Below are 57,671 nucleotides of genomic sequence, written 5' to 3'. Positions count from 1 at the left end.
CCCGTTCATTAGCAGCTGGTGTTGCTTTTGGACCACTTTTTCCTGGAAGAGAAGATATTGCGCACCAAAAAGACGAATATATGTATATTGAAGACCTGTTAAAAGCCACAGCCATATATGCACAAGCCATTTATGAATTAGCTTCGTCAAACTAAAACAGAGGGGAGAACAGGGAGATGGAGAAAATTTTATTCAATGGGGAAATTCTTGATCGATCTTCGTGCAGAGTTGATTTAGAAGATCGAGGGTATCAATTTGGAGACGGCATTTATGAAGTGATTCGTGTATATGACGGTTCTTTTTTTACCCTTGAGGAACATATGGAGCGACTATATGAGAGTGCTCGTAAATTAAATTTAACACCAACCATCCATGAAGATACTTTAATCTCATTGCTAGAGCAACTAATTGTCAAAAATAGCATTAAAGATGGAATTTTGTATTTACAATGGACAAGAGGTGTAGCAAAGAGACAACATCACTTTCCAACGTCAGACGGAGAAGGTACTCTAATAGCTTACACAAATCAGTTGGAAAGACCTTTGTCTCAGCTGAAAAGTGGTGTGAAAGCTAAGCTTGAAGAAGACATACGATGGCTTAGATGTGATATTAAGAGTCTCAATTTACTTGGAAATCTATTGGCAAAAGAAGCTGCTGTTAAAGCAGGTTGTTTTGAAGCTATTTTACACCGAGGAAAGATAGTGACAGAAGGGTCTTCTTCAAATGTGTATATTGTGAAAAGTGGGAAAATATATACCCATCCCACCTCCAATTTGATATTAGAGGGGATAACAAGAAAAGTACTGAAAAAACTATGTAGGGCAAATAATATTGATTTTATAGAGGAAGAATTCACCATTGAAGAATTGTTATCAGCGGAAGAAGTTATGATTACGAGTACAACTTCAGAAATCATGCCGATTATCCAAATAGACGACAAAGTTATTGGAGATGGAAAGCCAGGAACAGTAGTGACCTTATTACAGGAATGCTTCTACAACGGTATTAATAAAAAAACCTCCTAGAAAAACGTAAAAAACGTGGATGAACAGATTTCATCCACGTTTTTTTACTTCGTAAACACGTCACTTGAAAGATAGCGTTCGCCAGTATCACAAGCTATCCCAATTACCACATCCTCAGGGGTGAGGGTTTTGGCGATTTCAATGGCTGTATAACAAGCAGCTCCTGAGGAAGGGCCAACTAAAATCCCTTCTTCTTTTGCTAATCTGCGTGTGATATCATATGCTTCTTCATCTTTTATTTTATGGATTTTATCATATATGGATTGATTTAGAATGGGCGGGATAAAGCCAGGACTCGTGCCCACTAGCTTATGCTTCCCGGGTTTTCCTCCTGAGAGAACGGGTGACCCAGCAGGTTCTACCACATGAATTTGTATATTCGGATAGTGCTCTCTTAACACTTCTCCTGTTCCAGTGATGGTTCCACCAGTTCCAGCTGTCGCGACAAAAGCAGCGAGTGGTTTTCCAATCTGTTTCATCCCATCAATAATCTCAAGAGCCGTTGTTTTGCGGTGAGCATTTGGGTTGGCTTGATTTTTAAATTGCATCGGCATAAAACTATTTGGGGTCGTTTTTACCAGTTCTTCCGCCTTTTTGATGGCACCAGGCATTTTTTCAGCGCTAGGTGTTAGCACTACTTCCGCTCCGTAGGCTTTGAGTAGATTGATCCGTTCTTGGGTAGAAGAATCAGGCATGACGAGAATCGATTTATAGCCTCGTGCGGCTGCATTCATTGCTAGACCGATACCAGTGTTGCCGCTAGTAGGTTCAATTATCGTAGCTCCTTTTTTTATCAGACCTGCTTGTTCAGCTTCAAGAATCATTTGGAAGGCAGCACGATCCTTTACACTTTTACTTGGATTATAAAACTCAAGCTTTAAATAAATTGTTGCACCATCTGAAGGACTTAAGGAATTTAATTTAACTAAAGGCGTATCACCAATAAGGTCGGCAATGTTGTGAACAACTTTCATGTAAAACGTCCTTTCTGCACAAAATATAGATTATCTTCTATCTTACCTATTTAGGACAGGGCAATCAACCAATCGAATTTGATGAAAAATTTCTACCTCTTGATGAAAAGTTTGCTAAAATATGAATAACCATGTTGGTAAGAAAGGGTTTTCTGATGAATGAACATTATTTCCTTGCTTTACCGTTGACGAGTTCGCTGAAACAGGAGATACATTGGTGGACTGCAAAGATTCAACGAGACTGGCCGTTTCTTCAATGGGTTCATCCGCAAGACTATCACCTAACCCTAATATTCTTAGGGAAAGCAACTTCTAAGCAGTTGGAATCCATTTGTCAAAAGTTGAAAGAGGTTCCTTACGATCGTTTTAAGATACAAATTCATGAGATTGGAACTTTCGGTAATGAGGAAAAACCTCGTATTTTATGGGCTGGAGTGGAAGACAACCCAGTACTTTGTTCTCTTCAAGCTTATGTTTATACAGTATGTAAACAAGAGGGGATCCCATTGGAAGCACGTCAATTCACCCCCCATATAACTTTGGCTAGAAAATGGGGAGGAGAGAATGTTTTTTCACTGAATGAAATTCAAAATGATTTTGTTTTCACTATGAAAAAATCACCTATGGTGGTAGAAAACATCGTGCTCTATCGAACCCACATGAATCAATCACCAAAATATGAAGCAATACAGCGTTTTCCTTTAAATCGTTAGAAGAAAGGCAAGGACGATGGCTCAATTACTTAAACTTCAAGATTATGTATCAAGGTATGAAATGGATTTATATCGATATCCCTCTCAGTTTGTACGATTGAAGAAACAACAATGGGATAAAACGTATCAAACGTGGGAATTAGGCGAGAAGCACCATTTGTTGCAACGGCTAGAAAACCTCCCCACAGTTTCCCCTGAACGAACGTTTTTTAGAAAATTCAAATCATATTTTTCAAAAGGAAAAGAGATAGAAAGAACACTCTTTGATCAGCGAGATATGGAAGCTGATGAGGGGTTCACTTTTGAGACGTCTTTTCATACTCTTCCCGTAGAAGAAGATGAACTAAAAAAACATTTTTTGGATCAGCTCTTTCAATTCCAAATGAAATGGGCAAGCTCAACCTTAACAGAGAAATCCTATATTGATTCTAGCTACTATCGGGATGACAACTTAAGATATCTTCTACAGCGTTTTCCGGATACATATCTGGTGTTTTACAATCCTGTTTTACAGCTGAAAAATGCACCTGTTGAACTGGAAATCCTCGTACTTACGCCAAAAGAATTAATATGCATTACGATGCTTGAAAGTAATGACGGAACGGCATATATCGGAAGTAATGAACGGTTTTGGATTGAAAAATATAAAGATAGAGAAAAAAAGATACTAAATCCCGTTATTTCGTTAAATAGAATGGAAAAGATTATCAAAAACATCTTGTCTATTCATTCAGTAGATTTACCGGTAAAGAAGCTCATTTTATCACGTAATGGCTTTCTTGATTATCCTTCCGCTCCCTATCATGTTGAACTAGTGGACCAACGTAAATATCCACAATGGTTTGAAGAAATGAGGATGTTTCGGTCGCCATTAAAAAATGTACAAATACGAGCAGCTCAAGCGGTATTATCCTATTGTCAAACCACAAGCTTTAAACGTCTTGAATGGGATAATGACGAAGATAGGGATTTTTCAAAGGGAGATTAGAATTCGGAATGCGTACTGTTTTTATTGTGAATCCTCAGGCGAGAAATGGCTATTCTCTAAAGAAGTGGAAAGAGCTTGAAAGTGAGCTCTACACCAAATTAGAGAATGTTGAAATTTATTATACAAAATACCAAAATCACGCGAAAGACCTAGTAAAAGAAATGGAACAATCATTCAAAGATGAACAAGTAATGGTTGTGGCAGTCGGAGGTGATGGCACTGTTCATGAAATCATTAATGGGGCCATCTTAAAAGAACACCTAGTAATAGGGTGTATTCCCGGTGGTTCGGGTAATGACTTTATGAAAGGCTTTGGTCAGGGAAGAACGATGAAGGACTCATTATCTATCCTTATTGACCAAATTAAACGGCAAGGAGGCAGCCAAAGTTTTGATTGTGGAGCGTACCGCTTGGGGAAGTATCAGCAGGGTTTCTTTGTGAATAATATGGGAGCAGGGTTCGATGCTCAAGTCGTGAAACGAGCGAATGCTTCGGTAGTGAAAAAATGGTTAAATCGTTTTTCGCTTGGAAAGCTGATATATGCTTTTTATTTATTAAAAGAATTATTTTTCTTTAAACCAGAGACCCTTCAAATCAAAGTAGATGAAGAAACCTATTCTTTCGATGACACTTGGTTTGTTTCCATTTCAAACCAGCCTTTCTACGGGGGAGGTATGAAAATTGCTCCGTATGCCAATCCAACAGATGGACTTTTAGATATAACAGTGGTGCATAAAGTGACTAGACTGAAATTATTATTTTTATTTATGACGGTATATACAGGAAAACATCTACAATTAAAAGAAGTAAAGAGTTATCAAGGAAAACAAATCGTTGTTCACTCAGAAAGTGATTTACAGGTTCATGCCGATGGCGAAGAAGTGGGTAGAATAAATGGTCAATCTAATGATCAGTTGTCCATTACAGTACAGGAGAAAAGTTGGAAAATGCTTTAAAAGTAGGTGAAAAGGTTGCTTTCAATTAGTCGAATGTTTGAAGCATATTTAGATGACATGAATTTAGTCACTATATTGGTACCATACAGCTATTTTGATGGAAAGAGTACATCCTTTTCGTTATGCTTCAAAAATGACGTGTGGGACATGCAAATTAAAGAAATGATTCACTTAGAAGAACACATGAAATATCTATGTGAAACTAACGTAGGCATTGAATTTGGTAAAACATATAAGGTGAAAGATGAACGAGGAACGGAGACCGACCTACAAATAGGGGCGGTTATTCGAACACAGCGTTTTGATGAACTTTTTTACTATGAAGGCAATGACTTAGGTGCCAATATTATGGCAAATGGAACACAGTTTAAACTATGGGCTCCAACAGCTACAGCTGTGAGGGTTCGATACAAATCTTGCTTGACGTCTAAAGAGCAGGAGCAGGACTTAGAGAGGCAAGAAAATGGAGTGTGGGCTCTTCAGGCAAAAAGAGATTTAGAAGGCTATTATTATCGCTTTTTAGTATGCATCAATCTCAACTGGCAAGAGGCAGTTGATCCGTATGCAAAGTCCCTATCAGCAAATAGCGAGTGGGGCGTGATAGTCGATATGCACAAAACACTTCAGTTGAATTCACCACCGCCTCCATTCGCAAGCCCAACGGAAGCAATTATCTATGAGGTTCATATTCGAGATTTCACGAGTCACCCTAATAGTGGTGTGATGAATAAAGGAAAGTATGTTGGACTGAATGAGAGTGAGACAAAGACAGACGATGGTTATTCAACAGGGTTTACGTATTTAAATGATCTAGGTATTACGCATGTTGAATTATTACCAGTAAATGATTTTTTTGGTGTCGATGAGTTAAATCCTAGTAAGCAATACAACTGGGGATATAATCCATTATTCTTTAATGTACCCGAAGGATCATATGCGACCAATCCTACTAATCCCTATCAGCGAATCAATGAATTGAAACAAGTGATTCAACATTATCATTCGCATGATTTGCGAGTGATTCTAGATGTAGTTTATAACCATGTCTACATTCAGGAAACATCTAGTTTCGAAAAGACAGCACCCGGGTATTTCTTTCGCCATGATGCCTTTGGACTACCTTCGGATGGAACAGGAGTAGGAAATGATTTTGCGTCAGAAAGATTGATGGCGAGGAAATTTATTGTTGATTCTATTGTGTTTTGGCTGAAGGAGTATAAAGTCGATGGGTTTCGATTTGACTTGATGGGGAATTTGGATTTAGAGACCATGAAAAGAGTGAAACATACAGTAGAGACCATCCACTCAGGTGCTTTGTTATTAGGAGAGGGCTGGGACTTACCAACGACCTTGCCTCTTGATCAGAAAGCAACGAGTAAGAATGCAGCCAAATTAGCCGGCGTTTCGTTTTTTCATGATATATTCCGTGATGCGGTTAAAGGAAGTACATTTTACTTGATGGAACCAGGTTACGCTCTTGGAAAATGGGGAGTGGAAAAGAAAATAGTATCCTTACTTACTGGCAATATGGTGTTTGAGAACCAAAGAGCAAGCGAACTGGATGTAAGTCAAACCGTTAATTACGTAGAGTCGCATGATAATCATACCCTATGGGACAAAATTATTGGGATCTTTCCTGATGAACCGGAATTTAATAAGCGACGACATCGGCTTGCAACTTGCCTTGTGTTGCTTAGTCAAGGAACCCCATTCTTGCATGGGGGACAGGAGTTTTTCAGAACCAAAAAAGGCGTCGAAAATAGTTATAATTCACCAGATAATATTAACTGGTTTGATTGGACACGACGAGTAGAACATGATGATAATATTCAATACATTAAAAGCATTATTTCATTAAGAAAACATCAAAAAGCGTTTCAATTTCATTCAATAGAACAAATTCAAAAACATATCACAGTGCTTCAAGCAGAACATGGAATTGTAGCGTTACATTATCACCATATCGAGCAGTATGGACCGTGGGAAGAGATGATTGTTGTGTTTCATTCAGGAAGTCAACCCCAAAAAATTCAATTACCTAAAGGAAAGTGGCATGTTATTGCGAATGATAAGAAAGCTGCATTGACTCCATTTGAATTTAATGTAGAGCACGAAGTAACCCTAGCTCCATTTTGTGTCAATATTTTCTGTGGAAAATAGCAGATTTTGACGAAGCCTTGACGAATCATAGGGAAAAAAGATAAAATTCAAAGAAGATAGCTATTGTTGCCCACTTTTTTCAATAGCTGTCTTTTTCTTTTTAATAGGCTCTTTTCGTAGCCTTTGTTGCTCTTGACACAAAGAAAATACAGGCAGTAGGTTTTTTTCGATTGATTTCTTCCTTTTTATCTAGAAATGTATTATCTATTATTCGAACAGCACCAATGTTTACGAAAAAACAGCCTAAACTAAAGTGATAATATAACTATTTGAAAATGAGATAAACATAGTATTAATGTCTTATTGCTCTCTATAGAATTTCCGCTAGTATCAGCGATACAATTGAAGGTGACTTATGTTGGAACATTTATTTGATCATGAATGGGAAATAACACCTGCAGGAGGAGCCACAGGTGAAGCTTTTTTTGCACAGCGAGAAGAACAAAAACTTTTTTTGAAAAGAAATTCTTCACCTTTTTTAGCTGTGCTCTCTGCAGAAGGAATTGTTCCAAAATTAATTTGGACAAAGCGCCTTGAAAATGGAGATGTGATTACGGCTCAGCAGTGGCTGAATGGGCGAGAATTAATAGCAGAAGAAATGAAACAAGATAAAGTAGCAAAATTATTAAATAAAATTCATAGTACAAAACCGCTTCTTAGTATGTTGCAAAGGTTACAAGTTGAGCCCTTTCGTCCTGAGCAGATGCTGTCTGAAATTGAAACAAATCTTGAGAGTGAGGTTGTTCACTTACCAATTGTGAAAGAAGCGATTGAATTTCTTCAACAAGAAATTAAGCAAATTCATAATGAGGAATTTGTGGTTTGTCATGGAGATGTCAATCATAACAACTGGTTGCTTTCAGATTACAACCAGTTGTATTTAATCGATTGGGACGGGGCTATGATAGCGGATCCGGCAGTTGATTTAGGTCCACTGTTATATTGGTACATTCCGGTAGAAGAGTGGGAGGTATGGTTACAGCAGTACGGCTTAAAATTAACTGATTCTCTTCTTCTCAGAATGAAATGGTATGTGGTTTCACAAACATTACTTTCCGTTCAGTGGCACAAAACAAAGAGCCGTTTTCATGAAATGAATCATTGGATTGAATACCTGCATAGAATTCTTTAAGTTAAGGAATTTACGTCATTCACCCAACTTTGAAGATTTTCTTGATGAGACTGAATGTGCTCATTCAAGTGGTGAGTTCCTTTGCCCTCTTGGCTATATTTGTAAATTTCTTCTAAAGCAGATTTTACCTGATGGTTTACACCTCCATTCACCATTAATGATTTAACTAAACGTTCTACCTGCTCACATTCTGCTACAGATCCACAGCAATCTGTAAGGTGATTATTTAATATATCAGTAAGTAAATCCATTTGGTTTTGTTGATTTAACGGCATTAATACGATTCCACCTTTCACGATAATTTGTTAAAAAGGAATTCACACATAGTGTGTGAATTCCTTTTTAGATTATACGAACGGAAAAAAGGTTGCGAGAAATGTATGGTCATGTTATGTTTTGAACGATACAATTATAGAAAGGTGAGTCCTAATGCGATTACGACATAAGCCATGGGCTAAAGATAAACTAAATTCATATCCTCAATATGCTATTGGTACTCCCCAAGAGCATAAGGGAAACTGGCATGAGGTTTTCGAAGATAATCAACCAATTCATATAGAAGTAGGAACGGGAAAGGGCCAATTCATTACAGAAATGGCAAGAGCGAATCCTTCCATCAATTATATTGGCATTGAGTATTATGAAAGTATAATAATTACGGCGCTCGATCGATTAATTGAAGCAGAGCTTCCAAATGTGAAGATTTTAAGTGTGGATGCACAAAATTTAGAGGATTACTTTGCGGATGGTGAAATAGACCGAGTATATTTGAATTTTTCGGATCCTTGGCCAAAAGCTCGGCATGCAAAAAGACGGTTAACCCATGAAAGTTTTTTACGTATATATGAAAATATTCTTGTGAACGAAGGGGAAATTCACTTTAAAACCGATAATCAAGGTTTATTTGAGTACTCTTTGCAAAGTTTTTCTTTTTACGGACTACCGTTAACCTATGTGAGTCTTGATTTGCATCAAAGTGACTTTGAAGGAAATATTATGACTGAGTATGAAGAGAAATTCTCTTCCAAAGGTCAAAGAATTTATCGAAGTGAAGTTCGTTATCCTAAAAAATAATAACTTAAATCCAAAGATAAAAAGCCATGGGAATGGTTTTTTATCTTTTTTTTGCACTTATCGTATATATTCTTGCTCTTTCATTTAATTTTTATATGGAATCCTCCATTTTGCTGTTGATTTTCATCAAAAATAGACGGAAAGATGTCCCTAAACAAAAGCAACCAACTTTGCGGAAATAGCTTTTTTAACATTAGGTTGAGTCAAGATCTCTGCACTTTTAATTGCAAAATTTAATAATGTGGATTTTTTTCTTGTGAGTATCTTACATGATACAATGGAGAAAAGAATGGGGGGATAGTAGTGGAACAATTAACACTTGGAGATATAACTTTTACATGGCTTAACGGTGGAGTTACACATATGGATGGTGGAGCAATGTTTGGCGTAGTCCCTAAGCCACTATGGTCAAAAAGATACGATTGTAATGAAAAAAATCAGATAGAGCTAAGAACCGACCCGATATTTTTTCAATATATGGGCAAAAACATTATGATTGAATCTGGGATTGGTGTAAATCGGCTAACAGAGAAACAAAAGCGAAATTATGGAGTGGAAGAAGAATCTTCCGTTGAAGCATCGCTTGCAAAACTCGAAATTAAGCCGGAGGAAATCGATATTATTTTAATGACGCATATGCATTTTGACCATGCATCTGGTTTATCGAAACAAGAAAATGGAGAATTATTCTCTGCTTTCCCAACGGCGAAGATCTATACATCGGAGACGGAATGGACAGAAATGCAGAGCCCTAACATTCGCTCACAAAATACATATTGGAAGGACAACTGGACGGCCATTCAGCATCAAGTTAGCTCTTTTCAAAACGAGATAGAAATATTACCAGGGCTGAAGATGATTGAGACAGGTGGTCACAGTGACGGACATTCAATCATCACCATTGAATATGAAGAACACAGACTGATTCATATGGCTGATATCATGCCAACACATGCTCACCTAAATCCTTTATGGGTACTAGCATACGACGATTATCCAATGAAATCAATTCAAGCAAAAGAAAAGTGGATTTCAAAAGCAAAGGCTGAAAATTATTGGTTCTTGTTTTACCATGATGCTCAGTATCGTGCCCTTAGATTAAATGAACAAGGAGAAGCGCTTGCTGAGGTGAAAAGAGGGAAGTGAAACCTGGTTATATTAGCGGAGGACTAGTTTGATTCATTGGACCTTCAAGCTTCCATCAGTAGGAGAGGTATGAGAGATTAACTCAGAAGGAAAAGAGGTCAAAAACCTATTTGTAGAAGGGTTCTGGCCTCTTTTTCGTCTAATATAGACCGTTTTAGTACTATCAACCTAAAAAGACGGTTTTTTTCTGATTTTGGACTTTGCGTAAATTACTTGGCTAGAGACTCATCCAGTATAGATTTTTGCTATTCACATTTGGATGGTTTCTTTATTAAGAGAAATATACTGCTGTGAAAAAAGACAAACTTTGCGAAACAGACTAAATTAATCATTAAGCAGGTTTATTTATTCATAAGAGAAATATCCATAATCGTTCCAGTATGAGCATCGGCAATAAATTCAAAATGTTCATTTTGACCGTTTCGATGACGTGAAATTCCCCCCCGAAATATTTCTTTTGTCATGGGTGCTAATTCATATTTTTCTGGTTCCATATGAATCCAAGAACCATTGATTGGTCCTTTTACTTTAAATGATTCTTTTACTTGATGAAGGACTTTTTCTGAAGAGATATACGTTTTATTTTTCATGCTTTCTCTATAGAGATAGGCTCCTGCTACTCCAACCGCGGCTCCAAATAATACAGATTTCCAGTTCATCTACATTCCCTCCAATTTGGCTATAGTATTAGTATACAAAACTTCTGAGTTGTATTCATCTATAAATAAGCAAAGGGAAGGGATGGAACGACAAAAGTGGAAACGAAGAGGATTCTTCAGTACAATAAGAGGTGACATAAAGAAAAGGAGCAGGATAATGAATAACGATACACTACAATTATTTCGTACTTTAACTGAATTACCAGGAGCACCGGGCAATGAGCATCTCGTTCGCAAATTTATGAAAGAACAACTTAGTACATATTCTGAAGAAATTATTCAAGATGGGTTAGGGAGCATTTTTGGTGTGAAAAGAGGAGAGGAAAAAGGACCAACAGTAATGGTAGCAGGTCATATGGATGAAGTAGGATTCATGGTTACTGCAATTACTGACAACGGAATGATTCGTTTTCAAACCCTGGGTGGTTGGTGGAGTCAAGTCTTGCTTGCTCAACGTGTTCAGATTATGACAGATGCTGGGCCAATAATAGGTGTGATTGGCTCAATTCCTCCTCATTTGTTATCTGAAGAAGCACGAAAAAAACCAATGGAAATAAAAAATATGCTTATTGATATTGGAGCAGACGATCAAGATGATGCTAAAATGATTGGCATCAAACCAGGTCAACAAATCTTGCCAATCTGTCCTTTTACGCCGATGGCAAATGAGAAAAAGATATTAGCAAAAGCTTGGGATAATCGGTACGGCTGTGGGTTAGCGATTGAACTGTTAAAAGAACTGAAGAATGAAACCTTACCGAATGTCCTCTATTCAGGAGCGACTGTCCAAGAAGAAGTGGGGTTACGGGGGGCGCAAACGGCAGCAACGATGATTAATCCGGATATATTCTTTGCCTTAGATGCTAGTCCAGCTAATGATATGTCAGGGGATAAAAATGAATTTGGTCAACTTGGTAAAGGGGCATTACTTCGTATCCTCGATCGCTCTATGGTTACGCATCGTGGGATTAGAGAATTTATTTTAGATACGGCAGAGTCACATAAAATACCGTATCAGTACTTTGTTTCACAAGGTGGAACCGACGCTGGACGAGTTCATATGTCTAACGAAGGGGTACCGAGTGCTGTTATTGGTATTTGTTCTCGTTATATTCACACACATGCTTCTATGATACATGTAGACGATTACGCTGCTGCAAAAGAGTTAATCGTCAAGCTTGTAAAAACTTGTGATTCTTCGACCATTGAAACCATACGCCAAAATAGTTAACAAGGAAGCCTAAGCAGATGCTTAGGCTTTTTTTAGGAAGGCATTTTTCGCAAAAATTGTGGCTTTTCGGATAGGGATATATCCCCTGATTTGTATGACTTCGTGCTCTTTTCCTAGTGGAAAATTCTTCATTTCTAGATAAAAAGGAAGAAATCAATCGAATAAAACCCGAATGCTTGTTTTTCTTTGTGTCAAGATCAACAAGGTATACGAAAGAGCCTCATGAAAAAGATAATACCATTTTGCCTTAGCCTAGGCAGGTAGCATCTACGGTAAAGAATACATTGCTAAATTAAAGGAGTTTTTTATTTGAAGATAGCGATTGGTTCCAAAAATCCAGCAAAGGTGAAAGCAGTAGAAGAGGCTTTCAGAGAGAATGGTCGTGTTTATGAACTCGTGTCCATCCAGACAAACTCAGGTGTAAATGACCAACCGTTGACAGATGAGGAGACATTAAAAGGGGCGATAAATAGAGCGGAGCGTGCCCGGTTAGCGACAGAAAGTACGATTGGAATAGGACTAGAAGGAGGTGTCACTGAAACGATTGCGGGGTTGGCCCTTTGTAATTGGGGGGTTCTTTCGATGGAAAATGAGTCCCCGATTATTGCAGGGGGAGCTCGGTTTTTATTGCCTGAAGAGATGTCCACTCGACTTAGACAGGGAGAAGAGCTAGGTCCCATCATGGATGAATATTGTCAAACAAAAGATGTCTCTAAAAAGGAAGGAGCTGTAGGAGTCTTCTCCAATGGAAAGATTTCGAGACAACAAATGTTTGAGCATGTCCTGAATCTTTTAATTGGTCAATGGGAGTATCGATGCAAAAGCAATAAGGGACCAACTCAGTACTGAGTTGGTCCCTTATTGGAGTCCAAGTGAAATTCTTGAAGTAGCATTGGTCAAGCTACAGTGGCTTATGGCACGGGAGAAAAAGACAGCCACAAGCTTTGCGAAAATAACCTATTTTTCACTCATTTTCGAATACGTAGGTAAGAACTTGTAGGGCTTGATCAATGGTTTCTACTGTAACAGTAACTTTTTGGGAAAGTTCTTTTAATGGGTGGTGCAAGTTCTTTGGACGTATTAGTATTAATGGCTTTCCGAGAGCGATTGCTGTACTAGCATCCATGGCACTATTCCATTGTTTATATTTTTCTCCAAAGAGTGCGATAACAATATCGGATTTACCTAATAATACTTGTGTACGGAAATTATTAATACTCGATGCAACCTCATCCTTAGCAATGGGGGTATGTTGCTCACCGAGGATGTCCTCTCCAACTGAGTCTGATCGTTCATGGTTTTCCATCGGACCGACAAATGAAAGCGGTAGGCTAAGTGAACTAGCTTTTTCTTTTACCTCATTTCTCCAAGAGCTATGAATTTCGCCAGCAAGGTAGACCGTTAAATTCAAATCAATTCCTCCTAACTATGTAGTCCAACTTATTGTATCACGAATACTCCTGAACTTCCCCCTGAGGCTGTTTGAAATCCATCATATGAACATATTAGTGAAGATGGGACGAGGTTGTCAATACCATTCTCCAAAGGTAAAATAAGGATTGAAGTACTTGAAATAGATAGGTGCGGCAAAGTATTATTTTTTCAATCGAAGTCCTAACCTATGATTTATTTAGGAGGAAACCGTATGAAATTAACAAGAAGGATAGGCATCACAATACTTATCGGTTTAATATTATCTAGTTGCCGAGCAACACTAGAAGAAAATATTGCAACAGCAGAAGAAGAAGTCAGCAAAGTCTTCGAAGCAAAAAAAGAAAAGAGCAATAAAGAGGGAGAAAATTTTAACTTCTATACACCATTTGGAATGAAAGTAGTAGAGGAATCAAAGAATAATATTATTCTTGAAAAAGGATCTGATACATTTATTTTGTTTTACAATCCTAATGAAGATAAAGCTAGTAAAGTGGTTTACGAACAAACGAAGGAAACGCAAAGTGATTTAATTGTGGATGATATTTATCAGAAAAAAGGTAAATTCGGCTATTTAATGGGTAGTAATGTTGATGAAGATCATGTGCAAATCATTGTAGGAGTGGGCGGAGCAAAAATGACGATCTTGACATCTGAATCCAAGATGGCATCGAAGTCAAAACTCATGATGAAGATTGTTTCATCAATTGAGTATAAGGACGAGTAAAGTCAATTCATTTCGCTCCTTCTAGAAACAAAGATAGCTGGAAGTAATACACGAGTTTGTTTAGCTACTGCATCTATTTACTAAGGTGTAGTTGTGGACAATCCTCTGTGTTGTCTTTACACTAGTAAAGACTGCTATTGAATTAGGAGGATATAATGAAACATTACCTAGAGAAAAAAGGGATTCATTTCTCTTTTAAAACTTATTTTATTGATGCATTAAGTTATATGGCGCTCGGACTCTTTTCATCTTTAATTATTGGATTAATCATTAAGACCATTGGTGTGGAAACAAATTTTTTCTTTAGTCCCTTCTTTACAGAAATGGGTACTTTAGCGATGAGTCTAATGGGACCCGCCATTGGGGCAGCAATCGCATACGGGCTTGGTGCACCGCCTTTAGTGATGTTTGCTGCAGTAGTGACAGGAGCGGCCGGTGCAACGCTTGGAGGGCCCTCCGGAGCTTATATCGCAGCCGTATTGTCTACAGAAATAGGGAAGCTAGTGAGTAAAACGACAAAAGTCGATATCATCTTAACCCCCTTTGTGACCATATTGGTAGGTTTTACTGCCGCGTCATTTATTGGTCCGTGGATCGCTGATTTTATGACACTGTTCGGTAGTTGGATTGAATGGGCGACAGAACAGCGTCCCATTACGATGGGAATATTAGTTGCGGGCTTAATGGGCCTTGCATTGACGGCTCCTATTTCGAGTGTGGCGATTGCTTTAATGTTAGGTCTAGACGGAATTGCAGCGGGAGCAGCGACGATAGGCTGTGCTGCTCAAATGGTAGGATTTGCGGTAATTAGTTACCGTGAAAACAAATTTGGGGGATTGCTTGCACAAGGGATAGGAACCTCAATGTTGCAAGTTCCAAATATTGTTAGGAATCCACTAATTCTTATTCCGCCTACCTTTGCAGGAATGATTATTGCTCCAATTGGTACCGCCGTTTGGCAAATGGAAAATATCAAAGAAGGCGCTGGTATGGGGACTAGTGGTTTCGTTGGACAAATCATGACGTTTAAAACGATGGGATTCACGCCGGAGATCATGACGCAGGTCGCTTTATTGCATATTGCTGGACCTGCGTTGATTGCCTTGATAATATCAGAGTTCATGAGAAAAATGGGCTGGATTAAACTTGGCCAAATGAAAATAGATACAGGAGGAAAATAAATGAAGAAATTAGCATCTATTGAAGAATTCAATTCGATGAAAAAATCTGGACAACACGTTTTTTTGTTTTCGGCAGATTGGTGCCCAGATTGTCGGATCATAGAACCTATTTTGCCTGAGATTGAGCAAGACTTTCAAGAATATACTTTCGTCTATGTAGATCGTGATGAATTTATCGACTTATGTATTGAGTTAGATATTTTCGGCATTCCTAGCTTTCTTGCTTATCATGATGACCAAGAGCGAGGTAGGTTCGTCAGCAAAGATAGAAAAACAAAAGAAGAAATTGTGACTTTTTTACAAAATCTCTAATGATATGGCTTTTTTCGTAAACTTTGTTGCTATGGGCACAAAGAAAAAACAGGCAATAAGGATTTTTCGATTGATTTCTAACTCTTCATCTGGAATGGAGTATTTTTCATTAGGAAAAGAGCACGAGTCATACAAGTCAAAGGATTCATTTTTATTCGAAAAGCCACAATCTTTGCGAATACAGCCAATGAAATAGATCATTTTAAAGGGAAATCCATGTATGAGTCATCTTTATGACTTCAGGATTTCCCTTTTTAAACAAGTAGGAAGTTTTGGTGTGAGCCTTGTGCGATTCTTGCTGTACAATAAGAAACAGGCAATCACGTTAATTGGAGGCGATAAAATGGATACGCAAAAAATGAAAAATCTATTGATAGAAAAATTATCAAATGCAGATCGGTTGATTTCATACGATCGTGAGAAAGACACATTACGAATTGAGAACAAAGAAACCAAAAAGGGAATCACGATTTCGTTACCGGGAGTTGTGGGTAGATATAATGAGAAAAAAGAAAAAGCGGTAGAAGAAATGGTATATTATGTGAATGAAGCATTAGAAGTGATGGGCAAAGACGTGACTTTAAACGAAAAAGAAAAAAATATTTTCCCAGTCATCAGATCCACTTCGTTCCCTAAAAATTCTTCGGAAGGACATCCATTAGTAAACGATGATCATACTGCTGAAACGAGAATTTATTATGCATTAGATTTAGGATCTTCTTATCGTTTGATCGATCAAAAATGGCTAGCAAAAGAAAGCTGGACTGAAGAAAAAGTAAGGGAAGTGGCACAATTTAATGTGCGTTCCTTGAGCACACCGGTAAAAAAAGATGAAGTAGCAGGAAATATATTTTATTTTTTACATGCGAAAGATGGTTATGATGCAAGCAGAATTTTAAATGATGCATTTCTACGGAAAGTGAGCGAGGACATTGAAGGTGAAATGACAGTTTCTGTTCCTCATCAAGATGTACTCATTATAGGAGATATGAGAAACGAGACAGGATATGATGTGCTGGCGCAAATGACAATGAGCTTTTTTTCTAGTGGTCCTGTTCCGATAACAGCACTTTCCTTCGTATATGATGACGGAGAGCTAGAGCCGATATTTATTTTGGGGAAAAATAAAAAAAAATAAGACATTCGATATACTGATTGAATGGTTTTCTAATTTCCAGTTCTAGTGTAGAAAAGCAGAGGTGATATCTTCACTGCTTCTTTACACTAGAACTGGTTATTTTGTTGGATGTAAAAGAGATTTCATGTAATCTATCATTTTTTCTCGAAATTTTCTCGTAAACTGTTACAATGGAAGGGATTATAAAAGAAAGAGTGATCAAGTTGAATTGGATCAAAAAAATGTTTCAAGGCTCGACAACAGAAGATGAGACTTCATTTAATAATGAGAAACAGCGGCATGCAAATAATCCAAAAGTAGAAAATAATCGAAGCAATGATAACATGGAGACCAAAATGGCCTTTCATTATCCTAAAGGAGAATTTCGTTTTCCAGTCATTCCAGACTTGGAAAGAAGAATTAGGGATAACAGTGGAACTAAGTCTCAAATAAAACCAAAAAAATCCGAGGGGTCGACAGAAAAACAGAAACCTGTTCAGGCTAAAATAGCGGAAAAACCTGCTGCATTTAAACGAGCATTTACACCAACTACCATTCCGAGCCCCATTTATGGATTTAAAGATCGCCCTATAGTGGAAGCGGAAGAAGTGTACTATGAATTGGAAACGAGTAGCCCACTTAACCCTCAATCGGAAAATGAAGAGATTTCATTGGGTTTTTCTCAGGACCTCGATTATGAATCAAAGGATGAATCCATACTCCCGGCAACTGAAATCGATTCGTCTGATGTGAAGGAAGCTTCTGTTGATCCTTCTCCTGACAATATTATGGAAAGTCGGATTGGAAGTGATATTTCGGCACGTCAAGAAGAAAATCCAGAGTTGATTGATGAGAAAGAAATGGACGTTCAGTCAGCAAACGAGACAATTGCGGCGAAAGAAGGTTTTTCCGAACCCCAATCGATCAATGAGACAGACGTTATAGAAAAAGATTCAAGTCATCGTAATGAAGAGTCACTGTCAAATCTAAAGGAGGAGACGACTAAAAAACCTGAAAGAAAAGAAAAAAGAAGACGTGTCCCGTTCAATGTGTTAATGCTAAACCAAGATCGAGAGCGTTTAGCCTCTAAACGAGCGGTCAGCCAGCACAATTCAGTGGAAGTCGATACAGCTAAGCAAGAGGAGAATGTTCAAGAGCAAGAGATTGTGTCATCACCACCGATCCCTCAAGTTGTGACAACAGAGGCATCTCATGATATTTATCATTTTCCGGACCTTACAATGCTTAGCCCTCCTCAAAAGGGAGAAGAGGATGAAAAATGGCTACAGCATCAAAGTGATTTATTGAATCATACGTTGATCAATTTTAACGTAAAGGCACAAGTTGTAAATGTGACACAAGGACCTTCTGTCACTCGTTTTGAAGTACAGCCAGAGCCTGGGGTGAAAGTGAATAAAATCACTAATCTAAGTGACGATCTTAAATTAAGCTTGGCGGCAAGAGACATTCGGTTAGAAGCACCTATTCCAGGGAAACATACAATTGGGATAGAAATACCTAACGAAAAAAGTCGCGCTGTATTCATTCGCGAGATTATTGAAAGTCCCGCATTTCAACAAACAAAATCCCCTCTCACAACTGTGTTGGGGCTGGATATTTCTGGGAAACCTGTGGTAACGGATTTAAACAAAATGCCACACGGTCTTATCGCGGGTGCGACAGGGTCTGGAAAAAGTGTCTGTATAAATTCGATAATCGTAAGTCTTTTATATAAAGCAAGACCAGATGAAGTGAAGCTGTTATTGATTGATCCGAAAATGGTAGAACTTGCGCCATACAATCATATCCCTCACCTAGTGAGCCCTGTAATTACCGATGTGAAGGCGGCGACAGCAGCATTAAAATGGGCTGTCGAAGAAATGGAGAGACGATATGAGCTCTTTGCTCATACAGGAGTTCGAGATATTGGCCGATTTAATGATTTGGCCGAAAAAAATGAAAAAACGAGCACGAAGTTGCCCTATATCGTCATCATCATTGATGAATTAGCCGACTTAATGATGATGTCACCGGGAGAAGTAGAAGAGTCCATTTGTCGTATTGCTCAAAAAGCTCGGGCGTGTGGAATTCATCTTCTCGTCGCTACTCAACGTCCCTCAGTTGATGTGATCACAGGGTTAATAAAAGCAAATGTTCCAACAAGAGTGGCCTTTTCAGTGTCTTCTCAAGTAGATTCACGGACCATTATTGATATAGGTGGCGCAGAAAAATTATTAGGAAAAGGCGATATGCTCTTTTTAGAAAATGGATCATCTAAATCCGTTCGCCTACAAGGTACGTTTGTTTCCGATGAAGAAATTGATGTGATAGTGAAACACGTACGTGCTCAACAGAAACCGAATTACTTATTCCATCAGGATGAATTGTTAAAAAAAGCAAGTATACAAGAGGATGAGGATGAGTTGTTTTATGAAGCATGTGAGTTTGTTGTGAATCAAGGTGGTGCTTCTGCTTCCCTTCTTCAGCGCCGTTTCCGAATTGGTTATAATCGTGCTGCCCGTCTCGTTGACATGATGGAAGACCAAGGAATCATATCTGAGACCCGTGGAAGTAAGCCGAGAGATATTTTGATTTCAGAAGAAGATCTAGAACAACATCATTAATGAATTTTGAGTAGGAATATAAGGAGAGCTTTGAGAATGAAAGAGATTGAATTAAAGTTAAAAGGCCAAATCAATCGCCTTACGAATCAAACATTTAAATTTGATGAACGAGTGAAGGAAGGTTGGTTTTCTGCCGTCTATTTCTTGAAAACAAGAGAAATTGCTAAAAAACACAAATCAAATAGTATTGTCACCATGCAGTTTTTTCAAAAAGAGAACGCTGTATTATGTGGGACGGATGAAGTAATCGCCCTCTTACATACGTTTGCTGATAATCCAAGCGATTTGGAAATTCACTCCTTAAAAGATGGAGATAAAATCTCTCCCTTTGAGACGGTCTTAACGGTTAAAGGATTGTACCAAGATTTTGGCTACCTTGAAGGTATGATTGACGGTATTCTTGCTCGACGTACATCAGTTGCTACAAATGTTTATAATGTTACCAAGGCTGCGGGGCTTTCTGGTAAACAAAAGCCTGTAATCTTTATGGGGGACCGTGATGATCACTTCACTCAGCAAGCAGGAGATGGTTATGCTTCTTTTATCGGTGGTTCAACAGCTCAAGCCACTCATGCGATGAATGAGTGGTGGGGCAAACAGGGGATGGGAACAATGCCTCATGCTCTCATTCAATTATTTGATGGTGATATTGTGGCTGCAACGGAGGCGTATCGTGATACCTTTCCGCAAGATGATTTAGTTGCTCTGGTCGATTATAATAATGATGTAATAACAGATTCATTGAAAGTTGCGAGAGTTTTCGGAGACGAACTTATGGGCGTAAGAGTAGACACTTCGCGAACATTGATTGATAAATACTTTTTACGAAACCAACATTTACTTGGTACATTCGATCCTCGTGGAGTGAATGCGGAGCTCATTTTCGCATTAAGAAAAGCATTAGATAATGAAGGGTTTCATCATGTTCAAATCGTAGTTTCAGGTGGTTTTCATGAGAAGCGAATTACCGAATTTGAAAAAAGTGGTGTTCCTGTAGATGTATACGGTGTTGGCGGTAGCCTGTTGAAAATTGGGATAGGTTTTACTGGTGACAATGTCTTAATCAATGGCAAAGACCAAGCAAAAGCGGGGAGGAAGTATCGGCCTAATTCTCGTTTAGTAAAAGTAGAAATGTGACCTAGAAGGTTTAACTCATTCTCATTAAGGTAAAGGCTATAAAGAGCACCTGGTTGATATCATAGTCAGCCTCACTAAAAAATGATATAATGATGAAATATGAAGCAGATTGTCTGTTTTAAAAAACCAATTTTCCTTTGCATTCATATAATGCTCACAGACAGACGATTGTTGGAGGTTCAATTTATGACTGTATACCATTTTGTAGGAATAAAGGGTTCTGGTATGAGTGCATTAGCCCAGATTCTTCACGACATGAATTATCATGTCCAAGGATCGGATGTTGATAAATATTTTTTCACCCAAAAGTCTTTAGAGGATTCAGGCATTAAGATTTTGCCGTTCCAAATAGACAATATTCAAGAGGGAATGACAGTGATTGCAGGTAATGCGTTTCCTGACACTCATGAAGAAATACAACGGGCTATTGAACTGAACCTACCTGTATTTAGATATCATAATTTCTTAGGCGAATTTATGAATAATTTCACGAGTGTTGCGGTGACAGGTGCTCACGGCAAGACGTCTACTACTGGGTTGTTGGCTCACGTGATATCTGGTATTAAGCCTACATCTTACTTAATTGGAGATGGAACGGGTAAGGGCGTAATGGATGCCCAGTATTTCGGTTTTGAGGCGTGCGAATATCGCCGTCACTTTTTGTCTTATTTCCCCGATTACGCAATTATGACCAATATTGATTTTGATCATCCTGATTACTTTGCAAATGTGGATGATGTTTTTTCTGCGTTCCAAGAGATGGCTTTGCAAGTTAAAAAAGGCATAATTGCTTGTGGAGATGACGAACATCTTCAGAAAATACAAGCAAAGGTTCCTGTATTGTTTTATGGCTTTAATGAAGAGAATGACTTCCAAGCCAGAAACGTTTCTACGAATGAGAATGGAACAACATTTGATGTATTCGTTCGAAACAACACGTATGCGACATTTACCATTCCTACCTATGGCAATCACAATATTTTGAATGCTCTTAGTGTGATTGCCCTTTGTCATTATGAAAATATTGACGCCGAGGCAGTCCAGGAACGGTTAAAAAGTTTTGAAGGTGTGAAACGTCGATTTACAGAAAAAAAACTAGACCACCAGATTGTAATTGATGATTATGCTCATCATCCTACAGAAATTCATGCAACGATTGATTCAGCAAGACAAAAGTATGCTGATAAGGAAATAGTAATTATTTTTCAACCGCATACTTTTACACGTACTCAAACATTTTTAACTGACTTTGCCCTTAGTCTTAGTCAAGCAGATAAAGTGTATCTATGTGAAATTTTTGGCTCAGCAAGAGAAAACCATGGGAAACTTTCAATTAATGATCTGTTGTCTAAAATTGACGGGGCAGAAATTATTGTTGAATCAGATATGTCAGCATTGCTAGAACATGAGGAAAGCGTCTTAATCTTTATGGGAGCTGGAGATGTTCAAAAGTTCCAAAAGGCTTATGAAGACTTGTATGAAGAGACAACTAAGACAAAGTAAATGGCAGGGGACTTGCTCAAAGCTCTCAATAAAAAATGAAAATAACGGAATTAAGACACATTAAGAGGATGAAATCTTTAAGATTTCATTCTCTTTTGTATATAAGTTTATGTGTGTATTATTTAAAAAACGAAGGTATATATTCGGTAAAAAACATTTAGAATTGCATGCACAGCCGATTCATAGTGACTTCAGGCGTTTTATGGATGTGACGAACAAACCCTTGAACAGCTTTACGTATTTTTTGAACAGGATCAAAGAATACATTGTTGATGACAGATGATTTTAACCAACCCCAAAGTTCTTCAATCATATTAAGGTTTGGGCTATAGGGCGGAAGGTAGACCAAAGTAAGAAGGTTCTTATGTTGTTCCAAAAACGGTTGGATAAGTTTTGCATGATGAATTCTCGCGTTATCTAAAATCATGACAATCTTTTCTCCATTATATTTATCAATCACTTTTTCGAGAAAGGACAGGAATTCCTTGGCCGTATAGCGATCTTCCTGAATACAGAATACCTCTCCTGTCTCGTAATCCAACGTACCAATTAACTTTGCACCCCAATGTTTTCCGTAGGTCGGAATGATCTTTTGTTGACCCTTGGCAAACCATGTTCGTGATAAAGCTTGATAGTCTCGAATCATGGATTCATCCTCAAATAAGATGCGGTCTATTTCCCCATCTAGGAGTTTTTTTAAGCTGTTTAAACTCTTCTTTGAACGCTTCTTGTTTGACAGGATCAGCTTTAGCCAGTGTATACGTTGGTTTGGTGAAGCTCAGATTGAGACGGTAGAGCAATGCCCGCACGCCACGATTTGAGTAGGAAATGTTAAATTCCTGCTTGATCCAATTGTTTATGATTGGAGCCGTCCAATTCCTTTCCACTGGAAAACCTACATCAACGGGCGTTTGGTTCACAATCGTTTGATAAACTTTTTCCTCCTGATCGGGAGTGAGTTTCCGATTTCGACCTGTGGGAAGATCTCTTTGGAGTCCATCCAGTCCACCCTCACGATACGCCTTACTATAATTGTAGAGTGTGGAAATCCTTCGTCCAACTACTTCCGCTATGTTTGGATAGGATTCCCCACGTAGAACCATCAAAATCGTTTGATAGCGCTCGAGCATTCGTAGATCTTTGTTTCCTTTGATGGCTGCTTTTATTTCTTGAACTGCTTGATCTTTTTCACTTGGATGTACGCCTACACGTTTGCTCATATGTCCGGTCCCCATTCAATAAATGTTGGCTCTTCGCTATTTAGTGTTGACAAGACAATTTTCTAGGGTTCAATTGATGCTACCATTTTAGCTTAATGTCAGGATTCTACATAATGATTAAAACAAGCGAAAAACCAAACCGGACAAGGGAATGAGTTCAATTGCTCGCTCAGCATTCACCACCTGTTACAAGAATAATTGATTGAGTTCTGAAACCTACATAGTTGTTTGAACTAAATACTAAATAGCGAAGAAGCTAAATGTTACTCCCTATTATACAGGATGATTCTAGATCTATTACAATCTATTGGATTTTATTCCTATTCGAAAAGCCACAATCGTTGCGAAAATAGCCTTTATAAAATATAGTACATTTTCTTACGTTGAATCATAAGGCAATTTTAACAAGATACCGAAATAATTATTAAATATTTGTAGATAATATTAGAGAATCAAATTAATGGAAATGTGATGATGACAAAATGGTAGATGGTGTAATCGAAGAGATTAGCAATTTACATATATCCATAAAAGCATTGAATGATGGGTACATAGAAATTTGGAAAAAAGAAATGGTTCTTACCTGGCGTTGGTGGCTTAATGTTGCGTTGCTGATATTACCTTGGTTTTTTTGGTTGATCTTTAGAAGGAAAGAATGTACGAATCGTTTATTACTAGCTGGTTTATTTGTCTATGTCCTAACCTCTGTTCTTGATTCGGTCGGTGTCGCTTTCGGGTTATGGATGTATGCTTATACCCCTTTACCCTATATACACTCCTTTTTCATGCCATGGGATTTCAGCTCTTTTCCTGTTATGGTTATGTTTTTAATCCAATACAAGCCGAATGCGAATCCATATATAAAAGCAATTATTTTTGCGTGCATAAGTGCCTTTTTATTCGAACCTATATTTGTCCAACTGAAAGTCTATAAACCCTTACATTGGGAACATTATTTCAGTTTTCCTTTTTATTTTCTTATTTATGTAATTGCTCATCGAGTAAGTAGACGAGGGAATTTCGAAAAAATTACCTAATGCTATTTTGTTGAAGGACCTTTTCGTATACATTGAGGTCATTTCATCAAATTTTGATTAAATCTTCCATTTCCCTGTTGATTTCATTTATAAATAGACGAAATGATACCTGGAACAAAGCTATATCATAGATGATAAACTGATACGAAAAGCCACAAATTTTGTGAAAACAGCCTTGTTGAAAAGTTATTGGAGGGTACGGAATATTAAAAGGGTAAAAAGAGCTTGGAATTTATTCCAAGCTCTTTTAAGTATCCGAATTCTACTTTTGCTGAAAAGTGGATATTTCTATAGTCTCCAGAGCACTTTAGTGACTCTTACTCTAATATGAATGGAGTTAATTTTACTACATCCAGCTTAATTTTTTAGAATATACATCTGGCGTAATAAGTGATCTAATTTGAGGTAAACCATAAGGTATTGAAACCGAGGACTACCCTTCATGTCAATGGTAGAGTTGGTGAACTTACTTTAGATTTTCAGGGTTTAACGCTGTAAGTTCGGGATGTACAAACACCCCGTCTTTTCTAATTAAGACATCATCAAAATATATTTCTCCTCCACCATAATCAGGACGTTGAATGCAGACTAAATCCCAGTGTATATTAGATGAATTCCCATTATAAGCTTGATCATAGCATTGACCTGGTGTGAAGTGAAAGCTCCCATCGATTTTTTCGTCAAACAAAATATCTTGCATCGGGTGTGAAATAAAAGGATTAACACCTATTGCAAACTCTCCGATATAACGTGAACCGTCATCTGTATCAAAAATTTTATTGATTCGTTCAGTATCATTGGCTGTTGCCTCAATGATTCTTCCATCAACAAAGGTTAATTTTACATTTTCGAATGTAAAACCCTGATAAGGAGAGGGAGAATTATAGGAAACAGTTCCATTCACTGAATGTTTTACTGGAGCTGTATAGACTTCACCATCCGGAATGTTGAGTCGCCCAGCACATTTAACAGCTGGAATGTCTTTTATAGAAAAACTTAAATCTGTACCAGGGCCTGTAATTCTTACCTTGTCGGTTTTGTCCATTAACTGAACCAATCCCTCCATTGCTTCGCCCATTTTTTCGTAATTAAGATTGCAAACTTCGAAGTAAAAATCTTCAAATGCCTCAGTGCTCATTTTGGCTAATTGGGCCATAGAGGCATTTGGGTACCGAAGGACTACCCATTTTGTGTTTGGGACACGGATATCACGGTGAACTTGTTTCATAATCGTTTCCCCGTGAATCTTCATTTTATCTCCGGGGACATCTGCATGTTCATTAATGTTTTCACCTGATCGTATTCCAATATAAGCATCCATTTCTTTCATGACATTGGCTTCGAATTGAGCCAATAGTGAATAATGATCACTCGTTGCACCTAATAATAGTGCGCGATCGATGGATTGGTCTTTTATGGAGACGACTGGTTGACCACCAGCTTCATACGCTTCTTTTACTAACGCTGTGACCAGCTCCTTTTGAAGCCCGAAATTTTCAATTAGTACCTTTTCACCTGGTTGTAATTGAACGGAATAATGGATAAGGTTCTTTGCTAACAAGCTAATTCTTGAATCTTTCATGTATGTACCCTCCTTGAAACTAGTAATACGTTGTTCTTGAGCTTACTGGCTCGAATCCCCTTGAAAAACCGATTTTTATACTATCCATATATAGGGAAGGGAAAGAGACCCAGAATGGATGTCTCATTTTATTTTACCCTATACTGACAGAAAGAGATACGTATTCAAAAGCTGTTTTCGCGATGTTTGTGCTTATGGTATTAGTTTATCATCCATTATAAAGCTTTGTTTCGGGCTCCGTTTCGCCTATTTTGATGGAAATCAACAGTGAAATGGAGGATTTAATCAAAAATCAGTTGAAATAAAGACAATGTATACGATAAACGCCTATTCAAAAGAGAAGGAGAAAGAAAAAGGAAAGAGTTCATTGAAAATGTCTTGTTATCAAACTGTAATATATTATCAATAGGTTCAAGCAGGAATTTTAAGATACAAAAGAGAAATAGGTTTTAATGTTACAATTAACGGGTAGTGTATTGATAAGTAGGAGGTGGGAATATGGAAATCATACTTTATTTAAGTGTAGCAGTAATTGCAGTAGCTTTTTTCATTTTAGTAGTGTATTTAGCCAAAACCCTAACATCCCTTCAAGAGACGTTAAAAAGTGTGTCGAGCACTTTGGATGGACTAGAAGGACAGATGAAGGGAATAACGACAGAGTCCACAGACTTATTACATAAGACAAACTTGCTAGCTGAAGATGTTCAGAAAAAGTCTGAAGATTTAAATACAGTTGTCTATGCGGTTAAGGACGTTGGTAGGTCTATCCAAGAATTTAATTCTTCTGTACGTAAAGTTACTAAAAGCGTTTCTCGCCAAATGGAAAATAATCGCGAAAAAATTTCTCAAGTTGTTCAATGGGGTAATGTTGCAATGGAACTTCGTGAAAAATGGCAATTGAAGAAGTCGCAGAATCGAGATGAAGCTTCATCCGTTGCTGATGAGAAGAACGAAGTAACACGTCGTGGGAAAATATTTCAACGTTCAGATCAATAATCAAGGCTGTTTTCGCAAATTTTGTGGCTTTTCGAGTCCGTTTATCATCAATGATATAGCTTTGTTTCCGGCATCACTTCGTCTGTTTTTGATGGAAATCAACAGTGAGATAGCCACAATGTATACGAATAGAGCCATAATCAATTATGAAAGGGAGATGAATATTTATGTCAGAACAAAACCAAAAGCAACTTCCAAATCCAAATGGAGGTCTTATTCAAGCACCAGAAAATCTTGATTCTACTACTTCATCGAGTACGAATTCAAAAGACTTTATGGTTGGAGCCCTTATCGGAACCGTAATTGGAGCTGCAACGGCCCTGTTTTTAGCTCCAAAGGCAGGAAAAGATTTAAGAAATGATGTTAACACACAAGCAACAAATCTTAAAGTAAAAACAACTGAATGGAAGGACACGGCTGTTGAAAAAGGGAATAATTTTGCAGAGGCTGCGAAAGACCGAACTGCGGTTATTAAAAAGTCCGTACAAGATTCAGGTATTGTAGATAAAGTGAAGAATATGCGTAGTAAGGATGAAATATCAGAAGAGGCAGAGGCTGAAATAGCTTCATCGGAGCTTGCAGAACCTGTAGGTTTGGATGAAGATACACTTTCACAAGAATCTACCCATGATATAGAAGTGAGTACAACAAGTAATCTTGAAGAAATTAGTGTAGATGATGAAAAAAAGGCGGTTAATCAGTACGACGGTTCTGAGACAAACGTCTAAACAGAGTGAAAGCGATGAAATTTCTTCATCGCTTTTTTTTTAGGCTCTTTTCGCATACTTTGTTGCTGTAGCATACAAAGAAGGATGGAAACATTCTTTTCTTTCCTCATTTCGGGTTAATAATGATGCGAAAAGATGCCCGAAGTCATTCTTCATCATGAATTGAGGGCTAACTCGAAAAGCCACAATTTTTGAGAAAACAGCCTTTTGTTAAGCAACATACTAGCTATCATAGCTTGAAAAGGGTAGGATGAAAAAAATGAAGGGATGTGTAGGTGTGAAAAAGGTACATACTATTGAAGAATTCGAAGAGATATTAAAAAATGAATCCCGGTTCTTCTTTATGAAACATAGCTTAACATGTCCGATTAGTGGAAGTGCATTTAACCAATATCAATCATTTGCTACTAATTCTGACGATCAAACGTATTTTCTGGCTGTACAAGATTCGCGAAAGCTTTCAAATTATATTGCGGAGAAGTTTGGTGTCCGACATGAGTCGCCACAAGCGTTGTTATTTGTTGGAGGAAAACCCGTTTGGGATGCATCTCATTACAGTATTACAACTGAGACTTTATCAAGTAGATAATAATCAATGTATAAATGAGAATGATTCTAAATCTATACAAAAAACTCCAGAGCAGGAATATTGCTCTGGAGTTTTTTTACCTAAATAGCTGAAAGGAGCTTTACAAGCTTATGACTTTTCTTTTGCAAGGGGCCACTGGATTTCCAAAGAGTCTCCTGCATGGATAGGGTCATAAAAAGTGGTAATTTCACCATTTCGCAACAATTGAAATTTTCCACCTGCATTAGGGGGCATGTCCACCTCAATGTGTCGGAATAAATCTTGAAAAATAAAATCTGAAGTACCAATGAGTTTATATAAAATCGAATCTCCATTTTGAATGATGGAATCTGCTAGAATTTCTTCTCCGTTCTTGTATGCTTCTAATTGTTTTTTATCAAGTTGTATTTCTTGCCCATTATAGGTAACAATGATCGACTTTTGTATAAGCAAATGTTTTTTTTTGGCAATTTCTTGCCACGTTACTTCTGGTCCAGGTACGCTGATAATCCGGTCTCCTTGTTGAGGAGAATAGGATGATTTCACCTCTTGTCCATTCACTGTGACTTTCCCTGAATATATTGGGAAAAACGTCTCCTTTCCATTCAAGCTCACACGGAAGGGATGTAAACTGGTTCTCCATGCCTTGTTCTCATAAAAATTAAAAATTTCTCGTAAAGTTGATAGCTCTTCGATGCTTATTTTGTCTCGATCTGACACAGAGGTAAACTTGTCAACAACCTCCCCATTTTTTAACACGGTGGTTGGAAGTTGAATGGGTTTATCATCTATATAAATAGTTTTGGGTTGGGCGAAATCAATTAAGTCACCAACGGTTAGACTTGCTGCTGCTCCATCTAGACCTTTTTCCACTATTAATTCGTCTTCGTTGGCCACATGCTCATCGAAGGAACATGGTTTTCCGTTTTTTAAAATAAGTGGGGCCTTTCCATATTGTCCGGGAATGGTCACCTCTTGCCCATTGACATTTACGATCATAGCTATCCCTGGCTTACCATACAACTTGTTTATTTTTATTCCTGCCGCTAGTAGACAATCACCTACGGAAAGAGTGTTTACTTCAAATAAACGAACAGGCTGACCGTTAACATAAGTTGTTACGTATTGTACGGGAGATTTCTTTGCCGCAATGGCAATGCCAATCGGTGTCACGAGTTCCGGACCCATTGAAGTTTCATTATCAATTGAAATATGTGGAATCGCATCGACTCCACGGATAGCTACTCGATTTAGAGGCAAGCGAAGGGCTTTTGCTAATCGAGATGGAAGTTCGGGTGTCTGACTACCACCACCGACGAGCATAACAGCTTTAGGAGAGCGGGAATAATTTAGCTCATTAATTTCTTCTGCAATGGTTTGAGCTAAATGATCAATCGAATGCGAAATTTTGTCTATTAAATCGCTCCTGGTGATTTCGGTTTCAAACCCTAAAATATCCGTAATGACAATAGATTCTTCTTTTGAGAGTTTACGCTTAGCTTCTTCTGCAAAAGGAAAATCAAGCAAAAAAGCATCACTAAGTGCTTCTGTAATCTCATCACCTGCTGTTGGTACCATACCATAGGCCGTAACTGTGCCGCTTTCCGTAATGGCGATGTCAGAGGTTCCTGCGCCAATATCGACAAGGGCGACATTTAAGCGTCTCATAGAGGGGGGGATCAATACATTAATGGCGGCAATCGGTTCAAGTGTTAATGCCTCCATTTCCAAATCAGCTCGCTTTAACGCAGAAAGTAAAGACTCCACGACGATTCGTGGCAAAAAAGTTGCGATTATTTCTACCTTTGCTGTATGCCCTTGTTGATCAATAAGATTGCCAATTTCTTCTCCATCTAGCTTATAGTATAGAACAGAATACCCTACACAATAATAATGAGTGCTTTTATCTGACTGTTGTTTCTCGGCAGCAAGAGCCTGTGCTTGTTGCACCGCACTGAGCTCTAAGTGAAGAATATCTTCAGCTGTCATTAGTGATTTTCCTTGTATATTTATTAGAGCCTCTGATGTTTGTGTTCTTAATGCACGCCCAGCTGCAGCCACGCATACCTTTGTAAGAGAACCATGTTTTTGTTCCAGTTGTTTTTTGACTTCATTAATGACTTCACTTACGGCAACAACATCATGAATTTGTCCATCCACCATAGCCCTTTCTTTGTGCTCAATGGATAAGAGATCCAAAACCTTATAGGAAGAATCTGTTTCCTCTAAAATAATACCTACCACAGACCTTGTTCCGATATCTAAAGCAAATACTTTTTTTTCAAGCTGCATCATTTCACCCACTTTTATATTTCAAAATAATACTTTAGTGCTTAAAAGCGTTTAATAAATAAAGTGAAAACTAGTGACATTTATTTTTTTTTGAATTATAATGTTCTTTATCACCTATTTTAAAAGTATCACAAATTGTTGGAATAAAACATTAAATACCTTTGGATATTCGAATAAACCGTTAATAAACTAGAAAGGGTGCGTATCGTGAGTAATAAAGAATTAGATCAGCTTCGCCATCAAGTAGATGAGATGAATTTAAAACTATTAGAACTTATCAACGAGCGGGCAACACTTGTGCAAGAAATTGGAAAAGCAAAAGAGAAACAAGGTATCAATCGCTATGATCCTGTGAGAGAAAGAAATATGCTAAATCTCATTGATGAACATAATGATGGACCGTTTGAAAATTCAACTGTTGAACACATTTTTAAAGAAATATTCAAAGCAGGCCTTGAATTGCAGCAAGACGACCATCGTAAAGCTTTGTTAGTTTCTCGAAAAAAGAAACCTGAAGATACGATAGTCGATATAAAAGGAGAAAAAATAGGTGACGGTCAACCACATTTTATTTTTGGTCCTTGTGCTGTAGAATCCTATGAACAAGTAAAAATGGTAGCTCAATCTGTGAAAGCTAAGGGATTAAAACTTCTACGAGGAGGAGCTTTTAAACCTCGTACATCTCCCTATGACTTTCAAGGTCTTGGTTTAGAAGGCTTGAAAATTTTAAAACAAGTTGCAGATGAATATGACCTAGCAGTTGTAAGTGAGATTGTCAACCCAGCTGATATTGAAAAAGCGGTTCAGTACATTGATGTTATCCAAATTGGTGCACGTAATATGCAAAACTTCGACCTCTTAAAAGCAGCTGGTGCAGTTGATAAGCCCGTTCTACTAAAACGAGGTTTATCAGCCACTATTAGTGAATTTATTAATGCGGCTGAATACATTATTTCACAAGGAAATGAGAACATCATTTTGTGTGAAAGAGGAATCAGAACCTTTGAAAGAGCCACTCGTAATACGTTAGATATATCAGCTGTTCCGATTTTAAAACAAGAAACGCATTTACCAGTCTTTGTTGATGTAACGCATTCAACTGGTCGCAGAGACTTGTTATTACCAGCGGCAAAAGCCGCATTAGCAATCGGGGCGGATGGTGTGATGGCAGAAGTGCATCCAGATCCAGCGGTAGCACTTAGTGATTCTGCTCAACAGATGGACATCAGTCAATTCGACACATTTTATAATGAAATACAAAAAGGAATTTCTATTCGGTCTTAAAGGTTTCCATTGGAAGCCTTTTTTTAGTTTCTTTTTACGGTTGGAAAGATACTGCAAAAAGACAAGTTTCGGGACATTTCTTCATATGTTCTTATTCTAAGTTACTGCAAAAATGAAGTTTACCATCGAATAATAAATTTAAAGCCAATAATGTGTGCGATTAGAGTCTTAGGAAAAGAGCACGAAGTCATAAGCTGATAACCAGTTAATCTTATGCTTTCAATGTAATATGTGATAAAATCCACATAATATAGTGAATTTGATTGCAGTTCTAGTGCCACTAAAGTATGATAAAAATCACAAAATAGTATCTGCTTACGCTTGTTGTTTTTGAATTTTTTAATAATAGTGTAAAATAATATTAAATGGATAGATAAAAGGAGTGCACTCTTTATGAATATAACGATATATGATGTAGCTCGTGAGGCTAGCGTTTCCATGGCGACGGTTTCACGTGTGGTTAATGGAAATCCAAATGTAAAACCAGCGACAAGAAAAAAAGTACTAGAGGTAATTGATCGATTAGAGTATCGACCTAATGCAGTAGCAAGAGGGTTAGCTAGTAAAAAAACGACGACAGTCGGGGTCATCATTCCTGATATCTCAAATATCTTTTTTGCCGAGCTAGCACGAGGAATAGAAGATATAGCAACTATGTATAAGTATAATATTATTTTGAGTAACTCAGATCAAAATAAAGAAAAAGAATTGCACTTATTAAACACGATGCTAGGTAAGCAAGTGGATGGAATTGTCTTTATGGGGGGAAATATTACTGAGGAGCATGTAGATGAGTTTAAACGTTCCCCGGTACCTATTGTTTTAGCAGGGTCGGTAGAAGAGTCAAAAAATATTCCTTCTGTGAATATAGACTATGAAGCTGCAGCTTATGATTCTGTTCAAGCAATGATGAACAAAAACCATCAAAATATTGCCTTTGTAAACGGTCCCTTGAATGATACGATCAATGTTAAACATAAGTTAGCAGGTTTTAAAAGAGCATTTAATGAAGCGGGTCTATCGTATAGTGAACAATTGATTGTTGAAGGGGATTATACGTATGACTCAGGCATCGAGGCCTGGAGTAAGTTAAGTGAATTAGCAGAAAGACCAACGGCTGTTATTGTTGGAAACGATGAAATGGCGCTTGGTGTTGTGCATGGTGCACAGGATAATGGCCTTTCCATACCAGAGGATATAGAAGTGATTAGCTTCGACAACACTCGACTAGCATTAATGGTTCGTCCACAGCTAACGTCAATTGTTCAGCCATTATATGATATTGGAGCAGTAGCAATGAGGTTGTTAACAAAATATATGAACAAAGAAACAGTAGATGAAAATATTGTCGTACTTCCTCATAGAATTGAGTATCGTAACTCAACAAAATAATATTCCTGTCGATATATAAATTATAGACAGATTATTATTTAAATCTAGGGAGAGAAACGATGAAAAAGCTAGATATTTTTACACCAATAGGCCTTATAGTCGGATTCGCCTTTATTGCCTTTGCAATTATTACAAATGGTGGGTTGGCAGGATTTAATTCTTTTATTGATATTCCATCCATTCTAGTTGTTCTGGGTGGCCTAATTTCTGCGATGTTGGTAAGCTTCTCTCTAAAAGAGCTAAAGTTAATGTTTAAGGTCATCAGACAAAGCTTTCAACAAGAAGAATACGAGGTTAAAGAATTAATCAAAACATTTGTTAATCTTTCAGAAAAAGCGAGAAGAGAAGGATTATTAGCTTTAGAGGCTGAAGTAGAGAGCGTAGAGGATCCGTTTATTAAAAAAGGGGTTTTGTTAGCAGTAGATGGAATTGAGCCAGATGTCATAGTAGATATACTGAATGCTGAAATGATTGCTCTAGAAGATCGCCATCGTAAGGGAAGAAGTCTGCTAGAAAAAGCAGGCGAGTATGCTCCGGCTTGGGGGATGATTGGGACTCTTATTGGACTAGTTTTGATGCTGAAAAGCTTGAATGACCCTTCTTCTCTGGGACCAAACATGGCTATAGCTTTACTAACGACCCTTTATGGTTCGCTGTTGTCCAATCTTGTCTTTATTCCGATGGCAGCTAAATTACAGGCTAAAACTGAAAATGAAGTTTTTGTGAAACAAATTGTAATTGAAGGAGTAATTGGTGTACAATCTGGCCAAAACCCTAAGATTTTAGAGGAAAAGCTGAGTGTGTTTTTATCAAATGCACAGCGAAATGAACAAGAAGAAACTAGTGAAATGGAAGGGCAGGAGGCTGTCATAAATGAAGCGTAACCGCAAGCTTCCTATGCCAGAAAAGGGTGCACCAAAATGGATGGTAACCTTCTCTGATTTAATCACTTTAATTCTTGTGTTTTTTATTCTACTATTTTCAATGTCTCAAATCGATATAGTAAAATTTAAAGCAATAGCTGAGTCCTTTAAACAAAAGCAAATTCTGGAGTTTTATCCTTCGGTGATACCATTTGAAAACCCTTCTGCTGCTCCTGATGTTCAGAAAAACGACGATTTGGTTGACAATAATGAGAATCAAACGGATGAGTTGTCTAAAGTGGATAAGGGAGAAACGAGTGAGGACGATTCATTAGAAAATTTGTTAACAGATATTCAGGAATATGTATCTGAACATGATCTTAGCGATGTGGCGGTTGCGACTCGTTCAGAACGTGGGGTTGTGTTGGTCCTTCAAGAGCAAGTCCTTTTTAACTCAGGAGAAGCTACGCTAAAAAAGGAGTCCTATTCTTTTTTGAACAAACTAGCAGAATTGCTTCAAGAAATACCAAATGCCGTCAAGATAGAAGGACACACCGATAATCGCCCAATCCGCACTTATAAATTTCCTTCAAACTGGGAACTCTCGTCTTCTAGAGCTAGTAGCGTGATTCGTTTCTTAATTGATGGTCATGATTTGGATTCTTCTCGGTTTATAGCTGTAGGCTACGGGGATACTCGGCCGATTGCACCAAATAATAAACCAGAAAATCTTCAGAAAAACCGTCGAGTTGAATTAGTATTTTTAAATCCTCAAGATAGTTAAACATCCCTAGAGTTAATGGCTTTGGGGATGTTTTTTTAAGTGTACTATTCAAAAAAATGAAGGTTTCAATCTAAATGTCTGCCTCTTCTATGTGAGCGGACATAACAGGTATATAGGCTTCCTTCTTTTTACAGAAGGAAGCCTATTATTATTGTTCATTTTGGATAATCAGTTTATGATAACAGGATCATTGAGCTGATCGATGATTGCTAGGGCTATGCTGCCGGATTGGGTAAAGTAGTTTTGATACCGTCTGTGCGTTTTTTTCAGTAATTTCATTTCTTCTGGGGATAGGTTTATATAAGTCAATGGGATCTGTCCACTGGGTAGGTAACGGAAAGGGAGCCTGTTTTTGATATTTCTCAATCCACTTTATTGGAATCGAATTGGATGGTAAAGGCTGGTCGGTCATTTCTAACCATAACAAGGACCACGCCCTAGGAACAACCCTCCAAATATCATATCCTCCACCTCCAACCGCAATCCATCGGCCATCACAATATTGATGAGCCAATTGATGGGCAAGCTTAGGGATTCGCTTATATATATCGATCGTTGAGCTTAAATGGGTCAATGGGTCATAATAATGAGCATCAGCCCCATTTTGCGTTAATATCACATCGGGTTTAAAGTAGGCAGTTACTTCTTTTAAGGCAACTTCATACGATTCAATCCAGGATTCGTCTTCGGTGAATGCGTCAAGCGGAATATTAAAGGAATAGCCATAGCCTTTACCGTTGCCACGTTCATTAATCTGGCCAGTACCTGGGAACAAATAGCGGCCAGTCTCATGAATCGAAAACGTACAAACATCCGGATCATCATAAAACGACCATTGCACTCCATCCCCGTGGTGAGCATCTGTATCTACGTATAATACACGAGCACCATATTTTTCTTGCATATATTTAATCGCAACGGAGCTATCGTTGTATATGCAAAAACCAGAGGCTTTTCCACGGAAACCGTGATGAAGACCACCTCCAAGGTGGAGGGCATGCTGGGCACGTCCACTCATTACCTCTTCTACGGCGGTTAGGGTGCCTCCTACTAGGAGAGAACTGGCTTCATGCATATTTTCAAATATGGGTGTGTCATCTGTCCCAATTCCATAGTTCTCAGCAATGTCAGGGGCTAGTCTATTGTGCCCTGCATCTTTGACAGCGTTTACAAAATCCTTGTAATGAATTGAGCAAAGCTCGTCATCTGTAGCGGTTCTTGGCATTCGGTAATCCTCGTCTTTTAAGGCACCTATACTTTTTAATAAATCCACAGTTAATTGGAGGCGAAATTGATTGAAGGGATGATGCTCAGAGAATCGATAAGACAGTAAATCATCAGAGTGAACAAAAACAGCGTTTTTCATGATGAGACTCCGGGCATATTTGGCCAGAGAACAATATGTCCTTCTTTTTTTAATCTTTCAAGCAAAGAAAGAGGGTTCATTGTAGATATGCGAAAAACTAAAATTTTATATTGCTTATCTTCTTTATCTGGATAAACAAGGACGCTATGAATATTCACTTTATGCTCCATTAAGATACGGGCAACTTCAAAGAGCATGCCAGCTTTATTCGGTACTTTTACTTCAAAATGTGAACCAGGCTGATGAGCACCGGTTAATTCTATTAATGTATGAAGTAGGTCCGTTTCTGTAATAATACCAACTAGCTTTCCTTCTTTTACAACAGGTAAACAACTTATATTGTGTTCATAAAAAAGTGCTGCGACTTCTTCAACAAAATCGAGAGGATGTCCCGTAATGACATTTTTCTTCATTATTAACTTCAATGGTTTGTTTAGTTCTTCCTCAGAAGGAGCATTGAAAATAGAAGGGGTTGCTTCTTTTAAATCTCGATCACTTATGATTCCAATAAGCTGGTCTGAATCACATATTGGAAGATGTCGTATACCTTTTGAGCGCATTAACTCAAGTGCGGTAAGGATCGTGTCATCGGGTGTTAATACAGATACATTTGTTTTCATTATTTCTTCAACAATCATCTCAAAATCCCCTCCTTTGTGATTGTGATACCTTAACCTTAGTACATGAATCGATTCATAAAACGAAGCTGATCGAATTGTTGAATGGTTTCTGGACCAATACGTTTTCCAATCCGTGCCATTAGGCAATTTGCAGGGTGAGAACTTATTTCAGGATCATCGGTAGCAAACCATTCTAACCCACCAGCATTCATCATTTTTTCCATGATTTTACGATATTCCCACACATTTAACCCTGTTCCCTTCAAATCCCAATGCCAATAATATTCAGTCGTAATTATTAAGTAATCCTCCATGGCATCATCCATCATCGATACTTTTAATAAGTGTTTTCCGATAGAGTTTCCTCTAAACTTCCGGATGACTTCAATAGCCCCTAATTCGATTAAATCCTTCATATTTCCTTGAGACCATCTCTCCAATGGGTCAGGATACAAATAGGTCACGTATCCCACGACAGTGTTATGCTCTCGGACAATAATAATTCGTCCTTCTGGGAGACCAGCAATTTCGATTAAGGCTTTATGTTGTTGAGCAGGAGGACGAAATGCTACTAAGTCTTCGTGAAATTCTAAAGAAGCCAATTTCTCAGGAGAGACTGGACCTTCGATAATTACATTTCCTATTGGGGTTTTAAGTTCTGTTGCATTATACGTTTTAATATGTTCCATTTGGTCAACACCTCAATTCCTTTTTAAAAAAGTAAGAAAGCATAAATTTTAAAATGGTTTATGTGTCTAGCTCCAGGCGCAATCGGCTCACCGTGCGCTTTTGTTAAACGGCAGAGAAATATGTAATATGGTGAGCCGCCAATGGTCACTTGATTGGGTTTATCAAAAATTGAAGTCATTTCTATTAATCTTATTATACATGAATATACCAAATATAAATAAGTTTCACAAAGTTTTCAAATCAATGATTAGATTTAAAAATTTAAAAATTGTGAAAATGACATAATTATACTATAATGAAAGCAAAGATACTAATGAAAATTTCATTAGTGAAAGCCAAAACCTTCAATGATGACATGTTGAATCAATCGGGTTCTTGTGGGCATTATATCTTCGAGTTTAATAGGCTAGTTTGGATGGGATAAATTGAAAGAGGGGATGGATGTTTATGAAAATGGAAGCGCTACCAAGTGTGAGTGGAAAGTATAATTTAAAAGAGTATCCACAAGCCAATGATGGTTTTAATTGGAGTGAAGTGGAAAAAGAATTTTCTTGGTCTCAAACAGGGAGAGTGAATATGGCTTATGAAGCCATTGATCGACATGCTGAATCCTTTCGAAAAAATAAAATTGCCCTCTACTACCAAGATCAACACCGAAATGATAAATACACTTTCAGGGAAATGAAAGAGAATTCCAATAAAGCAGGAAATGTCTTGAAGAATTTTGGTGATGTGGAAAAAGGTGACCGCGTTTTTATTTTTATGCCTCGGTCCCCAGAACTATATTTTGCAGCCCTTGGTGTTATTAAACTTGGAGCAATTGTTGGTCCTTTATTTGAGGCATTCATGGAAAGCGCTGTAAAAGATCGTTTACAAGATAGTGAGGCAAAGGTATTAGTTACTACTCCGGATTTACTTAAACGTGTACCGGTGGATGAACTTCCTAACTTAAAGCACATCTTTCTTGTTGGGGGAGACTTTGAAGAAAGCGATCAATATATTAATTTTAATGAGAAAATGAAGAGTGCTGATAAAAGACTTCAATTGGAATGGGTAGACCGTAAAGATGGTTTAGTGCTTCACTATACTTCTGGGTCTACAGGTAAACCAAAAGGCGTGCTGCATGTACATAATGCCATGATTCAGCATTATCAAACTGCTAAATGGGTATTAGACCTACAAGAGGAGGATGTTTTCTGGTGTACTGCTGACCCTGGTTGGGTAACAGGGACTTCTTATGGTATGTTTGGTCCTTGGCTAGTAGGTGCTTCGAATGTAATCCTAGGTGGTCGGTTTAGCCCGGATAATTGGTATCAAGTCATTGAAGATTTCGGTATATCGGTTTGGTATTCAGCACCAACAGCCTTTAGAATGCTAATGGGAGCTGGAGATGAGCTTGTGAAAAAATTCGACTTATCTTCTCTTCGACATGTATTAAGTGTAGGTGAGCCTTTGAATCCTGAAGTGATTCGCTGGGGAATGAAAGTTTTCCATTTACGTATTCATGATACTTGGTGGATGACGGAAACGGGTAGTCAATTAATCTGTAATTATCCTTGCCTTGACGTTAAACCGGGTTCAATGGGCAAACCAATTCCGGGTGTCAAAGCAGCGATTGTGGATGACCAAGGTCAAGAACTTCCTCCAAATCGAATGGGAAATCTAGCAATAAAAAAAGGCTGGCCATCGATGATGGACGCAATCTGGAATAATCAAGAAAAGTATGATTCTTATTTTATGCCAGGTGACTGGTACGTTTCTGGTGATTCGGCTTATATGGATGAAGATGGTTACTTCTGGTTTCAAGGAAGAATCGATGATGTCATTATGACCTCTGGTGAACGGGTCGGACCGTTTGAGGTTGAAAGTAAGCTAGTGGAGCATCCAGCTGTGGCAGAAGCTGGTGTTATCGGAAAACCTGACCCTGTTCGCGGGGAAATCATTAAAGCATTTGTGGCCCTTCGCGATGGATATACGGTAACGGATGAGCTAAAAGAAGAAATTCGACAATTTGTTAAAAAAGGTTTAGCCGCTCATGCCGCTCCAAGAGAAATCGAATTCAGAGATAAACTACCTAAAACGAGAAGTGGTAAGATTATGAGAAGAGTATTAAAGGCATGGGAATTAGATTTACCTGCTGGAGATTTATCGACAATGGAAGATTAAAAGTAGCTTTCCATAAACAAGAAACGCCTCCAACCTAGTTGGAGGCGTTTCTTGTTTTATTCATTGTTATTCATCTTCGACCGGGGGAGGATCTGTTGGTTCATCCTCTCCAGGTGGAGGGTCCGTCGGCTCTTCATCCACGGGCGGTGGATCTGTTGGTTCTTCATCAACAGGGGGAGGCTCAACGGGTGGTGGTTCCGGCTTAGGTTCTGGCTTAGGTTCAGGATCTTCTTCCTTTTCAGGTGTACCTATTTGAATTGGATTTGAGGCTCCTGACTCAATTCCAGCGACATCGACAGCAACTACGATATATTGACCGTTTCCAGCGCTATAGTTATAAGCATTCCCAGATCTTATACTCGCCACTTTTGAACGATTAGCTCCGTTCAGCTTATACACACGATAACCGACAACATCTTTGCTTGCGCTTGATGTCCAAGTAATCGTGCTTCCAGATTTAGAAGCGCTTACGGTGCTTGGAGCTACTCCGTCATCATTAATCTTGTTCTCAGCGACTAAGATGTTTTTGAAGCGCTCATCTGAAGAAGGTACCAAATCCCTAGGATCTGCATTCAGTCCTGCTAACATTCGTTTGACAAAATCAGGATTTAAGATAACGCCTGATTCTGAAAATTCAGCGGGTGTTGAATTTAGTGCTAAGTATTTTTGATCTCCGATGGTGACATATTTGCTAGCAATTAAGCTATCGTCGACTTGATTAGGTGCAAAGCGCTCATTAAAGAGTCCACTCGAAACAAGTCCGGCGTCTGAACAGGCTTTTGATGGAAGCATTCCAGAAATTGAGCAAAATGAGCGAGAAACAATTCCACCTGGCATTTTAAAGCGCTCTTCTGGATCAACCAGCTCAGGATGAAGCTTATATGCGGAGTTTAATAGTTCTGACCAGAGTTGAATATTCCTAACACCATAATGCCCGGATCCTATTTTAAGATTGGCTGGTTTGTCGTATCCATTCCATGTTCCAAACGTAATATTAGGATTAGAAGCAATAAACCAATGGTCCTTGTGATCTTGGCTGGTTCCAGATTTCCCTGCCCAATCACTCCAATAATTTAAATAGGTGCCAGCAGATCTCCCGGTTCCACCTGTAGAAGATTTCATTGTGTCTCTCATCATATCTAGCATTAAATACGCCGTTTGTGGTGAGAAGACCTGCGTTGGTTCACTTTTGTGTTCATATATAGTCTCACCATTTCGGTCAACTATTTTATCAATCATATAAGCATCAATAAATTGCCCCTCGTTAGCGAAGGTTGTATAGGCATTCGTATTTTCTTCTAATGAAACACCATACGTCATTCCACCTAGTGATAGGGCAGGTGCACCATAGTCATTTGGATGGAGAGTAGAGAAGCCCATTTGTTTAACAAAATTTAGTGGTTGTCTATCGATTGTTTGTAAATACAGTCTAGCTGCAGAAAGGTTTGTTGACTGAGCAACGGCCAATCTGGCTGGCATTAACCCGTTAATTTTATAAGTCGTATAATTTAAAGGTCTCCATGTTTTTCCACCAGCAACGGTTTCAAATGGAATATCTACAACCGGTGTATTAGTACCTATTAATCCATACTCTAAAGCAGGTGCATAAACCAGTAATGGCTTCATCGTTGAACCATTTTGACGAATCGACTGAGTGGCATGATTAATTTGTTCCAGTTCAAAGTCACGCCCACCAACAAAGCTCAAGATTTTCCCACTTTTGTTTTCAATCATTATGCCACCTACTTGAACAGGTGCATCTTTTAGAAGTGGTTCACCGGTTTCCTCATCAAGAACGACCTCACCTGTCACAGGATCAGTGACTTCCACCGTTAGCTTAGGTCCATAATTTGAGTAATTATCCTTTGTTTCTTGCATGGCATCATATATATCCTTCATAACCGTTGAATGAATTTCATACCCATTTTGACGAATATCACGATCTGCTAGTGTGTAATATTTATCCTTTAGCTCACTATCGAGCTCAAGATCCTCTTTTGAAAAGCCTTCTTTTTCGGCTAAAATTTCTCCCATTAATTCTATCGACCGGTTTTCCAATTCTTGAGTTAAATAAGGGTATTGTTCTGCAGGATTTTCTTTCGCAGAAATAAAATCTTTTACGATATCGTAAGTGCTTGCATTGTTGTACTCTTCTTCGGTTAAGTACCCTTCTTCAAACATTCGATAAAGAACTGTTTGCATTCTGGCGAGTCCTGGTTGGAGTCCTTCTTCGCTTTTTAGTGTTCCATTTTCATCAGGAACACTAAACGGTGTATAGGCAAAAGGTGCTTGTGGCAGTCCAGCAATGAAAGCCGATTGTGGAATGTTTAAATCTTTTGCGTCCACACCAAAGATCCCTTGTGCTGCGGCCTGAACTCCAGCAATGTTTCTACCTGACGAATTACGTCCAAGAGTTGCCACATTTAAGTATGCTTCCAAAATTTCATCCTTTTCAAAGAATCGTTCAAGTCGAAGAGCAAGAAGGATTTCCTTTGCTTTTCGTTCAAAAGAGACCTCGTTGGTTAAAACTTGGTTTTTAATCAACTGCTGTGTCAGTGTACTCCCACCAGACTGTACTTCAGCATTGGTGAATTCTTGGAAGATCGCTCGTAGAATCGCTTTTGGAACGACGCCTTCATGCTCTTCAAAGTATTCATCTTCTGTGGCAATCACGGCGTTTTTTAAGTGCTTTGATACATCTTCAATTTTTATTTCTTCTCTTTCTAAGTCGGTGCGTAGTTTCCCTAAGTAAACATTATCTGAGAAATAAAATTTCGAAGTTTCTTCATAGTTGTAAATATCTTTTTGCATACTATCATAGGAACGAACAGGCTCATCTTTTACGAGAGAAGCAAAATAACCAGCTCCAACCCCTCCGGCAAAGGATAGTCCCATTACAGCTACAATAATAAAGAATAGAACTAAATTCCAAACCACACCAAACGTAATTCTTGTACTTTTGTGAATGGATTTATTCTGAAAAAAATCTGTGAAAGGCCTGAGCCTTTCTTTAAGTGTGTTCCATTTTTCATTCATTGAATCAATCCCCCTAAAATCACATACATTATAGCATATTTTGACACTTTTCTAAGAGAATATTGTGAAATTCTCTTATTATATTTGACATTAGTAGCTTTTTTGTGATAAAAAACTTAATATGTAATTATATCAAATGAATAGAAAACTGGCTATGATAGGATTAAGTAGCGTACATATCCCTGTTTGTTAGAGAGCTGATGGTTGGTGGAAATCAGTACAAATATGTGGGTGAATTACCTCCTTGAGCTTTTACTGTGAATGAGAAGTAGCAGTAAACGGGAAACCGTTATTTTTATGAAGAGAAGGACTTAGTCCTTAAGTTGGGTGGTACCGCGCATACAGCGTCCCTGCATTTACTGCAGGGCGTTTTTTTATGCTTTAAACTTGATATGAGGAACTAAAAAGGAGGAAGAAGCATGGAACTTTTAGATGATTTAAAATGGAGAGGGATAATTTATCAACAAACAGATGAGGAGGGTTTGACCAACGTATTAAATGAGGAGAAAATTTCTATTTATTGCGGAGTAGATCCGACTGCAGATAGCATGCATATTGGTCATTTATTGCCGTTTTTAACGCTTCGTCGTTTTCAAATGCATGGACACAGACCACTTGTTTTAGTTGGTGGGGCTACAGGTCTAATCGGAGATCCTAGCGGGAAAAAAGAGGAGAGGCAACTTCAAACGTTAGAGTCTGTTCAACACAATGTAGCGTGCTTGAAGGAACAATTGAAACAAATTTTTTCATTTGAAGGTAAAAATGGTGCAGTCATGGTCAATAACTATGATTGGATTGGATCGATTGATATTGTTACTTTTCTTCGGGATTTTGGAAAGTATGTAGGCATTAATTATATGTTAGCGAAAGATACGATATCTTCCCGCTTAGACTCCGGCATATCCTTTACAGAATTCACGTACACGATTTTACAAGCCATGGATTTTCAGCATCTATACGAAAATCATAACTGCAAGCTTCAAATTGGAGGTAGTGATCAATGGGGAAATATCACAACAGGGTTAGAGTTGATCCGTAAAACGCAGGAAGAAGGCGCAAAAGCATATGGTTTAACTATTCCTCTAGTGACCAAATCAGATGGAACCAAATTCGGAAAAACCGAAAGCGGAGCAATCTGGCTAGATTCGAGCAAAACGACACCCTATGAATTTTATCAATTTTGGATTAATACAGCGGATACGGATGTATTGAAATACTTGAAGTTCTTTACCTTTCTTTCAAGGGAAGCAATAGAATCGTTAGAGTTATCACTCCAACAAGAGCCACATTTACGAAAGGCACAAAAAACATTGGCTGAAGAAATGACTGCTTTAATTCATGGGAAAGTAGCGCTTGAGCAAGCGATCAAGATTACAAAAGCCCTGTTTAGTGGTGATGTGAAAACACTGACAGCTACAGAAATTCAGCAAGGATTCAAAGATGTTTCGACCTTTTCACAAAAGAAAGAGGAAGAAGTAGGATTAATTGATTTGTTAGTCGCAGCCAAAATTGTTCCTTCGAAGCGTCAAGCACGAGAAGATGTTCAAAATGGTGCGGTTTATCTGAATGGAGAACGACTAACGGAACTTCAATATACTCTGAATCAAAAGGATCGAATTGAAGATCAATTTACAATTATCCGTAGAGGGAAGAAAAAGTATTTCTTAATTCAATACGTATAAAAACAGCCTGAGCTCATTGCTCAGGCTGTTTTTATACATTCTTGTCTTATTAAAAAAGTCTGCCCAAGGGCAGACTTTTTGTTATTAACGAGAGTAGAACTCAACGATAAGAGCTTCGTTAATTTCAGCTGGTAATTCAGAACGCTCAGGTAAGCGGTTGAAAGTACCTTCAAGTTTTTCAGCGTCGAAAGTAACAAAATCAGGGATGTAGTTGCTAGCTTCAATAGCTTCTTTAACAATGCTAAAGTTACGAGATTTTTCGCGAACAGCAATTGTTTGACCAGGTTGTAAACGGAATGATGGAATATCAACGCGTTTTCCATCAACAGTAATATGACCGTGGTTAACTAATTGACGTGCTTGACGACGTGTACGAGCTAAGCCTAAACGATAAACAACGTTATCAAGGCGAGATTCAAGTAAAATCATGAAATTTTCACCATGTTTACCTTGGAATTTAGCTGCTTTATCAAATAAGTTACGGAATTGACGCTCAGTTACGCCATACATGTGACGAAGCTTTTGCTTCTCTTGTAATTGTAAACCGTACTCAGAGATTTTTTTACGTTGATTAGGACCGTGTTGTCCTGGAGCATAAGGACGCTTTTCTAATTCTTTACCTGTACCGCTTAGTGAAATACCAAGACGACGGGATAATTTCCAACTTGGACCTGTATATCGAGCCATGAATGACTCCTCCTTTAAATGGTTTTATTTTGTTGTAAAATAAAAACCAGGTATGAAACATCGTTTAGGCGGATTTTATTTTCATGTACCATCGCCCTTGCAGCAAAGGGTTACACGATACACCTCAAAATAGAGGAATAAAATACGTCATAAAGCGTTCATATAGGCTGCAATTATTTTACACAAAGAATAGTATATGATTTTTTGTGATAGATGTCAAGGGAGGAGGATATTAATTACAAGCTCATCAGTTGCGGAATCTTTCTAACAGAAGAGAATGACTACTGTGATTTCTTTTTGAAAGGCTATATTCGCAAAATTTGTTGCCTAAGAACCAGTATATAAACTGTGAGATAGGCTGGTTTTCGGTCGTTTTTGTGATTATTTGAGAGTAACTTCTGTAAAAGTAGATGTTTAACCAAATGTAAGGATCAATAGCAAAATGTATACGAAAAGAGGCCGCCATTAAATATGTACTAAAAAATCCAAGGTTTCAATTTTCCTACTATAGAGGCACAAACGAAAAGAGCTGAATCTCATTGAAAGTGTATCTAACATATAATAGGCAGGAAAATATTCCTATGATATAATTTATATAATCCAAATCTATGAACGGAAAATTGTGATAAAAGAGTGATTGATCAGTTATGAAAGAATCAAATCGTGAGCGGAAAATTCGTTTTTTATTAATAGGATTTTTTCTGTTGGTGACAACTATCGGCCTTCTTTGGAGGAATAATGGGAATTTTTCGTTTTTCCCATCTAATCAAACCCTTCAAGCTCTTGTAATAAGTGAAGGTAATGTTTCGCAAAACCCAATTGTTGTTATAGCTAGGCAGCTTGATCAAACCAAACATCTTATAGTCTACGAAGTGAATATTCAAGACGATTACCGTTTTACAGTTCGTGACAGGATTGAAATAGGCAATGTTGTAGTGTCTTTAAAGAAAAATCCAGACCAAAAAAATGAGTTTTGGGCTCTGGAAAATAAAAAGTGGATCTCCTATAATTTGTCGTTAATGAGAAAAAAAGCTGAGCCTCCACTTGACAATCATCTTATTGATAGTCAAGTTTTGTTTGATGTGAAAAACAATAGCGTTGTGGTTCGCAATAAAGAAGTCGTGTTTCCTACAATGGACACAGAAAATTTACGCTCCATTCACCCACTAAATGAGGAAAAATCTACGTGGCTCTTTGTTTTTGACCAAGAAATAGAAATTGTGCATAGTCAATAAGAGAGGGTATTTTTACAAAAAAAGTTGTTTTTAATTCCAAAGAAATAGCGGATATGAGAAGAGCCATAATAAAAATAGGATTTTATAAATGTAGGTGGTAGAAATGAGCAGAAAAGGGACAATTATATTACAGCAATATAAAGCAAACCTATTTGATCTTTTGAGCGAATACACTTTTATTAATGTCCATAATAAAACCTGGGAAGATCATTGGGTAAGTCTAGTGCGGGATGTTTGGCAAACAGAAAACGTGGGACTTCTTCTACGTACAGAGAATTTTTTTTCTACCAGCCCATCTTGGAAGAATGATGAGGGCGCTGTTTTGTTAGTAAACGAAGTAGAAAGTCTCTTCTTGGCCAACGATATCGTTGGTTCCGATGATATACATAACGTTAACGAATTATCGAAATTTAAAAAAGTGATTGCTATCCGTGATGAATACAATGTGCCAATCGGATTGTTATGTTTTGAAGAAGACATTCAAGAAACAAACGGAAATCTCTTTACGGAAATAGTCACAGAATTCATAGCTATTTCTAGGGGAATGATGAATAAACTATTTTCCATGAGAAGTGTCATCGAAGAAGAAAAGCGATATCGCGAGCTTTTTAAAGTGACCGAAACTTTTCACTCTTCAATGGAAATAGACACGCTTTTAGGTGAAATTATCTCGACCCTCCAAAAAGTATTCCCATTGTATTCTTATCACCTTTTATTATCAAACGATCATCAAGAATATAGGAATCTACCGATTCAGAATTTTGATTACGATCATGCGAGTACTGCTGCGATGCATACATTTGTTAGTGGAGAAATTCAAGTTGAAAGAAGTACGGTTTCAGGAAACACCACGCTTTATGCACCATTAAAAGGAAAGCAAGGAATCTATGGGGTGATGCAGGTTGGGTCGCTTACTCAGAAAATATTTCCACAAAAGGAAAAAGAGTTCATTAAATTGTTAGCTTATACAGCCGGAAGTGCCCTAGAGAATGCAAAGCTTTATCAACAATCTAAAAGGCTGATTTCCGACTTACAATTAATCAATGAACTTTCTCATCGATTAAATTCAAATTTACGATTGTCTGAAACATTAACATTCTTAAACGCTCAAATCCAAAAGTCCTTCCACGCATCTGCCATTGGATTTGTATTCTTACAAGATCGAATAGAGCGTTATAATGTATTGCCTGGAAGCAGTGAAGTTTTTCGAAATGGGAATGGAGTAGAGTACATTCAATATGTAGAATCTAAAATATTGAGAGATAATGATTCATTATTTATCGGTGATTTAAATGGGAAGTTTGATCATATGGACCCACTTTACCGCTCTATTATGGCGGTCCCTATGGTCGAGCATAGTGAGATTATCGGGTTTTGCCTTGTGTTGCATTATGAACCGTACTCATTTTCGTTCGATATGTACAAATTATTACAATCATTTATCCATCATTCTACGTTAGCTCTCACCAATTCTATGTTAAGAGAAAAATTAGAAAAAATGGTCATTACGGATCATCTCACTCAATTGTATTCTCGCAATCATTTGGATGAATTTATTGAGCGCTCGATGATAGAAGAGACACAAGGTGCATTGTTGTTATTTGATATAGATGATTTCAAAAAAATCAATGATACTTACGGTCATCATATCGGTGATCAAGTGCTGATTCAGGTAGCCAATCTTTTAAAGGAAATAGTGAAGGGCTTGGGACTAAGTGCACGGTGGGGCGGGGAAGAAATGGCCGTTTATTTTCCTCGGACCACTACAGCAGATGTTTTTCATATTGCTGAAAAAATCGTAGAAGAATGCCCTATTCGAACCAAACCAAATGTTACTCTCTCTTGTGGGTTATCTGATTGGAGTCGGGATAAAACAATTACTGCAACAAAATTACTAACGGAAGCAGACGGAGCACTATATGAAGCCAAGAAAAAAGGGAAGAATCAAGTTGTTGTGCAAAAGTAAATCATCATAAATCAAAAAATGCATTCGTGCTCGAATGCATTTTTTGATAGTGAATAAGAGGTTTTCATCCCTTTTTATTTCAAACTATGATAAAATGAAAGCGTTTACAACAGTAGGAGGGATTCGATGGCAAAGGGGAATCGATCGTTCGAAACAAATGTTATCCATCATGGATATTCGTCGAATGAACATAGTGATAGCTTGGCACCACCACTTTATCAAACTTCAACGTTTACGTTTGGCAGTGCTGAGCAAGGAGAAAGAAGATTCGCAGGTGAAGAAGAAGGCTTTATTTATTCGCGATTAGCGAATCCTACAGTTAGGATGCTTGAGGAGCGTATGGCCTTATTAGAAAAAGGGGAAAAGGCATTGGCATTTAGTTCTGGTATGGCTGCCGTTTCAGCAGTGCTTATTGGGCTAACCAAAGCATCAGACCATATTGTTTGTTCACAAGGCGTTTATGGTTGTACCTTTGGATTGTTACAAATGATGAAAAATAAATATGATATTACACATGACTTCTCATCTATGAGCAGTCGGGAAGATATTGAGAGTGTAATTCGCTCTAACACGGCCTGTATCTATGTGGAAACTCCCATTAACCCGACCATGAAGCTCATTGATTTATCTTTAATTGTTGAGATAGCGAGGGAACGCGGAATTCCAGTTATCGTAGATAATACATTTTGTTCACCTTATCTACAGAACCCAATAGAACTAGGATGTGATCTCGTTGTACATAGTGCAACGAAATATATTGGTGGTCACGGAGATGTGATTGCGGGAATTGTGGTTGGAGCGGAAGACATCCTGTCTAAGATACAAGGAACAACACAAAAGGATATAGGGGGGATTATTTCCCCGTTCGATGCCTGGCTTCTGCTGAGAGGTTTAAAAACATTGCCGATTCGAATGGATCGTCATTGTGAAAATGCAGAAAAAATCGCTTCGTTCTTGACTTCACATCCTCTTGTGGAGAAAGTATATTATCCAGGAGATACGGATTCACCCGATTATTCTATACTGAAGAAACAAATGAGAGGAGCAGGTGGGTTAATTTCTTTTGAATTAAAAGGAGATAAATGCACAGCTCAACAGTTTATGAATTCTTTAAGTTTAATCAAAATTGCAGTTAGTTTAGGAGATGCAGAAACGTTGATCCAGCATCCTGCTTCGATGACACATGCAGTAGTGCCAATTGAAGAAAGAGAAAAAATGGGGATTAGTGAACGGTTATTACGTTTGTCTGTGGGCTTGGAAGGCTGGGAAGATATAGTAGAAGATCTCCGCTTGGGTTTCAGTAAGTTGTAATGAAGTAAAGGTGATTATTAACATAGTTTCTGTGTTTAGTTCTAGGCGTAATTTCCTAAGCAAAATAAAATGGATCACTATATGGCAAGGAATATAGTGATCCGTTTAGAGTAATTATCTACTCTGTGAAAAAAAGTATTTAACCTTCGAAATAGCTTTGTTTAGGGGCATTTTTTCGTCTATTTTTGATGGAAATCAACAGAGAAATGAACGGTTTAATCAAAAAGTAGATGAAATAGTCACAATGTATCCGAATAGGGCCTATATAAATGATTCTAGTGCAGCCACAAACTGTTTTAACATATTTTCGTCAATTTCATCAAAACGATCGTTGCTAGGAGAATCAATATCTAACACTCCAAGTAGTTTTCCCTCTTTCATGATAGGCAGAACGATTTCAGAACGCGATGCGGCATCACAGGCAATATGACCTGGGAACATGTGCACATCCCCTACCCGATATACCGTTTGTTCTTGAGCGGCTGACCCGCAAACCCCTTTTCCAAGTGGAATACGAATGCATGCTGGAAGTCCTTGAAATGGACCAAGAACTAGTTCATTCTCTTCCATTAAATAAAATCCGACCCAGTTAATATCGTTTAGGAATTGATTTAAGATGGCAGTAGCATTGCTTAAGTTGGCAATAACATTTTTTTCACCAGCTAATAGTGCTTGTAACTGCTTGATGACAAGAGTGTAATTTTCTTCTTTTGTACCTGAATAATTTTCTGCTTGAAACATAACATTCCCTCACTCTTCAAATAATTTTTTTCATGTTCTATTGGTAACCACATTTACTTTTTTTGTCGAGAAATTAATAAAGGATTTTTGGACAAAAAGAAGAAGTTAGTTTTAAACCCAGATGCTTCAACTAAACATCTATATAGAAGCGGGTCCTGACCAATGGCAGTATCACTCTATCGGAGCTGTAAAGCTTTTCGAAATTCGAAATACCTTTTGGACTAGTTTAGTATATTGCCCGGTACAATTCAATTAATAGCCATGAAAAGGGGAAAAGGAATGAAAATGATCGCATCGAGCACTAAAGAAAAAATTATGATCTCTGCTATCTACCTCTTTAACACAAAAGGCTATCATGGAACGGCAATCAGGGATATTAGCAAACGAGCGAAGGTCAATGCTTCGAATATTTCCTATCACTTTAACGGAAAACAAGGGCTATTAGAAGAGTGTTTTACTCGATTTTTCGAACCTTATTTAGCGATTCTTGAAAAGGAAGTATACCAATTAGATATAGAAAGAGCAGATGTGTTATTGTTATCTGCGATAAAAAAAGTACTTCATTTTCAAAGTCAACAATACCAACTAGCTCGCCTTGTGTGGCGAGAAGTGTCTGTTGATTCCCAAGTAGTAAGGGAAATTTTTTCTAGTTACCTCATGAAAGAACGATATTACTTAAAAGCTTTTTTTGAGAAAGGTATGCAGCAAGGAATTTTTTCTCCTTTTCCAGTCTCTTATGCCGTCATTCACCTTAAATCTTTACTTTCAATGCCATATATTAACCAACAATATATGGAAGAAGTTTGGAATTTATACACTCGTGAAAGATTGTTCACTGAACGATATTTCGTCACCATTCAGCAGTGGCTAACAAATGTCTTCATTCAACCAAATTTATTAAGTAAAGATAGAGGCGACATGATTGTTAATCGATAATCACAAGTAAGAAGGCTTAGCGTATTTTGAAAAGCTTGGTGTGCATTCGATCAAAGAATGCACACCAGGCTTTTTAGTATGCGAAATCGTCTGGAGAATAAGCATGTCTCTAGTTACCCTAAACGACTCAAATTAGGAATCAAACATTTGAGAAAATGAATGGAAGCGAAAAAATATTTATTTCAATTTTTAAGAATCTTCAATTTCAATTGTGAAAATGTCGGGTTATAATAAGGAAATGCACGCATGTTGATCGATTTTTAGAAAATTACTAAAAAAAAGCGAAAAGACTTCAAAAAAATAGAATTTATTCGTCAAAAAATGTCGTTCTCATGGTATCATAAAAGCAATAAAATTACAGCTACGGATCGTTTGAAGATAAATTAGCTTGTGGGAACAGGAGGCTTATGATGGAACTGCTTATTGGCGGCATCGTTTTAGTTATAATCATCTTTAGTATAAGCACATTTTTTCGAAGAAAACACTATCGAGAAATAGACGCCCTTGAAGGTTGGAAGGTTGACATCATGAATCGACCTGTTTTAGAGGAAATGTCTAAAGTCAAACAATTAAATATGACGGGTCAAACAGAAGACTTGTTTGAAAAATGGCGTGGTCAGTGGGAAGAAATAGTAGCCGTTTCGTTGCCAGAAGTCGAAGAATTATTATTAGATGCTGAAGAATATGCCGATAAGTTTCGTTTTAATAAGGCTAAATTTACAACAACGAAAGTTAGTGTGTTATTGGAGAAGGTCGAAAAGCAAATTGATGTAATTCTAGAGGAATTAAGTGAACTGATTGGTAGTGAAGAAAAGAACCGCGAAGAAATTGAAGAATTGAGTGTTCAGTTTCATGATTGTCGTAAGCAACTGTTGGCACACCGTCATCAATTTGGTGAAGTTGCAGCCGCACTAGAGCAAGAATTACTAAGCATAAAACAAGCTTTTGATTCGTTTGATCAGTTAACAACGGAGGGAAATTATTTAGAAGCCCGGGAACTTGTATTGAATTTAAAGCTACAATATGAAAATTTAGCACTGAATATGGAACGGACACCTGATTTTTTAGCTCAATGCCAAAATATAATTCCTTCTCAATTAGAGGAAATACTAGACGGATATATAGAAATGAAGGAACAAGGATATGTATTGGATCATCTTGAAATCAATCATGAGGTGCAAAAATACATTAAAGAGTTAGAAGAAATGAAACAGTTGATTTTGAATTTAGATGTGGAGAAAGTGGAGGGTATCATCTCGTCAGTTAAAGAGAAGATTGATTCTTTGTATGACCTTTTAGAGCAAGAGGTACATAGTAAACATTTTATCATGCAAAATGAACCTAAAATCAAACTTTTACTTGATGAAGTTAGAGCAGAAAATGCCGCATTAAAAATTAATACTGATTTTGTTCAACAGGGATATCAGTTAGAAAACGATGAATTAGATGTTCCGCAGAAATTAGAAAAACAGCTCAAGTCAATTGTTAAGAGATTCTCAAAACTCGAAAACGAGTTATCGGAAAATGAAGCTGCATTTTCATTCATTGGAGAAGAGCTTCAAAAAATTGGCGAAGAGCTTGATGTTATTCATAAAAGTCAAACGGAATTTGCTCAACATCTACAAAATTTACGAAAAGATGAAATTGAAGCACGAGAGAAAATTCAAGACTTAAAGCAACAATTAAGCGATGCTCGACGTCTAGTATCAAAAAGCAATGTTCCTGGTTTGTCGGTAGAGCATAAGCAATTGTTGGATCAGGCCAAGAAATTTATGGGAAATGTAATTGAAAGCTTAAACGAAAAGCCGCTAAATATGAAAAGTGTAAACCAAAATTTAGAGCAAACTGCAGATGCAGTTCAACATTTTTACACAAAAACAAAAGAACTTGTGGAACAAGTGTTACTTGCAGAAAAGGTGATTCAGTATGGAAATCGATATCGTAGTCGCTACGAATTAGTAGAGGATGGACTTCGTGTTGCTGAAGAAGCTTTTAGAAGGTACGAGTACCAAGAAGCCTTAGAACAAGCAGCTGCAGCTGTTGAAAGGGTAGAACCGGGTGCATTAAAAAGGATTGAATCGTGGATTAACGAGGAATCATCGTGAAAAAAGTAATTTTTTGGACTATAGGTATTGCCTGTTTAATCATCTGGATTTCAGTAGTTGGCTTGGTGTTGTTTCCCTCTCAAAGAACGCTAGAAGCAGTGCCTACCATTAGTAAAGAAACGCGGGTACCCAAGGTAAAGGAAATAAAAAAAGAAGAAATGACTGAGCCTTCTCTATCCGGTAAAGTTGAAGAGCTGCATTTTGAAGAAGTAACACATTTATTGGAAAATGGGAAGATTAGCATTGATGAACTCCTATTTTATGTAAACGACCAGTAAAAGAAACCAATTTGATTGGTTTCTTTTTTTGATCTTTTCGTATGAATTGTTGTTTTTGAAAGAAAAAGGTTATTATTCATAAAAACGTTCGAAATGACACGAAAAGATGTTTCGAAACAATGCAATTTCACCATCAATAAACTGGTTCGAAAATCAACAAACTTTGCGAACTGGTCCTTGTCCAAAGAAATAGGTCGATCTATCTCGCATTAATTACTATTTTATTTGTGAAACCTCAGGTTAGAAGTAGATAATATTTCCAACACAAGCCAAAAAGTAGTGCAGCAGTTAATGAAAAATCGGTAAGTCTACATACAAGAATGTCAGATCAACAATAAGCGGACCTAGATAGAAAACAGTCTATTCTTGTGGTAGGATAAGGGGATGAAAAATAAACAAATGGTCTTTATGATAAATGGTGGTGTTCAATATGATTTATTTTGATAATAGCGCAACAACTAAACCATATGCGGAAGTTTTGGATACGTTTCTGAAAGTGAGTTTGGATTATTTTGGGAATCCTTCTTCTCTACATGGTATTGGAGGTGAAATTGAAAGACTTGTTGAACAAGCAAGAAAGCAAACCGCATCCTTTCTTGGTGTTCAAACCAATGAGGTCTATTTTACGTCAGGTGGAACAGAGTCGAATAATTTGGCTATTAAAGGTGTAGCTCTGCGTTACGGAAATCGCGGGAAGCATATAATTACTTCTTCTATAGAGCATCCCTCTGTAAAGGAAGCGTGCCAACAATTAGTTGAAATTGGATTTGAGGTTACCTATTTACCAGTAGATTCAATGGGAAGGGTCAATCCTAAGGATGTTGAGAGGTCGTTAAGGGATGATACCATCCTTGTATCAATCATGCATGTCAATAATGAAATTGGCAGCATACAACCGCTAAAGGAAATTGGTGAAATGATTTCCTCGCGATCAAGAACACTATTTCACGTTGATCATGTGCAAGGTTTTGGGAAAGTTCCATTGTGCATGAAAAATAATCATGTCGATCTTTGCACTTTATCAGCTCATAAATTCCATGGACTGAAAGGAAATGGAATTTTATTTGTCAAACATGGCGTTGAGCTTTCTCCATTATTATCGGGTGGAGAACAAGAACAAAAATTTCGCAGTGGTACTGAGAATACTGGTGGTATTGTAAGCACTGCCAAAGCCATGCGTTTATATTGGGAGGAATCAACTAACTCTCTCAAATCGTTACACCAACTAAGTTCACTATTAAAAGAAAAATTAAAAGAAATTCAAGGCGTAGAAATCCATACTCCAGATGAATACGCGGCACCTCATATCATTAACTTTTCTTTAATTGGTCTAAAAGGGGAAGTGCTGGTACATGCCTTTGAAGAAGTAGGGATATTTATTTCGACAACTAGTGCTTGTTCATCGAAACAAAAAATCCCGAGTTCCACGTTGTTAGCGATGGGAAAAAGCAAAGAAAAAGCAGATAGTGCGGTTCGTATCAGCTTGTCTTTTCAAAATACTGAAGAAGATATCACCGGATTTATATATCGCCTGAACCAAATTATTTCAAAATACTCGAACGTTATAAGGAGATCATAAGCAAATGAATTATGAACGAATTCTCATCCGCTACGGCGAATTATCTACAAAGGGTAAAAATCGTAACTTGTTCGTCAGTAAACTGAAAAACAACATTGTTCAACTGTTAAAAGACATGCCGAAAATACATGTTCAATCAACTCGAGACCGTATGCATTTGTTATTAAACGGTGAAAACGGTGGAGAGGTGATGAACCGATTACGGACTGTTTTCGGAATACAATCCTTTTCACCAGTTGTGAAGACCACTCAAAACTTAGAAGAAATTCAACTTGCGGCTTTATATCTAGTGAAAAAATCCTTCATAAAAGGGATGACTTTCAAAGTATCGGTTAAGCGAGCTGATAAATCGTATTTGCATGACACTAATGAAATGAATCAATTAGTTGGATCCTACATTTTACCGAAAATTGAAGGACTTAAAGTAGATGTGAAACAACCAGATCTTAAACTTCAAATTGAAATTCGAAAAGAAGGGGTCTACTTGTCGAGTGAAATTTTTGAAGGAGCAGGTGGAATGCCCGTGGGCACTAGCGGAAAAGCTATGCTTATGTTATCAGGCGGTCTTGATAGTCCAGTTGCGGGATATTTGACAATGAAAAGAGGAGTGGAACTTGAGGCAGTCCATTTCCATAGCCCTCCATTTACATCTGAGCGTGCAAAAGAAAAAGTAGTCGAGTTAGCCCGTCAATTAACTGCTTTTAGTGGTAGTGTAAAACTGCATATTGTTCCTTTTACGAAGGTACAACAAGCAATCCAAGCTCAAGTGCCTGAAAACTATACGATGACTTCCACTCGAAGAATGATGCTGAAAATAACAGATGAGATTCGTAAAAATAGGAATGGTTTAGCAATCATTACCGGAGAAAGTCTTGGTCAAGTGGCTAGTCAAACGTTGGAAAGCATGGTAGCCATCAATGCAGTTACGAGTACACCGATTCTCCGCCCGCTCGTAGCCCATGATAAAACCGAGATTATCTCGATGGCCCGGGAAATAGGGACGTATGAAACCTCTATATTACCTTATGAGGATTGTTGTACGATTTTTACGCCCCCTTCACCAAAAACGAGACCAAAAAAAGAGAAGGTAGAATACTACGAAAGCTTTGCTGATTTTGATTCTTTACTTTCAGAAGCTGTCGCAGAAACTGAAATTTTGACAATAAACTTGGAAAATCAGCTAGCATCCGACGAAGCTTTCGATGAATTGCTTTAAGTAAATGATTCACAGTAATTTGTGAATTCTATGAATTTAGGAAAAATTACCAACAGGTAAATCGAATGAAGTCATGTGTTTTCGCACAATCTATACTCACAAGGAGGTGAAAACACATGGCAAACAATAGTTCAAATCAACTAGTAGCTCCAGGAGCTCAACAAGCAATTGATCAAATGAAATATGAAATCGCTTCTGAGTTTGGTGTTCAATTAGGTCCAGATGCAACTGCTCGCGCTAATGGTTCAGTGGGTGGAGAAATTACAAAGCGTCTCGTTCAAATGGCTGAACAACAAATCGGTGGTGGCTACCAAAAATAAATAATTAAATATGAATGGCTACAAGAAGTGGGCAAAAGCCCGCTTCTTTTTTATGTTACTGATAGTAGCTAGGGGATAAATAACACCCCACTCTGAAGGTTAGAACTCACATTCCGCATGAAAAAATATCCAAATATTATTTTTATGAAGGATACCTCCACTTTTTCTAGAACCTTACAGTAATGATGAAAGTGGAGGGTCAAATTATGGTGAATCAAGTACTTACGTTAGACGTGGGACCATCACAACTATTGTCGAAATTAATGGATGAAATTCAGTTTGAAGAAAAGATTAATGAGTCGGTCGTTTGGGATCAACAGCGCTGCGGCCTGTCCCCCCGGTACCCGACTCAAGGCGTTGGTTCTAAACATCCTTGTCCAAAATTCTCCTCTCTATAAGGTCCAGGAATTTTACCAAAAACAAGATGTTGAACTTCTCTTTGGACCGGATGTAAAACCGGAACAGTTCAATGATGATTCGTTAGGAAGAGCCCTTGATTATTTATACGAAGCCGATCCGTGGAAAGTCTACACCCCGTTAGCCTTATCGACCTTAAATCAACTGAATGTAGCACTCGATACTTTACATTGCGACACGACTTCCTTTTCCGTGTATGGCGATTATCTTCCCGATTCTTCTTCTTCTGGTCTATCTGAAAAAGAACCCCTTTCCGTCACGTATGGATACAGTAAACAAAAACGTCCGGATTTGAAGCAAATCGTCCTGGGCATGGGCGTCACTCCTCAAGGGATCCCCATCGTAGCCAAGGTGGAGAATGGAAACACCTCGGATGTGAAATGGAACATGGAATTTGTTCAGAAATTGCGTGAAACCCTGTCAGAAGAGGACTGGTCGAACCTCCTATACCAAGCCGATTCTGCCCTCATTTCAAAAGGAAATC

The 57,671-nt window shown here is 37.8% G+C and carries 50 protein-coding genes, 1 pseudogene and 1 other annotated feature (1 of these 52 running past the window's edge); of the genes and pseudogenes, 38 read left to right on the top strand and 13 right to left on the bottom strand.

Annotation, left to right across the window (positions count from 1 at the left end; genetic code table 11):
- A protein-coding gene (gene pepV, locus U8D43_RS11515; protein WP_335871324.1) for a dipeptidase PepV crosses the window boundary here: on the top strand, positions 1 to 155 show its 3' end. The gene continues 1,270 nt to the left of window position 1, outside the view; 155 of the gene's 1,425 nt are visible here — the last part of the coding sequence; its start codon lies off the left edge, out of view; it ends in the stop codon at positions 153 to 155.
- Between the two features lie 21 nt (positions 156 to 176).
- Complete coding sequence (gene dat / locus U8D43_RS11510) at positions 177 to 1,025, top strand: D-amino-acid transaminase (RefSeq protein ID WP_335871323.1); 849 nt, start codon at positions 177 to 179, stop codon at positions 1,023 to 1,025.
- Positions 1,026 to 1,069: 44 nt separating this feature from the next.
- Here the strand turns inward: dat and cysK are convergent, their stop codons facing one another.
- The gene (gene cysK, locus U8D43_RS11505; protein WP_335871322.1) at positions 1,070 to 1,999 is read right to left on the bottom strand and encodes a cysteine synthase A; all 930 of its coding nucleotides are present in this window, start codon (positions 1,997 to 1,999) and stop codon (positions 1,070 to 1,072) included.
- Between the two features lie 155 nt (positions 2,000 to 2,154).
- Between cysK and thpR the strand changes: the two genes are divergently transcribed.
- The 5 genes from thpR to U8D43_RS11480 all read left to right on the top strand — a co-directional run bounded on the left by thpR (position 2,155) and on the right by U8D43_RS11480 (position 7,948).
- The gene (gene thpR / locus U8D43_RS11500; protein WP_335871321.1) at positions 2,155 to 2,712 is read left to right on the top strand and encodes an RNA 2',3'-cyclic phosphodiesterase; all 558 of its coding nucleotides are present in this window, start codon (positions 2,155 to 2,157) and stop codon (positions 2,710 to 2,712) included.
- 16 nt (positions 2,713 to 2,728) lie between these two features.
- On the top strand, positions 2,729 to 3,700 hold the full coding sequence (locus U8D43_RS11495) for a nuclease-related domain-containing protein (protein WP_335871320.1): 972 nt from the start codon (positions 2,729 to 2,731) through the stop codon (positions 3,698 to 3,700).
- An 8-nt stretch (positions 3,701 to 3,708) separates the two neighbouring features.
- Positions 3,709 to 4,656 (top strand): diacylglycerol/lipid kinase family protein, encoded by a 948-nt coding sequence (locus U8D43_RS11490; RefSeq protein WP_335871319.1) that lies wholly within the window; start codon positions 3,709 to 3,711, stop codon positions 4,654 to 4,656.
- Between the two features lie 15 nt (positions 4,657 to 4,671).
- A complete protein-coding gene (gene pulA, locus U8D43_RS11485; RefSeq protein ID WP_335871318.1) occupies positions 4,672 to 6,816 on the top strand; it encodes a type I pullulanase in 2,145 nt (714 codons plus the stop codon).
- Between the two features lie 358 nt (positions 6,817 to 7,174).
- Positions 7,175 to 7,948: a phosphotransferase family protein gene (locus U8D43_RS11480; RefSeq protein ID WP_335871317.1), complete on the top strand. Its 774-nt coding sequence runs from the start codon at positions 7,175 to 7,177 to the stop codon at positions 7,946 to 7,948.
- On the opposite strand, the gene U8D43_RS11475 is transcribed toward U8D43_RS11480, so the two are convergent.
- Positions 7,945 to 8,223 (bottom strand): YtzH-like family protein, encoded by a 279-nt coding sequence (locus U8D43_RS11475; RefSeq protein ID WP_335871316.1) that lies wholly within the window; start codon positions 8,221 to 8,223, stop codon positions 7,945 to 7,947. The genes U8D43_RS11480 and U8D43_RS11475 overlap by 4 nt on opposite strands.
- A 154-nt stretch (positions 8,224 to 8,377) precedes the next feature.
- Here U8D43_RS11475 and trmB point away from each other — a divergent pair, with 154 nt between their 5' ends.
- Together trmB and U8D43_RS11465 are read left to right on the top strand one after the other, a co-directional pair.
- Positions 8,378 to 9,022: a tRNA (guanosine(46)-N7)-methyltransferase TrmB gene (gene trmB, locus U8D43_RS11470; RefSeq protein WP_335871315.1), complete on the top strand. Its 645-nt coding sequence runs from the start codon at positions 8,378 to 8,380 to the stop codon at positions 9,020 to 9,022.
- A 303-nt stretch (positions 9,023 to 9,325) separates the two neighbouring features.
- A complete protein-coding gene (locus U8D43_RS11465; RefSeq protein WP_335871314.1) occupies positions 9,326 to 10,168 on the top strand; it encodes a YtnP family quorum-quenching lactonase in 843 nt (280 codons plus the stop codon).
- A 341-nt stretch (positions 10,169 to 10,509) separates the two neighbouring features.
- Here the strand turns inward: U8D43_RS11465 and U8D43_RS11460 are convergent, their stop codons facing one another.
- Entirely contained in the window at positions 10,510 to 10,827 is a 318-nt protein-coding gene (locus U8D43_RS11460) for a hypothetical protein (protein ID WP_335871313.1), read from the bottom strand.
- Positions 10,828 to 10,984: 157 nt separating this feature from the next.
- Here U8D43_RS11460 and U8D43_RS11455 point away from each other — a divergent pair, with 157 nt between their 5' ends.
- Both U8D43_RS11455 and U8D43_RS11450 read left to right on the top strand, forming a co-directional pair.
- Positions 10,985 to 12,058: a M42 family metallopeptidase gene (locus tag U8D43_RS11455; protein ID WP_335871312.1), complete on the top strand. Its 1,074-nt coding sequence runs from the start codon at positions 10,985 to 10,987 to the stop codon at positions 12,056 to 12,058.
- Positions 12,059 to 12,367: 309 nt separating this feature from the next.
- The gene (locus U8D43_RS11450) at positions 12,368 to 12,907 is read left to right on the top strand and encodes a DUF84 family protein (RefSeq protein WP_335871311.1); all 540 of its coding nucleotides are present in this window, start codon (positions 12,368 to 12,370) and stop codon (positions 12,905 to 12,907) included.
- 115 nt (positions 12,908 to 13,022) lie between these two features.
- On the opposite strand, the gene U8D43_RS11445 is transcribed toward U8D43_RS11450, so the two are convergent.
- Positions 13,023 to 13,469 carry a YtoQ family protein gene (locus tag U8D43_RS11445; protein WP_335871310.1) on the bottom strand — a complete coding sequence of 149 codons (447 nt, stop codon included), beginning with the start codon at positions 13,467 to 13,469 and terminating at the stop codon, positions 13,023 to 13,025.
- 234 nt (positions 13,470 to 13,703) lie between these two features.
- Here U8D43_RS11445 and U8D43_RS11440 point away from each other — a divergent pair, with 234 nt between their 5' ends.
- From U8D43_RS11440 to murC, 7 genes are all read left to right on the top strand, one after another.
- On the top strand, positions 13,704 to 14,216 hold the full coding sequence (locus U8D43_RS11440; RefSeq protein ID WP_335871309.1) for a hypothetical protein: 513 nt from the start codon (positions 13,704 to 13,706) through the stop codon (positions 14,214 to 14,216).
- Positions 14,217 to 14,371: 155 nt separating this feature from the next.
- Positions 14,372 to 15,397 carry a PTS sugar transporter subunit IIC gene (locus tag U8D43_RS11435; RefSeq protein ID WP_335871308.1) on the top strand — a complete coding sequence of 342 codons (1,026 nt, stop codon included), beginning with the start codon at positions 14,372 to 14,374 and terminating at the stop codon, positions 15,395 to 15,397.
- Entirely contained in the window at positions 15,398 to 15,709 is a 312-nt protein-coding gene (locus tag U8D43_RS11430) for a thioredoxin family protein (RefSeq protein WP_335871307.1), read from the top strand.
- Positions 15,710 to 16,052: 343 nt separating this feature from the next.
- Complete coding sequence (locus U8D43_RS11425) at positions 16,053 to 16,847, top strand: DUF1444 domain-containing protein (RefSeq protein WP_335871369.1); 795 nt, start codon at positions 16,053 to 16,055, stop codon at positions 16,845 to 16,847.
- A gap of 221 nt (positions 16,848 to 17,068) precedes the next feature.
- Positions 17,069 to 19,450 carry a DNA translocase FtsK gene (locus U8D43_RS11420; RefSeq protein ID WP_442893597.1) on the top strand — a complete coding sequence of 794 codons (2,382 nt, stop codon included), beginning with the start codon at positions 17,069 to 17,071 and terminating at the stop codon, positions 19,448 to 19,450.
- Between the two features lie 36 nt (positions 19,451 to 19,486).
- Complete coding sequence (locus tag U8D43_RS11415; RefSeq protein WP_335871306.1) at positions 19,487 to 20,587, top strand: nicotinate phosphoribosyltransferase; 1,101 nt, start codon at positions 19,487 to 19,489, stop codon at positions 20,585 to 20,587.
- Between the two features lie 186 nt (positions 20,588 to 20,773).
- The gene (gene murC, locus U8D43_RS11410; protein WP_335871305.1) at positions 20,774 to 22,090 is read left to right on the top strand and encodes a UDP-N-acetylmuramate--L-alanine ligase; all 1,317 of its coding nucleotides are present in this window, start codon (positions 20,774 to 20,776) and stop codon (positions 22,088 to 22,090) included.
- Positions 22,091 to 22,247: 157 nt separating this feature from the next.
- Here the strand turns inward: murC and U8D43_RS11405 are convergent.
- Positions 22,248 to 23,310 (bottom strand): IS630 family transposase gene (locus tag U8D43_RS11405; RefSeq protein WP_335871304.1). Its coding sequence is split into 2 segments (ribosomal slippage): positions 22,248 to 22,803 and positions 22,802 to 23,310, totalling 1,065 coding nucleotides; the frame shifts between segments, so codons are not numbered across the junction.
- A 482-nt stretch (positions 23,311 to 23,792) separates the two neighbouring features.
- Here U8D43_RS11405 and U8D43_RS11400 point away from each other — a divergent pair.
- Complete coding sequence (locus U8D43_RS11400) at positions 23,793 to 24,347, top strand: CBO0543 family protein (RefSeq protein ID WP_335871303.1); 555 nt, start codon at positions 23,793 to 23,795, stop codon at positions 24,345 to 24,347.
- Positions 24,348 to 24,813: 466 nt separating this feature from the next.
- Here the strand turns inward: U8D43_RS11400 and U8D43_RS11395 are convergent, their stop codons facing one another.
- Positions 24,814 to 25,929 (bottom strand): aminopeptidase, encoded by a 1,116-nt coding sequence (locus U8D43_RS11395; RefSeq protein WP_335871302.1) that lies wholly within the window; start codon positions 25,927 to 25,929, stop codon positions 24,814 to 24,816.
- Positions 25,930 to 26,427: 498 nt separating this feature from the next.
- Between U8D43_RS11395 and U8D43_RS11390 the strand changes: the two genes are divergently transcribed.
- The 3 genes from U8D43_RS11390 to ytxJ all read left to right on the top strand — a co-directional run bounded on the left by U8D43_RS11390 (position 26,428) and on the right by ytxJ (position 28,242).
- On the top strand, positions 26,428 to 26,925 hold the full coding sequence (locus tag U8D43_RS11390) for a DUF948 domain-containing protein (protein ID WP_335871301.1): 498 nt from the start codon (positions 26,428 to 26,430) through the stop codon (positions 26,923 to 26,925).
- Positions 26,926 to 27,092: 167 nt separating this feature from the next.
- Positions 27,093 to 27,653, top strand: a complete 561-nt coding sequence (locus tag U8D43_RS11385) for a YtxH domain-containing protein (protein ID WP_335871300.1) — start codon at positions 27,093 to 27,095, stop codon at positions 27,651 to 27,653.
- A gap of 259 nt (positions 27,654 to 27,912) precedes the next feature.
- Positions 27,913 to 28,242 carry a bacillithiol system redox-active protein YtxJ gene (ytxJ, locus tag U8D43_RS11380; RefSeq protein ID WP_335871299.1) on the top strand — a complete coding sequence of 110 codons (330 nt, stop codon included), beginning with the start codon at positions 27,913 to 27,915 and terminating at the stop codon, positions 28,240 to 28,242.
- A 108-nt stretch (positions 28,243 to 28,350) separates the two neighbouring features.
- Here ytxJ and U8D43_RS11375 read toward each other — a convergent pair whose 3' ends face one another.
- A complete protein-coding gene (locus U8D43_RS11375) occupies positions 28,351 to 30,513 on the bottom strand; it encodes a cell division protein FtsA (protein WP_335871367.1) in 2,163 nt (720 codons plus the stop codon).
- A 207-nt stretch (positions 30,514 to 30,720) separates the two neighbouring features.
- Between U8D43_RS11375 and U8D43_RS11370 the strand changes: the two genes are divergently transcribed.
- The 4 genes from U8D43_RS11370 (at position 30,721) to motS (ending at position 34,836) form a co-directional block, all read left to right on the top strand.
- Positions 30,721 to 31,797: a bifunctional 3-deoxy-7-phosphoheptulonate synthase/chorismate mutase gene (locus U8D43_RS11370; RefSeq protein WP_335871298.1), complete on the top strand. Its 1,077-nt coding sequence runs from the start codon at positions 30,721 to 30,723 to the stop codon at positions 31,795 to 31,797.
- A 393-nt stretch (positions 31,798 to 32,190) separates the two neighbouring features.
- Entirely contained in the window at positions 32,191 to 33,189 is a 999-nt protein-coding gene (gene ccpA / locus U8D43_RS11365; protein ID WP_335871297.1) for a catabolite control protein A, read from the top strand.
- A gap of 59 nt (positions 33,190 to 33,248) precedes the next feature.
- Positions 33,249 to 34,073, top strand: a complete 825-nt coding sequence (motP, locus tag U8D43_RS11360) for a flagellar motor protein MotP (RefSeq protein ID WP_335871296.1) — start codon at positions 33,249 to 33,251, stop codon at positions 34,071 to 34,073.
- Positions 34,063 to 34,836: a flagellar motor protein MotS gene (gene motS, locus U8D43_RS11355; protein WP_335871295.1), complete on the top strand. Its 774-nt coding sequence runs from the start codon at positions 34,063 to 34,065 to the stop codon at positions 34,834 to 34,836. The genes motP and motS overlap by 11 nt, the downstream gene beginning before the upstream one ends.
- 187 nt (positions 34,837 to 35,023) lie before the next feature.
- On the opposite strand, the gene U8D43_RS11350 is transcribed toward motS, so the two are convergent.
- From U8D43_RS11350 to U8D43_RS11340, 3 genes are read right to left on the bottom strand one after another with little or no spacing between them, the layout of a single operon-like run.
- Positions 35,024 to 36,205, bottom strand: coding sequence for an acetoin utilization protein AcuC (locus U8D43_RS11350; RefSeq protein ID WP_335871366.1), 1,182 nt, complete (start codon positions 36,203 to 36,205; stop codon positions 35,024 to 35,026).
- Positions 36,199 to 36,840, bottom strand: a complete 642-nt coding sequence (locus U8D43_RS11345; protein ID WP_335871294.1) for an acetoin utilization AcuB family protein — start codon at positions 36,838 to 36,840, stop codon at positions 36,199 to 36,201. Before U8D43_RS11345 ends, U8D43_RS11350 begins: the two co-directional genes overlap by 7 nt.
- Before the next feature lie 38 nt (positions 36,841 to 36,878).
- Positions 36,879 to 37,511: a GNAT family N-acetyltransferase gene (locus U8D43_RS11340; RefSeq protein ID WP_335871293.1), complete on the bottom strand. Its 633-nt coding sequence runs from the start codon at positions 37,509 to 37,511 to the stop codon at positions 36,879 to 36,881.
- Positions 37,512 to 37,959: 448 nt separating this feature from the next.
- Between U8D43_RS11340 and acsA the strand changes: the two genes are divergently transcribed.
- Positions 37,960 to 39,678: an acetate--CoA ligase gene (acsA, locus tag U8D43_RS11335; RefSeq protein ID WP_335871365.1), complete on the top strand. Its 1,719-nt coding sequence runs from the start codon at positions 37,960 to 37,962 to the stop codon at positions 39,676 to 39,678.
- 66 nt (positions 39,679 to 39,744) lie between these two features.
- Here the strand turns inward: acsA and U8D43_RS11330 are convergent, their stop codons facing one another.
- Entirely contained in the window at positions 39,745 to 42,714 is a 2,970-nt protein-coding gene (locus tag U8D43_RS11330) for a transglycosylase domain-containing protein (RefSeq protein WP_335871292.1), read from the bottom strand.
- A gap of 145 nt (positions 42,715 to 42,859) precedes the next feature.
- Positions 42,860 to 43,069, top strand: a binding site (T-box leader).
- Positions 43,070 to 43,133: 64 nt separating this feature from the next.
- Between U8D43_RS11330 and tyrS the strand changes: the two genes are divergently transcribed.
- Positions 43,134 to 44,396: a tyrosine--tRNA ligase gene (tyrS, locus tag U8D43_RS11325; RefSeq protein ID WP_335871291.1), complete on the top strand. Its 1,263-nt coding sequence runs from the start codon at positions 43,134 to 43,136 to the stop codon at positions 44,394 to 44,396.
- Between the two features lie 84 nt (positions 44,397 to 44,480).
- Here tyrS and rpsD read toward each other — a convergent pair whose 3' ends face one another.
- Positions 44,481 to 45,083 carry a 30S ribosomal protein S4 gene (rpsD, locus tag U8D43_RS11320; protein WP_335871290.1) on the bottom strand — a complete coding sequence of 201 codons (603 nt, stop codon included), beginning with the start codon at positions 45,081 to 45,083 and terminating at the stop codon, positions 44,481 to 44,483.
- Positions 45,084 to 45,787: 704 nt separating this feature from the next.
- On the opposite strand from rpsD, the gene U8D43_RS11315 reads away from it, so the two are divergent.
- From U8D43_RS11315 to megL, 3 genes are all read left to right on the top strand, one after another.
- The gene (locus U8D43_RS11315) at positions 45,788 to 46,318 is read left to right on the top strand and encodes a hypothetical protein (protein ID WP_335871289.1); all 531 of its coding nucleotides are present in this window, start codon (positions 45,788 to 45,790) and stop codon (positions 46,316 to 46,318) included.
- A gap of 103 nt (positions 46,319 to 46,421) precedes the next feature.
- Positions 46,422 to 48,284, top strand: a complete 1,863-nt coding sequence (locus U8D43_RS11310) for a sensor domain-containing diguanylate cyclase (protein WP_335871288.1) — start codon at positions 46,422 to 46,424, stop codon at positions 48,282 to 48,284.
- Between the two features lie 126 nt (positions 48,285 to 48,410).
- Positions 48,411 to 49,595 carry a methionine gamma-lyase gene (megL, locus tag U8D43_RS11305; RefSeq protein ID WP_335871287.1) on the top strand — a complete coding sequence of 395 codons (1,185 nt, stop codon included), beginning with the start codon at positions 48,411 to 48,413 and terminating at the stop codon, positions 49,593 to 49,595.
- 261 nt (positions 49,596 to 49,856) lie between these two features.
- Here the strand turns inward: megL and msrC are convergent, their stop codons facing one another.
- Positions 49,857 to 50,336, bottom strand: coding sequence for a free L-methionine (R)-S-oxide reductase MsrC (msrC, locus tag U8D43_RS11300; protein WP_335871286.1), 480 nt, complete (start codon positions 50,334 to 50,336; stop codon positions 49,857 to 49,859).
- Between the two features lie 279 nt (positions 50,337 to 50,615).
- On the opposite strand from msrC, the gene refZ reads away from it, so the two are divergent.
- From refZ to U8D43_RS11260, 7 genes and pseudogenes are all read left to right on the top strand, one after another.
- Positions 50,616 to 51,272 (top strand): forespore capture DNA-binding protein RefZ, encoded by a 657-nt coding sequence (refZ, locus tag U8D43_RS11295; RefSeq protein ID WP_335871285.1) that lies wholly within the window; start codon positions 50,616 to 50,618, stop codon positions 51,270 to 51,272.
- A gap of 410 nt (positions 51,273 to 51,682) precedes the next feature.
- Positions 51,683 to 53,377: a septation ring formation regulator EzrA gene (gene ezrA / locus U8D43_RS11290; RefSeq protein WP_335871284.1), complete on the top strand. Its 1,695-nt coding sequence runs from the start codon at positions 51,683 to 51,685 to the stop codon at positions 53,375 to 53,377.
- The gene (locus U8D43_RS11285; RefSeq protein WP_335871283.1) at positions 53,374 to 53,655 is read left to right on the top strand and encodes a hypothetical protein; all 282 of its coding nucleotides are present in this window, start codon (positions 53,374 to 53,376) and stop codon (positions 53,653 to 53,655) included. The genes ezrA and U8D43_RS11285 overlap by 4 nt, the downstream gene beginning before the upstream one ends.
- A gap of 430 nt (positions 53,656 to 54,085) precedes the next feature.
- On the top strand, positions 54,086 to 55,234 hold the full coding sequence (locus U8D43_RS11280) for a cysteine desulfurase family protein (protein WP_335871282.1): 1,149 nt from the start codon (positions 54,086 to 54,088) through the stop codon (positions 55,232 to 55,234).
- Between the two features lie 4 nt (positions 55,235 to 55,238).
- A complete protein-coding gene (gene thiI, locus U8D43_RS11275) occupies positions 55,239 to 56,450 on the top strand; it encodes a tRNA uracil 4-sulfurtransferase ThiI (RefSeq protein ID WP_335871281.1) in 1,212 nt (403 codons plus the stop codon).
- A gap of 116 nt (positions 56,451 to 56,566) precedes the next feature.
- Positions 56,567 to 56,770 carry an alpha/beta-type small acid-soluble spore protein gene (locus tag U8D43_RS11270; RefSeq protein WP_335871280.1) on the top strand — a complete coding sequence of 68 codons (204 nt, stop codon included), beginning with the start codon at positions 56,567 to 56,569 and terminating at the stop codon, positions 56,768 to 56,770.
- Between the two features lie 206 nt (positions 56,771 to 56,976).
- Positions 56,977 to 57,671: pseudogene (locus tag U8D43_RS11260) on the top strand (IS1634 family transposase); the annotation flags it as partial.

The organism is Bacillus sp. 2205SS5-2 (assembly GCF_037024155.1).
In the GTDB taxonomy this organism is placed as follows: Bacteria; Bacillota; Bacilli; order Bacillales; family Bacillaceae_K; genus Bacillus_CI.
The sequence above is the reverse complement of the archived record's forward strand: the minus strand, read 5'-3'. Positions and strand labels throughout refer to the sequence as shown.

Excerpts from the sequence above, each read along its gene's own strand:
- U8D43_RS11435 (WP_335871308.1), top strand. The coding sequence starts at position 14,372 with ATGAAACATTACCTAGAGAAAAAAGGGATTCATTTCTCTTTTAAAACT.
- U8D43_RS11310 (WP_335871288.1), top strand. The coding sequence starts at position 46,422 with ATGAGCAGAAAAGGGACAATTATATTACAGCAATATAAAGCAAACCTA.
- megL (WP_335871287.1), top strand. The coding sequence starts at position 48,411 with ATGGCAAAGGGGAATCGATCGTTCGAAACAAATGTTATCCATCATGGA.
- cysK (WP_335871322.1), bottom strand. The coding sequence starts at position 1,999 with ATGAAAGTTGTTCACAACATTGCCGACCTTATTGGTGATACGCCTTTA.
- motP (WP_335871296.1), top strand. The coding sequence starts at position 33,249 with ATGAAAAAGCTAGATATTTTTACACCAATAGGCCTTATAGTCGGATTC.
- trmB (WP_335871315.1), top strand. The coding sequence starts at position 8,378 with ATGCGATTACGACATAAGCCATGGGCTAAAGATAAACTAAATTCATAT.
- U8D43_RS11280 (WP_335871282.1), top strand. The coding sequence starts at position 54,086 with ATGATTTATTTTGATAATAGCGCAACAACTAAACCATATGCGGAAGTT.
- U8D43_RS11415 (WP_335871306.1), top strand. The coding sequence starts at position 19,487 with ATGAAAGAGATTGAATTAAAGTTAAAAGGCCAAATCAATCGCCTTACG.
- ytxJ (WP_335871299.1), top strand. The coding sequence starts at position 27,913 with ATGAAGGGATGTGTAGGTGTGAAAAAGGTACATACTATTGAAGAATTC.
- U8D43_RS11460 (WP_335871313.1), bottom strand. The coding sequence starts at position 10,827 with ATGAACTGGAAATCTGTATTATTTGGAGCCGCGGTTGGAGTAGCAGGA.
- refZ (WP_335871285.1), top strand. The coding sequence starts at position 50,616 with ATGAAAATGATCGCATCGAGCACTAAAGAAAAAATTATGATCTCTGCT.
- murC (WP_335871305.1), top strand. The coding sequence starts at position 20,774 with ATGACTGTATACCATTTTGTAGGAATAAAGGGTTCTGGTATGAGTGCA.
- U8D43_RS11400 (WP_335871303.1), top strand. The coding sequence starts at position 23,793 with ATGGTAGATGGTGTAATCGAAGAGATTAGCAATTTACATATATCCATA.
- tyrS (WP_335871291.1), top strand. The coding sequence starts at position 43,134 with ATGGAACTTTTAGATGATTTAAAATGGAGAGGGATAATTTATCAACAA.
- U8D43_RS11440 (WP_335871309.1), top strand. The coding sequence starts at position 13,704 with ATGAAATTAACAAGAAGGATAGGCATCACAATACTTATCGGTTTAATA.
- U8D43_RS11425 (WP_335871369.1), top strand. The coding sequence starts at position 16,053 with ATGGATACGCAAAAAATGAAAAATCTATTGATAGAAAAATTATCAAAT.
- rpsD (WP_335871290.1), bottom strand. The coding sequence starts at position 45,083 with ATGGCTCGATATACAGGTCCAAGTTGGAAATTATCCCGTCGTCTTGGT.
- thiI (WP_335871281.1), top strand. The coding sequence starts at position 55,239 with ATGAATTATGAACGAATTCTCATCCGCTACGGCGAATTATCTACAAAG.
- U8D43_RS11455 (WP_335871312.1), top strand. The coding sequence starts at position 10,985 with ATGAATAACGATACACTACAATTATTTCGTACTTTAACTGAATTACCA.
- U8D43_RS11495 (WP_335871320.1), top strand. The coding sequence starts at position 2,729 with ATGGCTCAATTACTTAAACTTCAAGATTATGTATCAAGGTATGAAATG.
- ezrA (WP_335871284.1), top strand. The coding sequence starts at position 51,683 with ATGGAACTGCTTATTGGCGGCATCGTTTTAGTTATAATCATCTTTAGT.
- ccpA (WP_335871297.1), top strand. The coding sequence starts at position 32,191 with ATGAATATAACGATATATGATGTAGCTCGTGAGGCTAGCGTTTCCATG.
- U8D43_RS11385 (WP_335871300.1), top strand. The coding sequence starts at position 27,093 with ATGTCAGAACAAAACCAAAAGCAACTTCCAAATCCAAATGGAGGTCTT.
- dat (WP_335871323.1), top strand. The coding sequence starts at position 177 with ATGGAGAAAATTTTATTCAATGGGGAAATTCTTGATCGATCTTCGTGC.
- U8D43_RS11490 (WP_335871319.1), top strand. The coding sequence starts at position 3,709 with ATGCGTACTGTTTTTATTGTGAATCCTCAGGCGAGAAATGGCTATTCT.
- U8D43_RS11340 (WP_335871293.1), bottom strand. The coding sequence starts at position 37,511 with ATGGAACATATTAAAACGTATAATGCAACAGAACTTAAAACCCCAATA.
- U8D43_RS11330 (WP_335871292.1), bottom strand. The coding sequence starts at position 42,714 with ATGAATGAAAAATGGAACACACTTAAAGAAAGGCTCAGGCCTTTCACA.
- U8D43_RS11430 (WP_335871307.1), top strand. The coding sequence starts at position 15,398 with ATGAAGAAATTAGCATCTATTGAAGAATTCAATTCGATGAAAAAATCT.
- acsA (WP_335871365.1), top strand. The coding sequence starts at position 37,960 with ATGAAAATGGAAGCGCTACCAAGTGTGAGTGGAAAGTATAATTTAAAA.
- U8D43_RS11270 (WP_335871280.1), top strand. The coding sequence starts at position 56,567 with ATGGCAAACAATAGTTCAAATCAACTAGTAGCTCCAGGAGCTCAACAA.
- U8D43_RS11395 (WP_335871302.1), bottom strand. The coding sequence starts at position 25,929 with ATGAAAGATTCAAGAATTAGCTTGTTAGCAAAGAACCTTATCCATTAT.
- U8D43_RS11375 (WP_335871367.1), bottom strand. The coding sequence starts at position 30,513 with ATGCAGCTTGAAAAAAAAGTATTTGCTTTAGATATCGGAACAAGGTCT.
- msrC (WP_335871286.1), bottom strand. The coding sequence starts at position 50,336 with ATGTTTCAAGCAGAAAATTATTCAGGTACAAAAGAAGAAAATTACACT.
- U8D43_RS11420 (WP_442893597.1), top strand. The coding sequence starts at position 17,069 with ATGTTTCAAGGCTCGACAACAGAAGATGAGACTTCATTTAATAATGAG.
- motS (WP_335871295.1), top strand. The coding sequence starts at position 34,063 with ATGAAGCGTAACCGCAAGCTTCCTATGCCAGAAAAGGGTGCACCAAAA.
- thpR (WP_335871321.1), top strand. The coding sequence starts at position 2,155 with ATGAATGAACATTATTTCCTTGCTTTACCGTTGACGAGTTCGCTGAAA.
- U8D43_RS11390 (WP_335871301.1), top strand. The coding sequence starts at position 26,428 with ATGGAAATCATACTTTATTTAAGTGTAGCAGTAATTGCAGTAGCTTTT.
- U8D43_RS11345 (WP_335871294.1), bottom strand. The coding sequence starts at position 36,840 with ATGATTGTTGAAGAAATAATGAAAACAAATGTATCTGTATTAACACCC.
- U8D43_RS11475 (WP_335871316.1), bottom strand. The coding sequence starts at position 8,223 with ATGCCGTTAAATCAACAAAACCAAATGGATTTACTTACTGATATATTA.